The 56,099-nt window shown below is 60.2% G+C and carries 53 protein-coding genes, 2 tRNA genes and 1 pseudogene; 37 read left to right on the top strand and 19 right to left on the bottom strand.

Features of this window, described 5'->3' with window-relative positions:
• Positions 1 to 432: 432 nt before the first annotated feature.
• Together rhtA and HCF10_RS29110 are read left to right on the top strand one after the other, a co-directional pair.
• Entirely contained in the window at positions 433 to 1,320 is an 888-nt protein-coding gene (gene rhtA / locus HCF10_RS29115) for a threonine/homoserine exporter RhtA (RefSeq protein ID WP_145338808.1), read from the top strand.
• A gap of 164 nt (positions 1,321 to 1,484) precedes the next feature.
• Positions 1,485 to 1,766: a hypothetical protein gene (locus HCF10_RS29110; RefSeq protein WP_048730152.1), complete on the top strand. Its 282-nt coding sequence runs from the start codon at positions 1,485 to 1,487 to the stop codon at positions 1,764 to 1,766.
• Between the two features lie 106 nt (positions 1,767 to 1,872).
• Here the strand turns inward: HCF10_RS29110 and HCF10_RS29105 are convergent, their stop codons facing one another.
• The 3 genes from HCF10_RS29105 to HCF10_RS29095 all read right to left on the bottom strand — a co-directional run bounded on the left by HCF10_RS29105 (position 1,873) and on the right by HCF10_RS29095 (position 5,384).
• Positions 1,873 to 3,681 carry an aminopeptidase P family protein gene (locus HCF10_RS29105; RefSeq protein ID WP_131699208.1) on the bottom strand — a complete coding sequence of 603 codons (1,809 nt, stop codon included), beginning with the start codon at positions 3,679 to 3,681 and terminating at the stop codon, positions 1,873 to 1,875.
• A 39-nt stretch (positions 3,682 to 3,720) separates the two neighbouring features.
• Complete coding sequence (locus tag HCF10_RS29100) at positions 3,721 to 4,881, bottom strand: cysteine desulfurase family protein (protein ID WP_131699207.1); 1,161 nt, start codon at positions 4,879 to 4,881, stop codon at positions 3,721 to 3,723.
• 233 nt (positions 4,882 to 5,114) lie between these two features.
• A complete protein-coding gene (locus HCF10_RS29095; protein ID WP_131699206.1) occupies positions 5,115 to 5,384 on the bottom strand; it encodes a hypothetical protein in 270 nt (89 codons plus the stop codon).
• Between the two features lie 396 nt (positions 5,385 to 5,780).
• Between HCF10_RS29095 and msuE the strand changes: the two genes are divergently transcribed.
• The 4 genes from msuE to HCF10_RS29075 are packed head-to-tail and all read left to right on the top strand — an operon-like array spanning position 5,781 to position 9,852.
• Positions 5,781 to 6,344 carry an FMN reductase gene (msuE, locus tag HCF10_RS29090; protein ID WP_131699205.1) on the top strand — a complete coding sequence of 188 codons (564 nt, stop codon included), beginning with the start codon at positions 5,781 to 5,783 and terminating at the stop codon, positions 6,342 to 6,344.
• A 9-nt stretch (positions 6,345 to 6,353) separates the two neighbouring features.
• A complete protein-coding gene (gene ssuD / locus HCF10_RS29085) occupies positions 6,354 to 7,493 on the top strand; it encodes an FMNH2-dependent alkanesulfonate monooxygenase (RefSeq protein ID WP_145338804.1) in 1,140 nt (379 codons plus the stop codon).
• A gap of 55 nt (positions 7,494 to 7,548) precedes the next feature.
• A complete protein-coding gene (locus HCF10_RS29080) occupies positions 7,549 to 8,736 on the top strand; it encodes an acyl-CoA dehydrogenase family protein (protein ID WP_167656917.1) in 1,188 nt (395 codons plus the stop codon).
• Between the two features lie 12 nt (positions 8,737 to 8,748).
• The gene (locus tag HCF10_RS29075) at positions 8,749 to 9,852 is read left to right on the top strand and encodes a sigma-54 interaction domain-containing protein (protein WP_131699202.1); all 1,104 of its coding nucleotides are present in this window, start codon (positions 8,749 to 8,751) and stop codon (positions 9,850 to 9,852) included.
• On the opposite strand, the gene HCF10_RS29070 is transcribed toward HCF10_RS29075, so the two are convergent.
• On the bottom strand, positions 9,841 to 10,206 hold the full coding sequence (locus tag HCF10_RS29070; RefSeq protein WP_065924540.1) for an antibiotic biosynthesis monooxygenase: 366 nt from the start codon (positions 10,204 to 10,206) through the stop codon (positions 9,841 to 9,843). The genes HCF10_RS29075 and HCF10_RS29070 overlap by 12 nt on opposite strands.
• Positions 10,207 to 10,305: 99 nt before the next feature.
• Between HCF10_RS29070 and soxR the strand changes: the two genes are divergently transcribed.
• The 10 genes from soxR to HCF10_RS29020 all read left to right on the top strand — a co-directional run bounded on the left by soxR (position 10,306) and on the right by HCF10_RS29020 (position 17,634).
• Positions 10,306 to 10,746 (top strand): redox-sensitive transcriptional activator SoxR, encoded by a 441-nt coding sequence (gene soxR / locus HCF10_RS29065; protein ID WP_131699201.1) that lies wholly within the window; start codon positions 10,306 to 10,308, stop codon positions 10,744 to 10,746.
• Positions 10,747 to 10,837: 91 nt separating this feature from the next.
• A complete protein-coding gene (locus HCF10_RS29060) occupies positions 10,838 to 11,296 on the top strand; it encodes a VOC family protein (protein WP_145338802.1) in 459 nt (152 codons plus the stop codon).
• 220 nt (positions 11,297 to 11,516) lie between these two features.
• Positions 11,517 to 12,719 (top strand): PepSY-associated TM helix domain-containing protein, encoded by a 1,203-nt coding sequence (locus tag HCF10_RS29055; RefSeq protein ID WP_167656916.1) that lies wholly within the window; start codon positions 11,517 to 11,519, stop codon positions 12,717 to 12,719.
• Positions 12,716 to 13,255 carry a thiamine pyrophosphate-binding protein gene (locus HCF10_RS29050; RefSeq protein WP_131699198.1) on the top strand — a complete coding sequence of 180 codons (540 nt, stop codon included), beginning with the start codon at positions 12,716 to 12,718 and terminating at the stop codon, positions 13,253 to 13,255. The genes HCF10_RS29055 and HCF10_RS29050 overlap by 4 nt, the downstream gene beginning before the upstream one ends.
• Positions 13,252 to 13,575 (top strand): hypothetical protein, encoded by a 324-nt coding sequence (locus HCF10_RS29045; RefSeq protein WP_131699197.1) that lies wholly within the window; start codon positions 13,252 to 13,254, stop codon positions 13,573 to 13,575. Before HCF10_RS29050 ends, HCF10_RS29045 begins: the two co-directional genes overlap by 4 nt.
• The gene (locus HCF10_RS29040; RefSeq protein WP_167656915.1) at positions 13,572 to 14,132 is read left to right on the top strand and encodes a DUF6162 family protein; all 561 of its coding nucleotides are present in this window, start codon (positions 13,572 to 13,574) and stop codon (positions 14,130 to 14,132) included. The genes HCF10_RS29045 and HCF10_RS29040 overlap by 4 nt, the downstream gene beginning before the upstream one ends.
• A 19-nt stretch (positions 14,133 to 14,151) precedes the next feature.
• Entirely contained in the window at positions 14,152 to 15,072 is a 921-nt protein-coding gene (locus HCF10_RS29035) for a metal ABC transporter substrate-binding protein (RefSeq protein WP_167656914.1), read from the top strand.
• Positions 15,069 to 15,815, top strand: a complete 747-nt coding sequence (locus HCF10_RS29030; protein ID WP_167656913.1) for a metal ABC transporter ATP-binding protein — start codon at positions 15,069 to 15,071, stop codon at positions 15,813 to 15,815. The genes HCF10_RS29035 and HCF10_RS29030 overlap by 4 nt, the downstream gene beginning before the upstream one ends.
• The gene (locus HCF10_RS29025; protein WP_131699194.1) at positions 15,812 to 16,711 is read left to right on the top strand and encodes a metal ABC transporter permease; all 900 of its coding nucleotides are present in this window, start codon (positions 15,812 to 15,814) and stop codon (positions 16,709 to 16,711) included. The genes HCF10_RS29030 and HCF10_RS29025 overlap by 4 nt, the downstream gene beginning before the upstream one ends.
• On the top strand, positions 16,711 to 17,634 hold the full coding sequence (locus tag HCF10_RS29020) for a metal ABC transporter solute-binding protein, Zn/Mn family (RefSeq protein ID WP_167656912.1): 924 nt from the start codon (positions 16,711 to 16,713) through the stop codon (positions 17,632 to 17,634). Before HCF10_RS29025 ends, HCF10_RS29020 begins: the two co-directional genes overlap by 1 nt.
• Before the next feature lie 15 nt (positions 17,635 to 17,649).
• Here HCF10_RS29020 and HCF10_RS29015 read toward each other — a convergent pair whose 3' ends face one another.
• Positions 17,650 to 18,363 (bottom strand): UTRA domain-containing protein, encoded by a 714-nt coding sequence (locus tag HCF10_RS29015; RefSeq protein WP_145338800.1) that lies wholly within the window; start codon positions 18,361 to 18,363, stop codon positions 17,650 to 17,652.
• A gap of 347 nt (positions 18,364 to 18,710) precedes the next feature.
• Here HCF10_RS29015 and HCF10_RS29010 point away from each other — a divergent pair, with 347 nt between their 5' ends.
• The 6 genes from HCF10_RS29010 to HCF10_RS28985 all read left to right on the top strand — a co-directional run bounded on the left by HCF10_RS29010 (position 18,711) and on the right by HCF10_RS28985 (position 24,082).
• On the top strand, positions 18,711 to 19,787 hold the full coding sequence (locus HCF10_RS29010; protein ID WP_131699191.1) for an ABC transporter substrate-binding protein: 1,077 nt from the start codon (positions 18,711 to 18,713) through the stop codon (positions 19,785 to 19,787).
• A gap of 189 nt (positions 19,788 to 19,976) precedes the next feature.
• Positions 19,977 to 20,783, top strand: coding sequence for an alkaline phosphatase family protein (locus HCF10_RS29005; RefSeq protein ID WP_167656911.1), 807 nt, complete (start codon positions 19,977 to 19,979; stop codon positions 20,781 to 20,783).
• Positions 20,780 to 21,625 (top strand): ABC transporter permease, encoded by an 846-nt coding sequence (locus HCF10_RS29000; RefSeq protein WP_145338799.1) that lies wholly within the window; start codon positions 20,780 to 20,782, stop codon positions 21,623 to 21,625. Before HCF10_RS29005 ends, HCF10_RS29000 begins: the two co-directional genes overlap by 4 nt.
• A complete protein-coding gene (locus HCF10_RS28995) occupies positions 21,612 to 22,412 on the top strand; it encodes an ABC transporter permease (protein ID WP_131699188.1) in 801 nt (266 codons plus the stop codon). Before HCF10_RS29000 ends, HCF10_RS28995 begins: the two co-directional genes overlap by 14 nt.
• Positions 22,409 to 23,398 carry an ABC transporter ATP-binding protein gene (locus HCF10_RS28990; RefSeq protein WP_167656910.1) on the top strand — a complete coding sequence of 330 codons (990 nt, stop codon included), beginning with the start codon at positions 22,409 to 22,411 and terminating at the stop codon, positions 23,396 to 23,398. Before HCF10_RS28995 ends, HCF10_RS28990 begins: the two co-directional genes overlap by 4 nt.
• A gap of 30 nt (positions 23,399 to 23,428) precedes the next feature.
• Complete coding sequence (locus tag HCF10_RS28985; protein WP_145338798.1) at positions 23,429 to 24,082, top strand: HAD family hydrolase; 654 nt, start codon at positions 23,429 to 23,431, stop codon at positions 24,080 to 24,082.
• A 158-nt stretch (positions 24,083 to 24,240) separates the two neighbouring features.
• On the opposite strand, the gene HCF10_RS28980 is transcribed toward HCF10_RS28985, so the two are convergent.
• Positions 24,241 to 25,203, bottom strand: coding sequence for a zinc-binding dehydrogenase (locus tag HCF10_RS28980; protein ID WP_145338797.1), 963 nt, complete (start codon positions 25,201 to 25,203; stop codon positions 24,241 to 24,243).
• 138 nt (positions 25,204 to 25,341) lie between these two features.
• On the opposite strand from HCF10_RS28980, the gene HCF10_RS28975 reads away from it, so the two are divergent.
• Positions 25,342 to 27,423, top strand: coding sequence for a carboxy terminal-processing peptidase (locus HCF10_RS28975; RefSeq protein WP_184746227.1), 2,082 nt, complete (start codon positions 25,342 to 25,344; stop codon positions 27,421 to 27,423).
• Between the two features lie 118 nt (positions 27,424 to 27,541).
• Positions 27,542 to 29,311 carry a bifunctional diguanylate cyclase/phosphodiesterase gene (locus tag HCF10_RS28970; protein ID WP_131699183.1) on the top strand — a complete coding sequence of 590 codons (1,770 nt, stop codon included), beginning with the start codon at positions 27,542 to 27,544 and terminating at the stop codon, positions 29,309 to 29,311.
• Here the strand turns inward: HCF10_RS28970 and HCF10_RS28965 are convergent.
• The 4 genes from HCF10_RS28965 to HCF10_RS28950 all read right to left on the bottom strand — a co-directional run bounded on the left by HCF10_RS28965 (position 29,308) and on the right by HCF10_RS28950 (position 31,610).
• On the bottom strand, positions 29,308 to 29,679 hold the full coding sequence (locus tag HCF10_RS28965; RefSeq protein WP_005786715.1) for a hypothetical protein: 372 nt from the start codon (positions 29,677 to 29,679) through the stop codon (positions 29,308 to 29,310). The genes HCF10_RS28970 and HCF10_RS28965 overlap by 4 nt on opposite strands.
• Positions 29,676 to 30,014 (bottom strand): helix-turn-helix domain-containing protein, encoded by a 339-nt coding sequence (locus HCF10_RS28960; protein ID WP_131699182.1) that lies wholly within the window; start codon positions 30,012 to 30,014, stop codon positions 29,676 to 29,678. Before HCF10_RS28960 ends, HCF10_RS28965 begins: the two co-directional genes overlap by 4 nt.
• A 93-nt stretch (positions 30,015 to 30,107) precedes the next feature.
• Positions 30,108 to 30,566 (bottom strand): YkvA family protein, encoded by a 459-nt coding sequence (locus HCF10_RS28955; RefSeq protein ID WP_131699181.1) that lies wholly within the window; start codon positions 30,564 to 30,566, stop codon positions 30,108 to 30,110.
• Between the two features lie 312 nt (positions 30,567 to 30,878).
• Positions 30,879 to 31,610, bottom strand: coding sequence for an FKBP-type peptidyl-prolyl cis-trans isomerase (locus HCF10_RS28950; protein WP_131699180.1), 732 nt, complete (start codon positions 31,608 to 31,610; stop codon positions 30,879 to 30,881).
• A gap of 258 nt (positions 31,611 to 31,868) precedes the next feature.
• Between HCF10_RS28950 and HCF10_RS28945 the strand changes: the two genes are divergently transcribed.
• Together HCF10_RS28945 and HCF10_RS28940 are read left to right on the top strand one after the other, a co-directional pair.
• Complete coding sequence (locus tag HCF10_RS28945) at positions 31,869 to 33,677, top strand: di-heme-cytochrome C peroxidase (RefSeq protein ID WP_167656908.1); 1,809 nt, start codon at positions 31,869 to 31,871, stop codon at positions 33,675 to 33,677.
• Positions 33,674 to 34,840, top strand: a complete 1,167-nt coding sequence (locus HCF10_RS28940) for a catalase family protein (protein ID WP_167656907.1) — start codon at positions 33,674 to 33,676, stop codon at positions 34,838 to 34,840. The genes HCF10_RS28945 and HCF10_RS28940 overlap by 4 nt, the downstream gene beginning before the upstream one ends.
• A gap of 265 nt (positions 34,841 to 35,105) precedes the next feature.
• Here HCF10_RS28940 and HCF10_RS28935 read toward each other — a convergent pair whose 3' ends face one another.
• From HCF10_RS28935 to HCF10_RS28925, 3 genes are all read right to left on the bottom strand, one after another.
• Entirely contained in the window at positions 35,106 to 36,473 is a 1,368-nt protein-coding gene (locus tag HCF10_RS28935; protein ID WP_032885992.1) for a glutamine synthetase family protein, read from the bottom strand.
• A 69-nt stretch (positions 36,474 to 36,542) separates the two neighbouring features.
• Positions 36,543 to 37,943: an aspartate aminotransferase family protein gene (locus HCF10_RS28930; RefSeq protein ID WP_131699177.1), complete on the bottom strand. Its 1,401-nt coding sequence runs from the start codon at positions 37,941 to 37,943 to the stop codon at positions 36,543 to 36,545.
• Between the two features lie 168 nt (positions 37,944 to 38,111).
• The gene (locus tag HCF10_RS28925; protein ID WP_167656906.1) at positions 38,112 to 38,903 is read right to left on the bottom strand and encodes an SDR family NAD(P)-dependent oxidoreductase; all 792 of its coding nucleotides are present in this window, start codon (positions 38,901 to 38,903) and stop codon (positions 38,112 to 38,114) included.
• 97 nt (positions 38,904 to 39,000) lie between these two features.
• On the opposite strand from HCF10_RS28925, the gene HCF10_RS28920 reads away from it, so the two are divergent.
• Positions 39,001 to 39,906 carry a LysR family transcriptional regulator gene (locus HCF10_RS28920; protein ID WP_131699175.1) on the top strand — a complete coding sequence of 302 codons (906 nt, stop codon included), beginning with the start codon at positions 39,001 to 39,003 and terminating at the stop codon, positions 39,904 to 39,906.
• Positions 39,907 to 39,926: 20 nt separating this feature from the next.
• On the opposite strand, the gene HCF10_RS28915 is transcribed toward HCF10_RS28920, so the two are convergent.
• Entirely contained in the window at positions 39,927 to 40,817 is an 891-nt protein-coding gene (locus tag HCF10_RS28915; protein ID WP_131699174.1) for a LysR family transcriptional regulator, read from the bottom strand.
• A gap of 165 nt (positions 40,818 to 40,982) precedes the next feature.
• On the opposite strand from HCF10_RS28915, the gene HCF10_RS28910 reads away from it, so the two are divergent.
• The 6 genes and pseudogenes from HCF10_RS28910 to HCF10_RS32210 all read left to right on the top strand — a co-directional run bounded on the left by HCF10_RS28910 (position 40,983) and on the right by HCF10_RS32210 (position 47,931).
• Positions 40,983 to 42,065: a 4-oxalomesaconate tautomerase gene (locus HCF10_RS28910; RefSeq protein ID WP_131699173.1), complete on the top strand. Its 1,083-nt coding sequence runs from the start codon at positions 40,983 to 40,985 to the stop codon at positions 42,063 to 42,065.
• A 44-nt stretch (positions 42,066 to 42,109) separates the two neighbouring features.
• Complete coding sequence (locus tag HCF10_RS28905; RefSeq protein WP_131699172.1) at positions 42,110 to 43,423, top strand: dicarboxylate/amino acid:cation symporter; 1,314 nt, start codon at positions 42,110 to 42,112, stop codon at positions 43,421 to 43,423.
• A gap of 128 nt (positions 43,424 to 43,551) precedes the next feature.
• On the top strand, positions 43,552 to 44,856 hold the full coding sequence (locus tag HCF10_RS28900; protein WP_131699171.1) for a CitMHS family transporter: 1,305 nt from the start codon (positions 43,552 to 43,554) through the stop codon (positions 44,854 to 44,856).
• 91 nt (positions 44,857 to 44,947) lie between these two features.
• The gene (locus tag HCF10_RS28895; RefSeq protein ID WP_131699170.1) at positions 44,948 to 46,201 is read left to right on the top strand and encodes an OprD family porin; all 1,254 of its coding nucleotides are present in this window, start codon (positions 44,948 to 44,950) and stop codon (positions 46,199 to 46,201) included.
• Between the two features lie 59 nt (positions 46,202 to 46,260).
• Positions 46,261 to 47,073, top strand: a pseudogene (locus HCF10_RS32215) (cache domain-containing protein); the annotation flags it as partial.
• Positions 47,074 to 47,109: 36 nt separating this feature from the next.
• On the top strand, positions 47,110 to 47,931 hold the full coding sequence (locus HCF10_RS32210; protein ID WP_443200921.1) for a methyl-accepting chemotaxis protein: 822 nt from the start codon (positions 47,110 to 47,112) through the stop codon (positions 47,929 to 47,931).
• A gap of 243 nt (positions 47,932 to 48,174) precedes the next feature.
• Here HCF10_RS32210 and HCF10_RS28885 read toward each other — a convergent pair.
• Positions 48,175 to 48,251, bottom strand: a tRNA-Asp gene (locus HCF10_RS28885).
• A 19-nt stretch (positions 48,252 to 48,270) separates the two neighbouring features.
• Positions 48,271 to 48,346, bottom strand: a tRNA-Val gene (locus HCF10_RS28880).
• Positions 48,347 to 48,505: 159 nt separating this feature from the next.
• Between HCF10_RS28880 and rdgC the strand changes: the two genes are divergently transcribed.
• The 3 genes from rdgC (at position 48,506) to sugE (ending at position 50,904) form a co-directional block, all read left to right on the top strand.
• Positions 48,506 to 49,426 (top strand): recombination-associated protein RdgC, encoded by a 921-nt coding sequence (rdgC, locus tag HCF10_RS28875; protein ID WP_027607105.1) that lies wholly within the window; start codon positions 48,506 to 48,508, stop codon positions 49,424 to 49,426.
• Positions 49,427 to 49,516: 90 nt separating this feature from the next.
• Positions 49,517 to 50,482 carry a bile acid:sodium symporter family protein gene (locus HCF10_RS28870; protein WP_131699168.1) on the top strand — a complete coding sequence of 322 codons (966 nt, stop codon included), beginning with the start codon at positions 49,517 to 49,519 and terminating at the stop codon, positions 50,480 to 50,482.
• Between the two features lie 107 nt (positions 50,483 to 50,589).
• Positions 50,590 to 50,904, top strand: a complete 315-nt coding sequence (gene sugE / locus HCF10_RS28865; RefSeq protein ID WP_131699167.1) for a quaternary ammonium compound efflux SMR transporter SugE — start codon at positions 50,590 to 50,592, stop codon at positions 50,902 to 50,904.
• Positions 50,905 to 51,006: 102 nt separating this feature from the next.
• Here sugE and HCF10_RS28860 read toward each other — a convergent pair whose 3' ends face one another.
• The 3 genes from HCF10_RS28860 to HCF10_RS28850 form a co-directional block, all read right to left on the bottom strand.
• Entirely contained in the window at positions 51,007 to 52,881 is a 1,875-nt protein-coding gene (locus tag HCF10_RS28860) for an MFS transporter (RefSeq protein ID WP_131699166.1), read from the bottom strand.
• A gap of 57 nt (positions 52,882 to 52,938) precedes the next feature.
• Positions 52,939 to 54,087 carry a TDT family transporter gene (locus HCF10_RS28855; RefSeq protein ID WP_145337982.1) on the bottom strand — a complete coding sequence of 383 codons (1,149 nt, stop codon included), beginning with the start codon at positions 54,085 to 54,087 and terminating at the stop codon, positions 52,939 to 52,941.
• A gap of 88 nt (positions 54,088 to 54,175) precedes the next feature.
• The gene (locus HCF10_RS28850; RefSeq protein ID WP_167656904.1) at positions 54,176 to 55,375 is read right to left on the bottom strand and encodes an MFS transporter; all 1,200 of its coding nucleotides are present in this window, start codon (positions 55,373 to 55,375) and stop codon (positions 54,176 to 54,178) included.
• Positions 55,376 to 55,465: 90 nt separating this feature from the next.
• Here HCF10_RS28850 and HCF10_RS28845 point away from each other — a divergent pair, with 90 nt between their 5' ends.
• Complete coding sequence (locus tag HCF10_RS28845; protein ID WP_167656903.1) at positions 55,466 to 56,005, top strand: TetR/AcrR family transcriptional regulator; 540 nt, start codon at positions 55,466 to 55,468, stop codon at positions 56,003 to 56,005.
• Positions 56,006 to 56,099: the final 94 nt, after the last annotated feature.

The raw sequence follows: 56,099 nt of genomic DNA, 5'->3' as shown, positions 1-56,099 counted from the left end.
CAACCACTTGCGCTTCCGATCTCTCGTTAGCGGGAGGCGAATTCTACAGCGTTACACGCTGCTGTCAACACCTCTTTTTCTCCGCTTTCGACCGAGAAGATCGAATCGTTAATAGCGCCAAACAACACGACTCTATCAACTCCTTCTGGGCTTCGATGAACTGAAGCAACTCGCCGTCTAATCCTGCATAACCCTTTGTTTAGCAAGGAGTTTTACGTTTCGACTGCGCCGGAAGTGGGGCGAATTATAGACTTCCAGAATCTGCCGTCAACACTTAATTTGGTTTTCCTATCAAAGCACCTACCAACCTTAAAATCCCTCTATATATAGCAGGCCACCGCTGTAAATTTGAGCAATATATTGCTCAACATACAACAGTTAAGCATCATAGCGGCCCCGGCTTCTCAAATATGACCTTGGACGAACACCCCAATGACCACCTCCCACCGCAGTTTGGCCTCGGCATTGTTTCCGGTCGGCCTACTGTTGATCGCTATGGCCTCCATCCAGTCCGGAGCATCACTGGCCAAAAGCATGTTCCCGATTGTGGGAGCACAAGGCACCACAACCCTGCGCCTGATCTTCGCCAGCGTAATCATGCTGCTGATATTGCGACCATGGCGCGCCAGGCTGACCGCAAAATCCCTGCGTACCGTGGTCGTCTACGGGATGGCCCTGGGTGGCATGAACTTCCTCTTCTATATGTCCTTGCGCAGCGTTCCCTTAGGAATTGCCGTAGCCCTTGAATTCACCGGACCGCTCGCCGTCGCAATCTACGCATCGCGCCGAGCGATAGACTTCCTGTGGATCGCCCTCGCGATCGTCGGCCTGCTCCTGTTAATTCCCTCGGGAGAAGCCAGCAGCGGAATCGACCTGGTCGGCGCGGCCTATGCATTGGGTGCGGGTGTGTGCTGGGCACTCTACATTCTGTTCGGACAGAAAGCGGGTAACGACAACGGCGTCCAAACCGCCGCCCTGGGTGTGATGATCGCTGCCCTGTTTGTTGCGCCCATCGGCATTGTCCATGCCGGTACCGCGCTACTGACCCCTGCATTGATCCCGGTCGCCATCGGTGTCGCGATTCTGTCCACTGCACTTCCCTACACCCTGGAGATGGTAGCGCTGACACGCCTCCCCGCCCGCACCTTCGGAACGCTTATGAGCATTGAGCCTGCTTTCGGCGCGCTCTCGGGACTTTTCTTCCTACAGGAACACCTCTCCCTACCGCAATGGCTGGCCATAAGCTGCATTATCCTGGCCTCGGTAGGCGCGACACTGACAATGCGCAATGACTCAAAGCCGCTGGTTCCGGCAGATTGAATCATCTTTGAAAGTTGCTCTGGTATTTGCTGCGTATTTAGGCCATGTTTAAACTGCAAACGAATGTCATTCATGGAGTTTTTCGACAAGGACAGCACGAACGCTACACTCGAGAGCGAGTAGAGCCGACTTCGAGCATTGCGAAGTGGCTATTAAGGATAGGAATGAAGCGAATTTTGATACTGTTAATGGTCCTGGCCATTGCTGGCTGTGCCGCGACTACCAAGACAGAAGTAAAACGCGGCAAAAAAGGGCTGCATATCAACTGTTCCGGCCTGTCTTCTTCCTGGGATCAGTGCTACACCAGTGCAACCAACTCTTGCGGCGCCAAGGGCTACCGGGTTATCGCCAAGTCCGGTGACAATTCCGAGGAGCCAGGGGACTACCCCTTCGGCATCAACCCTGCCGGCTATACCAGCCGCAGCATGATCGTCATCTGCAAGTGATCTCCTCCGAGCAGTCACCATCGACTGCTCATATAAATGCCTGATACAACCCCGTCCCTTCGCGGCGCTGCAACTAAATTATTGCAGCTCCTGATTTTGCAACAGGTTAAATGGCCATCGTGCGCATCTGCAGCCACTCCAACGCAGCACCGCTGAGCAGCGGGCTCAGGCGTTCACGCACCTGGGCGTGATACGCGTTGAACCACTCGCGCTCATCCGCAGTGAGCAGCGACGGCTCCAGGCAACGGGTGTCGATCGGGCACAAGGTCAGGGTTTCAAACGAGAGGAACTCACCAAATTCGGTCTTGCCTGCTTCGCAGTTCAATACCAGGTTCTCGATACGCACGCCCCAGCGTCCAGGGCGGTAGGTGCCCGGCTCGATGGAGGTGATCATCCCTGGCTGCATCGCGGTTTGCGGCGCAGGGGCCGCCTGATAGGCGATCACTTGTGGGCCTTCATGCACATTGAGGAAATAGCCTACGCCATGCCCGGTACCGTGGCCGTAGTCCACGCCTTCAGCCCAAATCGGCGCGCGGGCAATGGAATCCAGCAGCGGTGACAAAATCCCCTTGGGGAAATGTGCACGGGACAATGCAATAACGCCCTTTAGTACACGGGTGCAGTCACGTTTCTGTTCGTTGCTCGGCGTGCCAATAGGCACCATCCGAGTGATGTCCGTGGTGCCACCCAGGTACTGGCCACCTGAGTCGATCAGCAGCAATCCATCGCCTTCGATCACCGCATGCTCATCTTCGGTCGCGTGGTAATGCGGCATCGCACCGTTGGCATTGAATGCGGCGATGGTATTGAAGCTCAGCGACACATAATCGGGGCGACGGCTGCGAGCAGCCGTCAGGTACTCATCGATGGTCAGCTCAGTGATGCGCTCACGACCCAGCGCACTCTCCAGCCAGGCGAAGAATTCGCAAAGGGCCGCGCCGTCCTGCTCCATGGCCCGGCGAATGTGTTCCGCGTCCGCCAGGCTTTTGCGGGATTTGGCCAGTGTGGTCGGGTTCAGGCCTTCAATCAGCTTGACGCCGGCATCCAGGTTTTCCAGCAAACCGGCAGTCACGCGGGCGGGGTCAACTTGCAAGCTGGCACCCGATGGCACTGCACGCAGGGCATCCGCCACTTCGCTGTAATCGCGCAACGTCACGCCATCCTGCGCAAGCACCGCGCGCAAATCTGAATCAACTTTACTCAGCGCCACAAACAACGTGGCCTGTTGTTGATTGATCAAGGCAAACGAAACAAACACCGGATTAAACGAAACATCGCCTCCGCGCAGGTTGAACAGCCAGGCGATGTCATCCAGGGTCGCGATGAAGTGCCAGTCAGCGCCCTTCTCTTTCAAACTGGCGCGCAGTGCGGCAAGTTTATCGCCACGGCTGACGGTCGCCTGAGGCGGCAGATGCTCATAGATCGGCTGGTTCGGCAGGCTCGGACGATCTTTCCAAACGGCATCGAGTATGTCGATATCGGTACGCAGGCGAGCGCCACGTTCTGCCAACTTGGCGCCCAACGTGCGCGCAGAAGCGACAGCCATCACCGCGCCGTCCACTGCCACCACGCCGCCTTCCGGCGTCTGCTCGGCCAGCCATTCCAGCGGCCCGGGTTGGCCCGGTTGCAGCTTGACCAATTCAATGCCGCTGCCCTTGAGCTCCTTGGTGGCCTGTTCCCAGTAACGGCTGTCGGCCCAGACACCGGCGAAATCCGCAGTGACAATCAGCGTGCCTACCGAACCATGGAAGCCCGACAACCATTGACGCCCCTGCCAGTAACCCGGCAAGTACTCGGACAGATGCGGGTCAGCCGACGGCACCAGCAGGGCATGGATGCCCTCGTGACTCATCAGTTCGCGGATGTGCGCCAGGCGCTGGGGAACCGTTCCATAGGTCAAGGGCTGCGTACTCATTGTGTCTCCTGCTAACCACTAATAATTGTTATGAAAAAATCAGACGGCCCAGAACGCCGGGGCGCTGGCCAGTGCGGCCTTGATCAATTGCACAGCCTGGTCGATATCCTGCTCGGTGGTAAACCGGCCAAGGCTCAAACGTATGGTACGGCTGGCAGAACGCACGTCATGGCCCAACGCAAGCAGCACGTGGGAAGGCGCATTGCTGGCTGAATTGCACGCAGAGGTCGCAGAAAAGGCGATGCCGGCACTCAATGCCGCAGCGTCAAACTCACCTTCGCTGAAGGTAAGGCTGAGGGTGTGAGGAATGCGCTGCGCAGGACTGCCGTTGAGGCGCACGCCACCGATGGTCTCCAACTGGTCCAGCAGGCGCTGACGCAAGGCCACAATCACGGCCTTCTCCTCAGCAAAAGACGCCGCCGCCAGGGCGAACGCCGCGCCCATGCCCGCAATCTGATGGGTGGCCAGGGTACCAGAGCGCAGGCCACCTTCGTGACCGCCACCATGAATCTGTGCCAACACTTTCTGTTGCGCCCGGGGGCCGACATACAACGCACCAATCCCCTTGGGGCCATACAGCTTGTGCGCGGAAAACGACATCAGGTCCACCGGCCACTGCGCCAAATCGATCGTCACCTTGCCCGCCCCTTGCGCCGCGTCGACATGCAATAACGCGCCATGCTCACGCACGCGCGCGCCGATGGCCGGGACGTCATTGAGGGTGCCCAGTTCGTTATTCACCAGCATCAGCGATACCAGAAAGGTGTCTTCACGCAATGCCTCGCTGACTGCCTCGGCGCTGATCAACCCGTCGGCGTCCGGCACCAGGTAAGTCACGGCCACACCGGCTTCCTGCAACTGCCGCGCGGTATCCAGCGTGGCCTTGTGTTCGATCTGGCTGGTGATGATATGCCCGCCCGCCACCCCCCGCGCCTGGGCAACGCCCTTGATCGCGAGGTTGTTGGATTCAGTGGCGCCTGAGGTCCAGACGATCTGTTCAGGCTGTGCGCCCACCAACTCGGCCACCTGGCGACGCGCCTGTTCAACCGTTTGCCGGGCCGCTTGGCCGAACGCATGAGAACTGGACGCGGGGTTACCGAAGTTGGCGTTGAAGCCCAGACACTCGACCATCACCTGGATGACGCGCTCGTCCACCGGGGTGGTGGCGGCGTAGTCGAAATACAGCGGACGTTTATTCATGACAGTTAAGACTCGCAAAGCAGGTCCCCGAGAGCAGCGTCTCAGGGGCATCGGCCGGAACAGAGGTCGTCAGGTTTACCGGATCGAATGCCATTAAAGAAGGACAACTTTAAGTAAATGTGCGTAGGAACGCTCCTGAAATTCAGCTTAACAGGCTGAAGTCACGCCATGGCAAACAAAAAGCCCGAGGTTCCTTAAGGGAATCCTCGGGCTTTTTTCCATTCGGCGCAGGCTCAACTGGGACGACCATGCAAGGTCACGCTGCGTTCGGCGTTCATTTCGCCCTGGCGATCAAAGCCAAAGGGTTTCTGTGGCTGGCCGGTCAGTGCGGCGCGCTGCTGCTGGTACTCATCAAACGACAACCCACGACGGCTCAGTGCTTCCAAGGCCAACTGCTTGGTTTCTTCCGCTGAGTAGGGCCGTAATTCGGGCGAAGGATGGGTCGCACAGCCGGCGAGGACGGAAGTGACAATTAATAAGGAAACAGCGAGAAATCGGTTCATGGCGGTAGCCCTGCAAAGAAGGTTTCGAGTCAATGAACACAGGCTACTCCCGCCGTTGCGCGGTGAAAAATCACCGGCCGTGATAGTCGCTATCGACCACCTAGGCACCCTCGATAGGAAACGACATATTTCCTTATGATCTATAAATATGGAAATACGTTCATTTACGGAATAACTGCAACCTTCTATAAATGGCTCACACCGAACCCGCACTGTTCGCCACGCAACTGTTTGCCAGGCAACAGCCATTCAACAAATCACCAGTCAGACAACAGCAGCATTTTCAGCAGTGAACCTGCAACCCACGCCGATCAAGGCCTGCAGCCGTTGGTACAGCTCTTGCTGAACACGTTGCACCCCACCTGCTATGAACCACTGTTGATAAAGGAACTGTTCATGACCCGTCCCCTGAATGTCGTCGCCCTCTCCGGCGGAACCTGGCGTCCGTCCCGTACCCTCGTGCTGACCCAAGCCGTACTGGCTGAGCTGGCGACCTTACTGCCGATCCAGACCACCCTGATCGAATTGGGCGACATTGCCCGGCCCCTGGGTGGTGCGCTGTCACGCGATGAATTGCCCGCCGAGGTCGAAGCCCAACTGGTGGCCATCGAACAGGCCGACCTGCTGATCGTCGCTGCACCGGTCTATCGCGGTTCCTACCCTGGCCTGCTCAAGCACCTGTTTGACCTGATTGGCCTCAACGCCCTGATCAACACACCGGTACTGCTCGCCGCCACCGGCGGCAGTGAACGCCACGCGCTGGTCCTCGATCATCAACTGCGTCCGCTGTTCAGCTTCTTCCAGGCCCTCACCCTACCGATCGGCGTGTACGCCACAGAGGCCGACTTCACCGACTACCAAATAACCAGTGAGCCCTTGAAGGGCCGGATACGTCTTGCGGCAGAACGCGCAGCGCCGTTGTTTGCTGCGCACTCCCCCTCTCTGCTGAAAATCGCTTAAGGATTGGTCATGGATGTTTTCTGGTTTCTGCCGACACATGGCGACGGTCATTACCTGGGTACCACCCAAGGTGCACGGCCGGTCACCCTCAATTATCTGAAGCAAGTCGCGCAGGCGGCTGACAGCCTGGGTTACCACGGCGTGCTGATTCCTACCGGCCGCTCATGCGAAGACTCCTGGGTCATCGCCTCGGCGCTGGTGCCGCTGACCGAACGCCTGCGTTTCCTGGTGGCAATTCGCCCGGGCATCATCTCGCCGACCGTTTCTGCCCGCATGGCGGCGACCCTGGATCGCCTGTCCAACGGCCGCTTGCTGATCAATGTGGTCACCGGCGGCGATCCCGATGAGAACCGCGGCGACGGCAGCTTCCTCGACCACAGCGAACGCTACGAAGTCTCCGACGAATTCCTACAGATCTGGCGCCGCGTGTTGCAGGGCGAGTCAGTAGATTTCGAAGGCAAACACCTGCGCGTGCAGAACGCCAAGGCCCTTTACCCACCGGTGCAGAAGCCTTATCCACCGCTGTATTTCGGCGGCTCCTCCGATGCCGCCCACGACCTCGCCGCCGAACAGGTGGATGTGTACCTGACCTGGGGCGAGCCGCCCGCCGCCGTCGCCGAAAAACTCGCAGATGTGCGTGAGCGCGCTGCCCGCCACGGGCGTACGGTGAAGTTCGGCATTCGCCTGCACGTGATCGTGCGCGAGACCGAAGAGGACGCGTGGAAAGCTGCCGACAAGCTGATCGAGCACATCAGCGACGACACCATCGCCGCTGCGCAAAAATCCTTCTCGCGCTTTGATTCCGAAGGCCAACGCCGTATGGCCGCCCTGCACGACGGGCGCCGCGACAACCTGGAAATCGCCCCCAACCTGTGGGCCGGTGTCGGCCTGGTGCGCGGCGGTGCCGGTACCGCGCTGGTGGGCAACCCGCAGCAAGTGGCCGAACGCATCAAGGAATACGCCGACCTGGGCATCGAGAGCTTCATCTTCTCCGGCTACCCGCACCTGGAAGAAGCCTATCGCTTTGCCGAGCTGGTGTTCCCGCTGCTGCCGGAACCCTATGCCAGCCTGGCCGGACGCGGCATCACCAACCTCACTGGCCCGTTCGGCGAAATGATTGCCAACGATGTTCTGCCAGCCAAGGCCTGATCGGCGCAGCAGCGGGAGCGGCATTGGTCGTTCCCGCTTATAAAGAGGAAACCCCGTGACAGCCAAACCCCACAGCGTCCTGCCATCACCGTTGCAGACCGCCAGATTGCTGGTCGCCGAATTCGCCCTCACCGCCGTCGAACGCGACGAGCGCGGTGGCACTCCCAAGACCGAACGTGATGCCCTGCGCCAAAGCGGCCTGCTGGCCCTGAGCATTCCCACCCAATACGGTGGCCTCGGCGCCCGCTGGGGTGACACCCTGGCCATCGTGCGCGAGTTCGCCAAGGTCGACAGCTCCATTGCCCACGTCTTCGGCTTCCACCACCTGATGCTCGCCACCGTGCGCCTGTTCTCGCGGCCGGACCAGTGGCAACCGTGGTTCGAACAGACCGCGCGCAAAAACTGGTTCTGGGGCAACGCCCTCAACCCATTGGACACACGCACGGTGGTCAAGGACTTCGGCGGCTGGCGTGAGTTCTCCGGCAAAAAGAGCTTCTGCTCCGGCGCCAGCGACTCGGAAATGCTGATTGCCTCGGCGGTGGATGAAAGCGCCGGCGGCAAGCTGCTGATCGCCGCCATCCCCAGCGGACGCAGTGGCATCACCCTGCACAACGACTGGAACAACATCGGCCAACGCCAGACCGACAGCGGTAGCGCCAGCTTCGAACGGGTGCGCGTCGAGGAGTCGGAATTGCTGCTCGACCCGGGCCCGCTGAGCACGCCTTTTGCCTGCCTGCGCCCGCTGATCGCCCAGTTGACCTTCACCCATATGTTCCTCGGCATCGCCGAAGGTGCATTCGAAGAAGCACGCAACTACACGCTCACCGAGACCCGTTCCTGGCACAAGTCCTCGACCGAAGACGTGCGCCAGGACCCTTACGTGTTGCATCACTACGGCGAATTCTGGGTGGCGCTGGAAGGCGTGCGTCTATTGGTGGAGCGTGCCGCCGAATTGCTCGACCACGCCTGGGCCAAAGGCCCCCACCTCAGCGAACACGAACGCGGCCAACTGGCGATTGCCATTGCGACCGCCAAGGTCGCCGCCACCCGCCAAGGCCTGGACCTGTGCAGCCGCCTGTTTGAAGTCACCGGCGCACGCTCCACCCACGCTTCACTGCGTCTGGACCGCCATTGGCGCAACCTGCGCACACAAACCCTGCACGACCCGGTCGACTACAAACTCCACGAACTGGGGGACTGGGCGTTGAACCAATCCCTGCCGATTCCGACGTTCTACTCATAAAAAGAGGTGCCCATGCAGCTTCTAACCTTACCGCCCTCGCCCGCCCTCGCGACGTCGATTCGCGCCACGGCGCAGGTCTTCGAAGACCCGAAATCCAAGGCGCTGCTCGACCATATCCAGCAAGTGGCGCCCAGCGAAGCCAGCGTGCTGATCATCGGCGAGACCGGAACCGGTAAAGAGCTGGTGGCGCGCCATATCCACAACCTCAGCGCGCGGCGCAACCGGCCGTTCGTAGCGGTGAACTGCGGCGCGTTCTCTGAATCCCTGGTGGAAGCCGAGCTGTTCGGCCATGAAAAAGGCGCGTTTACCGGCGCCCTGAGTGCCAAGGCCGGCTGGTTCGAAGAGGCAGATGGTGGCACCTTGTTCCTCGATGAAATCGGCGATTTGCCGATGCCCATCCAGGTCAAGTTGCTGCGGGTGCTGCAGGAGCGTGAAGTGGTGCGCCTGGGTTCGCGTAAGAGCATTGCGATCGATGTGCGCGTACTGGCCGCCACCAACGTACAACTGGAAAAGGCCATCAACGCCGGGCACTTCCGCGAAGACCTCTACTACCGCCTTGACGTGGTCAGCCTCGAGCTCAGCCCGCTGCGCGAGCGCCCCGGCGATATCCTGCCGCTGACCCGGCATTTTATCGAAGCCTACAGCCAGCGCCTGGGCTACGGCCCGATCACCATCAGCCGCGAAGCCGAACACAAGCTAAAGAGCTACAGCTGGCCGGGCAATATCCGCGAGCTGGAAAACGTGATTCACCACACCCTGCTGATCTGCCGTAACGGCGTGATCGAACGCGACGACCTGCGCCTGTCGAACATGCGCATCGAGCGCCAGGACGACAGCCAGCACGGCACCGACAACAGCGCTGAGGCCTTGCTGGAGCGCGCGTTTCAAAAGCTCTTCGAAGAACAGGCCGGCGCCCTGCACGAAAAGGTCGAAGATGCGCTATTGCGCGCCGCCTACCGCTTCAGCCATTACAACCAGGTGCACACCGCCAACCTGCTGGGGCTGAGCCGCAACGTCACGCGCACGCGCCTGATCAAGATCGGCGAGTTGGCGGTAAACAAGCGCCGCCCCGGGGAAAATGTGCAAGGCGAACGGATGCTGCATCTATCCATTTAGCCGGCAGTGCAACGCGTTGTCATGGCTGCGCTCGAAACTGCGCAGCACCTGGAACGAACCGAAGGTCACGGCCGTGGCCTGGTGCGCGCGAATCAGCGTCCAGAAATCCTCCTCGCCATGCTCAAAGCACTGGAACGCCGCTTCACCGTCCTCGCGGGAACGCCACTGCAGGTAATTGAGCACCCGCCGCCCGTCTTCGCTGACCTGCACACTCGCATTGATAAAACCGCCATGGCCCTGGGCCAGGCGCTCGCTTTGGGTGGACAAGGCGGCCACCAGCGCCACTTGTTGCTGGGGTTCGATGTGAAATTCGATCAACTGAGTGAAGCTGCGATTCTTCTCAGATACCTGCATGAAAACTCCCCTTTCTCTGTAGGCAGAATCTTGCGATTCAATGTCACGCAGGGTAAAACCTCTAGTTAAGTCAAGGTCAAGCGCTTAATCGGAGTTTTCATGATTACCAAGGAACTCACCGTGGGCCAACTGGCAGCCCGCAGCGGCGTGGCCGTCACGGCCCTGCACTTCTATGAAAACAAGGGGCTGATCAAGAGTCATCGCACTGCCGGCAATCAACGGCGCTATCCCCGGGATGTACTGCGCCGGGTGGTGGTGATCAAGATCGCCCAGCGCCTGGGAATTCCGTTGGCGACGATTGGCGAGGCCTTGCAGACGCTGCCGAATGGACGCACGCCCAACGCTCAAGACTGGGAGCGCTTGTCCGCGCGGTGGCGGGAAGACCTGGATGAACGCATCAATAAGCTGATGCTGCTGCGCGACAAGCTCAATGGCTGCATTGGTTGCGGGTGCCTGTCGATGGACGCGTGCCCGCTGCGTAACCAGGATGACCAGCTCGCTGAGCGCGGGCCGGGGGCTCAGTTGCTGGAACCCAGTTGAGCATCCCCTGGTCGGGACCGACAGAGCCCTTGATTGGCGTGGCCTATAGTGAAAAGGCCGGTTCACCACCACCCCAATCAAGGAGAACGATATGAGCGTTAAACCTATTCCGGAGGGTTATCACAGCGTCACGCCCTATATGGGCATCGACAAAGCCTCAGAGGCTATCGAGTTTTACAAAAAAGCCTTCGGCGCCACCCAGATCATGCGCCTGGACATGCCCGATGGCAGGGTTGGCCATGCTGAGCTGCGCATTGGTGATTCGGCGATCATGCTGGGCACGCCCTGCGATCAGATGTCCCTGGGCAATCCGACTGAAAGCACGAGTGTGGCCTTGCATCTGTATGTGAACGACGTGGACGCGCAGTTCAAACAAGCCGTCGCAGCCGGCGCCAGCGTGGTGTCCGAACCAGAGGACCGCTTCTATGGCGACCGCTCGGGCAGCGTGAAGGATCCCTACGGTCACCTCTGGTACCTCGCCACCCGCAAGGAAGACCTCAGCGAAGAACAGATCCGTCAACGCGCCATGGAGATGTTCCAGCAAGACTGAGCATCGGGGCCGGTTCGCCGGCTCCTCCCCACCTCATGATCAACCCCTGCACGCCTTAAACCCACTGAATGTGAACCTGAAACATTTTCTTTCATATCGGCCTTGGGGATTTCTCATTCTCATCCGTCTTAATTTAGATACAGCCCGTCGCGTCAGCAAAAGCTACGACTGGCCTTTTTCGGGCCTCTTTCGCCCCCCTCTGATCAAGACCCTCATTCACATGTCCAAGAAGTCACGCTCAAAACTCTGGTTTCTCGTACATAGCTGGCTGGCCTTGCCCATCTGGTTCTTTGTACTGATCGTCTGCGTCACCGGCACCCTGGCGGTGGTCAGCCAGGAAATCGTGTGGCTGGCCAACCCGGACATCCGTGCGAGCAAGCCGTCGGATGATGCCGAGCCGCTGAGCTACGACCAGGTGATCAGCGCCATCAAGCGGGCCGAACCCCAGGTAATCGTGCAGTCTCTCAGTCGTCCGGACGAATCGCACTTTGCCCTGAGTGTCGACCTCAGCTACCCCGACGGTCGCTCGGTAGAGGTCTACGTCAACCCGTACACCGGGGCGATCCAGGGCATCAGCCCATCGTTCGACTTCCGTCAGTTCACCCGCGCCCTGCATGGTTGGTGGCTGGTGCCGTTTACCAATGGCTTCAGCTGGGGCTGGTACCTGGTGTCGCTGCTCGGTTTGCCGTTACTGGCCTCACTGGTCACCGGGCTGGTGGTGTACAAGCGCTTCTGGAAAGGCTTTTTCAAGCCGACCCTGCGTATCCGCCACGGCGCGCGAATTTTCTGGGGCGACTTCCACCGTCTGAGCGGTATCTGGTCGATCTGGTTTATTGCGGTGATTTCCATCACCGGCACCTGGTTCCTGATCCAGGCAATCCTGGGTGATAACCAGATCTCCATCTCCAGCGAGCCCATCGTCCCGGTGATCGCCCGTGAAAAAGTCCCAACCTCAGCCCCAGGCGTGCCGGCACCGATGATTCCCGTGGATGAGGCGATCGCGATCGCTACCCAACGTATCCCGGGGCTGGAGGCGAGTTTCGTGAGCCTGCCGCTCAATGCCTACAGCCACCTGCAAATCGGCGGGCGAGGCTGGTATCCGCTGATGTTCCAGACCGCGCAGATCAACCCGTATGACGGTGAAATCGCCTCGTCGCACCTGCTGTCCGACCGCACCAAGCTGGAGTTCGTCACCGAATCCATGCGGCCCCTGCACACCGGCGACTTCGGTGGCCTCTGGATCAAGCTGATCTGGGCGTTCTTCGGCCTCGTGCTGAGCATGATGGTCCTGAGCGGCTTGCTGATCTGGACCAAGCGCACTGCCCTGGCCACCCTCAACGCTCTCAAGCGCGAAGCCAAGACGCAACGTGCGCCGGCGTCCATCCCGGCCATGCAGGCTGAAACCTCGGAGGCCAACTCATGAGCAAGTCCGCTAACGCTACCCCGCCTTCACCGTTGCGGTCCTTTTGGCTGAAATGGCGTTTCCACATCAATGTCCTGTTGTTGCTGGTACCGCTGGGCTTTATGCCCAAATACTTCGCCGATGCCGCGCTGTTTCGCGGTGATACCGGCATCGGCGAGCGTGTGGCCGGCGATGTGCAGGTCGGACCCTGGAGCCTCAAACTGGCCGAATTCCGCAATGAAGGCCCGCGCCCCGACCCGGCCGGCCCGATGAAGTTCTTCAATGCCGCCCTGTGTGACACCTGCGCCGACCAGGTCAAGGCCACGTACCTGCGCATCGGCAAACCGCGCAGCCTGCGTGCCGCCGGGGTGATTTTCTTCGGCACCCCGTACCGCATGGGTGCCGGCCTGCCCGTGCCGGAACGCACCCCCGTCGACGCCGAACTGTGGGTCACCATGGAAGGCTGGGACGGCACCATGCACCAGGGTTCCATCCCGTTGAGCCAGGCCTCGCCTGCCACCATTGCCTGGCTGAACAAGCAAGGAGTTAAACCATGACGTTCAAGCGCCTGTCCCGCGCCGCGCTGTTGCTGTGCGCCGGTTTCAGTACCACAGCCTTTGCCCACAACCCGATGTGCGAATGCAAGGAAATCCCCGGCGAGCAGATCCAGTGCAAAGGCGGTTTCTCCGACGGCAGCGGCGCCCCCGGCGTGACCCTGGATGTGATCGGCTACGACGAAACCATCCTGGTGCCCGGCAAGCTCGGCCAGGACTCCACCCTGACCTTCAAAAAGCCCGCGTCCGAGTTCTACGTGCTGTTTGATGCCGGCCCCGGTCACGTGGTGGAAATCGACCAAGCGGATATCCAGGCTCAATGAGTACCACACAGGTTGTACGCCCCGCCGGTGCCGGCCACGAAACCCTCTACGTGCTGCTGCTGTGCCTGATCATCCTGGCGGTGGCGGGAACGGTGGTGGCGCTGCACGGTGAAACCCAGGAGGTCGCGGCGGTGCCCAGCCATCAACTGGACGCCCGCCGCGACCTGAGCGCCGCCGAACAAGGTATCTACGCCGACCTGCGGGTCACGCTGGATGAAATCCACGTGCTGCAGCAAGAGCAAAGCGCCCTGCCCACTCCCGAGCAACTGGCCGAAGAAGGCTTTGCGCCGTTTGCCCACGACGCCAGTTCGGTCAGTCGTGGCGACCATCGCTGGCAGTTGCTGGCGAATTCGGCCTACCTGGGACTGAGCCAGGCACCGACCACCAGTGGCTCGCTGCTCATGCGCGTGCAAGGTGACGAGCCGGACATCTGGCTCAACCGCAGCAAAGACCTGGCCACCCCCGCCGACCTCACTGACCAGGCGCTGATCGCAGCCGGCTGGCAGCAGGTGATCGCGCAATTCGATGCCGGCGTCACCCGCCAGCACCGCCACTGAACGAGAAGACCGATTGCCCATGTCTATTTCATCTCCCCTGTTGCGCGTATTTCTGGTTGGCCTGTTCAGCCTGATACTCGCTCCCCTCGCGAATGCCGAGGCGGCCAAACGCCTGCGTATCGGTATCACCCTGCACCCGTATTACAGCTACGTGGCCAATATCGTCGGCGACAAGGCAGAAGTGGTGCCGCTGATCCCGGCCGGCTTCAACCCCCACGCCTACGAGCCACGCGCCGAAGACATCAAGCGCATCGGCACCCTGGATGTGATCGTGCTCAACGGCGTCGGCCATGACGACTTCGCCGACCGCATGATCGCCACCAGCGAGCGCCCGGACATCCCGGTGATCGAAGCCAACGCCAATGTGCCGCTGCTGGCGGCTACCGGCAACGCCGCGCGTGGTGCCGGCAAGGTGGTCAACCCGCACACGTTCCTGTCGATCAGTGCGTCGATTGCCCAGGTCAACAACATCGCCCGGGAACTGGGCAAGCTCGACCCGGACAACGCCAAGACCTACACCCAGAACGCCCGCGCCTATGGCAAACGCCTGCGGCAGATGCGTGCCGATGCCCTGGCCAAGTTGACCGGCGCGCCCAACCCGGACCTGCGCGTCGCCACCGTGCACGCGGCCTACGATTACCTGCTGCGCGAGTTCGGCCTGGAAGTCACGGCCGTGGTCGAGCCGGCCCACGGTATCGAGCCGAGCCCCAGCCAGTTGAAGAAAACCATCGATGAACTGCGCGCCCTGGACGTGAAGGTGATCTTCTCGGAGCTGGATTTCCCGTCCACTTACGTCGACACCATCCAGCGCGAATCCGGGGTCAAGCTGTACCCGCTGTCACATATTTCCTACGGCGAATACAGCGCTGAAAAATACGAAGTGGAAATGACCGGCAACCTCAACACCGTGGTGCGGGCGATTCAGGAGTCGGGGGCATGACCGCAGCGGAACAACTTAACGTCGCCTGCGTCGGTCCGACCCTCGACTTCGACAAGGTGTCCCTGACCCTGGGCCGCACCGTGATCCTCGACGGCGTGAGCTTCCAGGTGCAGCCGGGCAGTGTTCATGCGCTGGTGGGCCCCAACGGCGGCGGTAAGAGCTCGCTGATCAAGACCCTGCTGGGACAAACGCCGCACCAGGGTCGGTTAAGCCTGCAGTGGCCGTCCACGCCCGGCACCATCGGTTATGTGCCCCAGGCGCTGGAGTTCGACCGTGGTTTGCCGATGACCGTCGACGATTTCATGGCCGCCATGTGTCAGCGCCGTCCGGCGTTTCTGGGGTTGTCCAAACAGTACGCCGCCGCGATTGGCGAGGCGCTGGAACGGGTCGGCATGCAGGACAAGCGCAAGCGCCGCATGGGCGCACTGTCTGGCGGCGAGCGCCAGCGCGTGTTGTTGGCCCAGGGGTTGATTCCCGCGCCGCAACTGCTGGTCCTCGATGAACCGATGTCGGCCCTCGATGAGGCCGGCATCCAGGTGTTCGAACGCTTGCTCAGTGACTGGCGCCTGGCCGGGATCACCGTGCTATGGATCGAGCACGACCTGGAAGCCGTGGGCCGCCTGGCCGACCGCGTCACCGGCCTGAACCGCCGCCTGCTGTTCGACGCCACGCCGAAAGAGGCGCTGACGCCGGACCGCTTGCTGACACTGTTCTCTACCCATCCTCGGAGCACGGCGCAATGAGTTATGAAGCGTTTCGCCTGATGGTCCAGGGCTGGGCATCGTCCGGTTACCTGCCGGAAGCGCTGGCCTATGGTTTTGTCGTCAACGCCCTGCTCGCCGGCCTGCTGATCGGCCCGGTGCTGGGCGGCCTGGGCACGCTGGTGGTGGTCAAGCGCTTTGCGTTTTTCTCCGAAGCGGTCGGTCATGCCGCGCTGACCGGCGTGGCCGTGGGCATTCTGCTGGGCGAGCCCTACACCGGCCCCTATGGCAGCCTGTTCGGTTACTGCCTGTTGTTCGGCATCCTGCTCAACTACCTGCGCAACCGCACCGGCCTGGCGCCAGACACCTTGATCGGCGTGTTCCTGTCGGTGTCCCTGGCACTGGGCGCCAGCCTGCTGCTGATCCTGGCGGGCAAGATCAACGTGCACATCCTCGAAAACGTGCTGTTCGGTTCGGTGCTGACGGTCAACGGCAACGACTTGCTGGTACTGGCGATTGTCGGCGCCCTGGTGATGGCGCTGGCGCTGCCGCTGTACAACCGCATCATGCTCGCCAGCTTCAACCCGCAATTGGCGGCGGTGCGTGGCGTGGCGGTGAAGACCCTGGACTACCTGTTCGTGATCCTGGTGACGCTGATCACCGTGGCGGCAGTCAAGGTCATTGGCGCCATCCTGGTGGGCGCGCTGCTGGTGATTCCGGCCGCGGCGGCACGCTTGCTGAGCCAGTCGCTCAAAGGCTTCTTCTGGATCTCGGTGGTGATCGCCACCGTCAGCACCCTGTGCGGGATCCTGTTGCCGATCATCTTCGACCTGCCCATCCCCTCCGGTGCCGCGATCATCCTGATGGCCGGTATCGCCTTTGCCTTTGCCGCCATCGCGCGCGGCACCGTGCCCAGCCTTAAAGGGAACCTTGGATAATGCGCTCCGTTCTTCAACCTCTGGCGCTCGCCATCGCCTGCTTCATTACCACGCCGTTGATGGCCGCCAACGAGGGCAAGCCTGCTGCTCACGCGGCAAAACCGGTCAAAGTCCTGGCCTCGCTGCCGATCACCTACGGCCTCGCGCAGGTGCTGCTCAAGGGCACCGACGTGCAGCTTGAGCGCGCGGCCCCCGCCAACCTGCCGGGCTCGCGACAGGTGTCGTACTTCACCGGGCGTGGCGCGACGGCACTGAACACCCTGGCCCAGGACGCCGACGCCGCCATCGGCCTGCGCTCGCTGTGGGCCGATGACCCGCTCTACCCCGTGGCCCGGCGCAGCAATATCCGCATCGTCGAAATCGATGCCGCACGCCCGGTGGATGGCGGCTTGCCGGGAATCGCCGTGCAACCTGGCGTCACCGATGGTTTGAACAGCCAGCCGTGGCAATCGAGCAACAACCTGGGACGCATGGCCGATGTCCTGGCCGCCGACCTGAGCCGCCTGGCCCCGGGCGCCAAGGCGAAGATCGACGCCAACCTGGCCGCCCTCAAGCAACGCCTGCTCAAGCTCAGCGCCGACAGCGAGGCGCGACTGGCCAAGGCGGACAACCTGAGTGTGGTCAGTTTGAGCGATCACTTTGCGTATCTAATCAGCAGTTTGAATCTGGAACTGCTCAGCACCGATGCCCGGCCCGACGCCGATTGGACGCCTGGGGCATTACAGAAACTCAGTGCAGCGCTGAAGGACAACGACGTGGCCGTAGTGCTGCATCATCGCCAGCCGAGTGACGCAGTGAAAGCCGCTATCACGGCAGGCGGCTCAACGCTGCTGGTGTTGAACGTAGACGGCGCGGACCCGGTATCGGAGCTGGAGGGCAATGTGGATCAGGTGATCAAGGCACTCACGGTGCACTCACTGTAGGAGCGAGCCCCCCGATCACACCACATCGACGCCGACATGAATCGCATCATGCCGCCAGAACTCCAGGTCGCAGTCGATCAACCGCTGGTGCTGGTCATAATTGACCCGGGCGATCCGCAAGCCCGGGCTGCCCACCGACATGCGCAATGCCGCCGCAGCCTCCACCGGCAATGAGGTCGGCACGATCTCGAAGCGCACCCGCCCGTAGTGCAAGTCGTACTTGCGCGCATACAACTCGGTCATCGACTGATTCAGGTCGCACTCAAGAATCCCCGGGAAATACTGCGGGTTCAGGTAGTGCTCCACGTATAACACCAGCCGCCCGTCAATCCGCCGCCCCCGGCAGATCTGGATCACGCGGGACAACGCTGGCAACTGCAGCCACGCACACACCGCCGCCGAGGCCGGTTGCAGCCGCGCACTGATGACTTCGGTGGACGCCACCCGCCCCTGGTCGTTGACCATGGCGTGAAAGTGACTGCGCTGCATCAGGTTGTAGGCCAGCCGAGGCGGCGAGACAAACCAGCCACGACGCTCCTCGCGATAAATCTGCCCTTGAGCCTCCAGTTGTAACAAGGCTTCCCGCACCGTAATTCGAGTGGTACCAAACAACTCGCTGAGCTTGCGCTCGGCGGGCAGCTTGCTTGCGGGCGGCAACAGGCCGTGGTCGATCTGCTCTTGCAGCGCCAGGCCAATGGATGTCACCGCCTTGATTGCCTCATCACGCATCAACGTTACCTATCTGGACTAGACCAGCACTGTTCAGGTGCACAAACCGCTGCATAAATGGGCTTGCACGACTGCCTGCCAGCCTAGGCACTCCTGATGACCGACAGATGACAGTCCCTGTCCCGTCCCTGCACCACACCCTGCAATACGCCGGCCAAGTCCAGTCCCTGCGGGCATTTGAGCATGGTCTACGCTAAGTCTGCGCCGAACGACATCAAGGCTTTAAAAACGACATCGACATGAAACTGTCATCCATCGCGTCTAGATTGGCTCAGGTATTGCTCTGACCTAGACCAACAACACCGTAGAAAACACCGCCGCGTTGAAAACGCCCAAAGGAGCTTCGGATGAAACAGCTTTTCCTGGCATCACTGTTAGGCTCGACCATTGCCATGTGCACCGCCGCCATGGCCGCTGATACCGATTTAAAAACTCTGGAAGCCGCCGCGAAAGCGGAAGGTGCCGTCAACAGCGTCGGCATGCCCGATGACTGGGCCAACTGGAAAGGCACCTGGGAAGACCTGGCCAAGACCTACGGCCTCAAGCACATCGACACCGACATGAGCTCGGCCCAGGAAATCGCCAAGTTCAAAGCCGAAAAAGACAACGCCAGCGCTGACATCGGCGACGTAGGCGCCGCCTTCGGCCCGATCGCGGTGAAGCAGGAAGTCACCCAGCCGTATAAACCTTCTACCTGGGCTTCGGTGCCGGATTGGGCGAAAGACAAGGACGGTCACTGGGCCCTGGCCTACACCGGCACCATCGCGTTCATCGTCAACAAGAAGCTGCTGCACGGCTCCGAAGTCCCTACCAGCTGGGCTGACCTGCAAACCGGCAAATACAAAGTCTCGGTGGGTGACGTGAGCACTGCGGCCCAGGCCTCCAACGCCGTACTCGCCGCCGCCATCGCCAATAAAGGCGATGAAAAGAACATCGCCCCCGGCCTGCAATTCTTCACCAAGATCGCCCAGCAAGGTCGCCTCGGCCTGTCCAACCCGACCATCGCCACCATGGAAAAAGGCGAAGTCGAAGTGGGGATCGTCTGGGACTTCAACGGCCTGAGCTACAAAGCCAAGATGGCCAACCCGGATGACTACGTGGTGTTGATCCCATCGGACGGCTCGGTGAAATCCGGCTACACCACCATCATCAACAAATACGCCAAGCACCCGAACGCCGCCAAGCTGACCCGCGAATACATCTTCAGCGACGCCGGCCAACTCAACCTGGCGCGTGGCAACGCACGTCCGATCCGTGCTGAAACCGACCTGAAACTGCCGGCCGACATTGCCAAGAACCTGATCCCGGGCGAGCAATACACCAAGGCCAACCCGCAGCCGATCAAGGATGCCGATGCCTGGGAAGCGACGTCCAAAAAGCTGCCTCAGCTGTGGAACGAGCAGGTCATCGTAGAGATGAAGTAAGGGTTTATCCCACATTGGAGCTCCAGTGGAGATCCAATGTGGGAGGGGGCTTGCCCCCGATAACGGTGAATCAGCTAACAAATCCGTTGAATGACACACCGCTATCGGGGGCAAGCCCCCTCCCACATTTTTGACCCCGTTCCTCCAGAGGAATTGAGCCAAGTCAATCATTGCGGAGCGTCGCCCCCCATGAAGCACCCAGTCATCCTTGTCGTGCTCGACGGCCTGAACTTCGAGGTTGCCCGGCACACAATGGGGCACTTGCAGGCCTATGTCGGCGCAGGACGCGCAGCCCTCTACACGCTGGAATGTGAACTGCCCGCCCTGTCCCGCCCGCTGTATGAATGCATCCTCACCGGTGTGCCACCGATCCACAGCGGTATCGTGCACAACCAGGTCTCGCGCCTGTCCAACCAGCGCAGCATTTTCCATTACGCCACCGACGCGGGTCTTACCACTGCCGCGGCGGCTTACCATTGGGTCAGCGAGTTGTATAACCGCACGCCCTTTCTCGCCGCACGGGATCGTCATACCGACGACAAGGCGCTGGCGATCCAGCACGGGCATTTCTACTGGAATGACCACTACCCGGATTCCCACCTGTTCGCCGACGCCGAAAGCCTGCGGCTCAGGCACGCGCCGGACTTCCTGGTGGTGCACCCGATGAACATCGACGACGCCGGCCACAAGCACGGCCTCGACACACCGCAGTACCGCAACAGCGCACGCTCGGCCGACATCCTCCTGGCCGACTACCTGCAAGCCTGGCTCGATGCCGGTTACCAGGTGCTGGTGACCGCCGACCACGGCATGAACAACGACCGCTCCCACAACGGCCTGCTGCCGGAAGAACGGGAAGTGCCGCTGTTCGTCCTCGGCGATGCCTTCAGCCTGGACGCCGGGGCCACACCGAAACAGACCGACCTGTGCGGCACCGTCTGCGAACTGCTGGGCGTACCCCACGACAAACCTGTGTGCCGGGAGTTACTGAAGTGAGTTCAATATCCCGCGGCAAATGGCTGGCGCTGCTGTGCCTGGTGCCTTTCGCGCTGTTTTTTATCGTGTTCGAGATCGCCCCGCTGGTATGGGTGCTGATCAATAGTCTGCAAACCGAAGAAACCGGGTGGGGCGTGGACAACTTCACGCGCATCTTCAGTTCGAAGTTCTACCTGCAGGCCATCCAGTTCAGCCTGGAGATCAGCTTCTACTCGAGCATCTTCGGCATCATCATCGCCACGCTGGGCAGTTACTCCCTCCGCCGGGTGGATTCGCCGCTGCGCAACTTCGTCACCGCCTTCGCCAACATGACCAGCAACTTTGCCGGCGTGCCCCTGGCCTTCGCGTTCATCATTTTGCTGGGGTTCAACGGCAGCATCACCATCATGCTCAAGCAAGCCGGGATCATTCAGGACTTCAACCTGTACTCCAAGACCGGCTTGATCATCCTCTATACCTACTTCCAGATTCCGCTCGGCGTGCTGCTGCTCTACCCCGCCTTTGACGCACTGCGCGAAGACTGGCGTGAGTCGGCGGCCCTGCTCGGCGCCAATGGCTGGCAGTTCTGGCGACATATCGGCTTGCCGGTGCTCACCCCGGCGCTACTGGGCACGTTCGTGATCCTGCTGGCCAATGCCCTGGGTGCCTACGCGACGGTCTACGCCTTGACCACCGGTAACTTCAACGTGCTGCCGATTCGTATCGCCGGCCTGGTGTCGGGGGATGTATCCCTCGATCCGAACATGGCCAGCGCCCTGGCCGTGGTGCTGGTGGCGCTGATGACCGTGGTCACCGTGGTCCATCAACTGCTGCTCAAGAGGAGCTACCATGTCTCGCGCTGAAGCCGGCCCGGCCTCCCTCTACCACCGCGTGGTGGTGTACCTGTTGTTCGCGATCCTGGTGCTGCCGCTGATCGGCACCTTTGTCTACTCCATTGCCAGCAGTTGGTCGGCGACCATTCTGCCGGCTGGCTTCACGGTGAAATGGTATGTGCAACTGTGGAGTGACCCACGCTTCCTGATGGCCTTCGGGCAATCCTTGCTGGTGTGCGTGGGTGCGCTGATCCTGTCGGTGGTGTTGATCCTGCCGCTGCTGTTCGTGGTGCATTACCACTTTCCCAAGCTCGACGCCTTGATGAACATCCTGATCCTGCTGCCGTTTGCGGTGCCGCCGGTGGTGTCGTCGGTGGGCCTCCTGCAGCTGTACGGTTCCGGGCCGTTGGCGATGGTGGGCACGCCGTGGATCCTGATCGGCTGCTACTTCACCGTGGCGCTGCCGTTCATGTACCGGGCGATCACCAACAACCTGCAAGCCATCAACCTGCGCGACCTGATGGACGCCTCGCAACTGCTTGGCGCCAGCACCTGGCAAGCCGCGATCTTCGTGGTGCTGCCCAACCTGCGCAAAGGCCTGATGGTGGCGCTGCTGCTGTCGTTCTCGTTCCTGTTCGGTGAGTTCGTGTTCGCCAATATCCTCGTGGGCACTCGCTACGAAACCCTGCAGGTGTACCTGAACAACATGCGCAACAGCAGCGGCCACTTCACCAGCGCCGTCGTGATTTCCTATTTCTTCTTTGTGCTGGTGCTGACCTGGGCCGCCAATATCTTGAACAAGGACAAAAGCCAATGAGCTTCGTCAGCGTCCAACACCTGCAAAAAAGCTACGCCGGCACCCCGGTGTTCAGTGACATCAACTGCGAAGTCGCCAAGGGCGAGTTCGTCACCCTGCTCGGCCCATCCGGTTGCGGCAAGTCCACCCTGCTGCGCTGCATCGCCGGCCTGACGTCAGTGGACAGTGGGAAAATCCTGCTGGACGGCCAGGACATCGTTCCGCTGAGCCCGCAAAAACGCAACATCGGCATGGTGTTCCAGAGCTACGCGCTGTTCCCCAACATGACTGTGGAACAGAACGTCGCCTTCGGCCTGCGCATGCAAAAGGTCAACGCCGATGAAAGCCACAAGCGCGTGCAGGAAGTGCTGCAACTGGTGGAACTCAAGGACCTGGCCGGCCGCTACCCGCACCAGATGTCCGGTGGCCAGTGCCAACGTGTGGCCCTGGCCCGCTCACTGGTCACTCGCCCGCGCCTGTTGCTGCTGGATGAACCGTTGTCGGCGCTGGATGCACGGATTCGCAAGCACCTGCGCGAACAGATCCGCCAGATCCAGCGCGAACTGGGGTTGACCACGATCTTCGTAACCCATGACCAGGAAGAAGCCCTGACCATGTCGGACCGGATCTTCCTGATGAACCAGGGCAAGATCGTGCAAAGCGGCGATGCAGAGACCCTCTACACCGCACCGGTGGATGTATTCGCCGCCGGTTTTATCGGCAACTACAACCTGCTGGACGCCGACAAGGCCAGCCAACTGCTGCAACGCCCGATCAGCGGGCGCATCGCGATTCGCCCGGAGGCCATCGAACTGAGCCACAACGGCGAACTCGACGCGCTGGTGCGCAGCCACAGCCTGCTGGGCAACGTGATTCGCTACCGCATCGAAGCCCGTGGCGTGGAATTGGTGGTGGACGTGCTCAACCGCTCGGCGGACGATCTGCACCCGGACGGCCAGCGCCTGGCACTTTCCATCGACCCCAGTGCGCTGTGTGAAGTAGCCTGAGCAGCAGTGAATTTTGAGAGAGCGTAACGGATGGCATTGGTAATTTTTGATTTGGACGACACCCTGATCCATGGCGACTGCGCCACCCTCTGGAGCGAACAGATGGGTCGCCTGGGCTGGGTCGACCCGGAGTCGTTCATGCGCAGGAACAACGAGCTGATGGACGCCTACAGCCGGGGCGAACTGGCCATGGAAGACTTCATGGACTTCAGCCTGGAGCCGATGATCGGCCGCACCCCGGAGGAAATCGACCACTTGGTGGAGCCCTGGGTCGAGGATGTGATTGAGCCGCTGATCTACAGCGACGCCACCAGGACCATCGCCCGCCACCGCGCGAACGGCGACCGGATCCTGGTGATCTCCGCATCGGGGACTCACCTGGTGAAACCGATCGCCGCGCGCATCGGTATCGATGAAGTGCTGGGAATTGAGCTGGAGATCAGTCATGGCGTGTACAGCGGCCGTACCGTGGGTGTACTCACCTACCGCGAAGGCAAGATCACACGCTTGCTGGAATGGTTGGAGCAGGAAGGCGAGACGCTGGACGGCGCGTACTTCTATTCGGATTCGCGCAATGACTTGCCGTTGCTGTTGAAGGTGGATCACCCGCAGGTGGTGAACCCGGATCCGGTGCTGCGCGAGCATGCCGAGAAGGCCGGCTGGCCAATCCACCACTGGGTCTGACACCGCCTATCCAGACTTGAAATCCAATCAAATGTGGGTGGGAGCTTGCTGCCGATGGCGGTGTATCAGTGAAGAATATTTCATCTGACACACCGCCATCGGGAGCAAGTCGAATCGTCGCACCGCCCCTCCCACATCGACCCTATTCCAATCCGGGATCAGGTGAGGCTTTCGTCAATCACCAACACCAACTTCCCGGCAATCTGATTGGTCGCCAACTCCGCAAACGCCGCCTCGGCATCCTTGATCGGGAACGTCTTGGCCAATTGCGGGCTCAGACGCCCTTCGGCAAACAACGGCCATACATGCTGGCTCAGGTCGCTGAACAGGTCGGCCTTGAACTGATCGTCACGGCTGCGCAGGGTCGAGCCCAACAACTGAATACGCTTGCCCAGCACCTGGGCCAGGTCCAACTGCGCCTCGCGGCCGCCCATCAAGCCAATCAATACCCAGCGACCGTCCAGCGCCAGCAGCTTGAGGTCCAGCGCGGCGTAGTCGCCGCCGACCGGATCGAGGATCACATCGAATGGCCCGAAATCCCGCAGCCCTTCGATACCGTCAGTACGTACTACGCCGCCCTGGGCGCCCAAGTCTTCACAGTAGGCCAGGCGCTGCACCGAGCCGACACTGACCCAGCACGGGCTGCCAAATGCCTTGCACAACTGGATCGCCGCCGAGCCCACGCCACTGGCACCGGCATGCAGCAACACCTTCTCACCGGGCTTGAGGCCCGCCAACTGGAACAGATTGAGCCACGCCGTGCTGTACACCTCAGGCAACGCCGCCGCTTCGACCAGCGACACACCTTCCGGTACCGGCAACACGTGCCGTGCATCCACCACCACTTCTTCGGCCATGCCGCCACCGGCCAGCAGCGCACAAACGCGATCGCCCACTTGCCAGGACGCGCCTGCGCCCACTTCACTGATTACCCCGGAGCACTCAAGGCCGAGCACAGGGCTGGCGCCAGGTGGTGGCGGATAGAGCCCGGCACGCTGCAATAAATCGGCACGATTAAGGCCAGCAGCTGCCACGCGAATGCGCACCTGGCCTACATCACATGTAGGACTTGGTTCGTCCAACCACTCCACATGACCTTCAACGCCTTGCAATGCTTTCACAGTGCCTCCATAGTGAGTCTGGACTGAGCCCGTAGCAGTAGCGTCGGGCTTTTTGCATTATGCGACCGGCCCCTATGGAACCGGCAACTTCAAAGACGGCCTAATATGCGTTATCAATTGCCCCCGCGTCGAATCAGCATGAAGCATCTGTTCCCCAGCACCGCCCTCGCTCTTTTCATTGGTATCGGCTTCGCGTCGATGTCGACCAATACGTTCGCAGCCAACAGCTGGGACAACCTTCAGCCGGACCGCGATGAGGTGATTGCCAGCCTTAACGTCGTCGAGTTGCTCAAGCGTCATCACTACAGCAAGCCGCCGTTGGACGACGCGCGCTCGGTGATCATCTACGACAGCTACCTCAAGCTGCTGGATCCGTCGCGCAGCTACTTCCTGGCCAGCGATATCGCTGAGTTCGACAAGTGGAAGACCCAGTTCGACGACTTCCTCAAAAGCGGCGACCTGCAGCCCGGCTTCACCATCTACAAGCGCTACCTGGACCGCGTCAAAGCGCGTCTGGATTTCGCCTTGGCTGAGCTGAACAAGGGCGTCGACAAACTCGATTTCACCCAGAAGGAAACCCTTCTGGTGGATCGCAAGGACGCGCCTTGGCTGACCAGCACCGCCGCCCTCGACGACCTGTGGCGCAAACGCGTCAAGGACGAAGTGCTGCGCCTGAAGATCGCCGGCAAAGAGCCCAAGGCCATCCAGGAGTTGTTGACCAAGCGCTACAAGAATCAGCTGGCGCGTCTGGACCAGACCCGTGCCGAAGATATCTTCCAGGCCTACATCAACACCTTCGCGATGTCCTACGATCCGCACACCAATTATCTGTCGCCAGATAACGCGGAAAACTTCGATATCAACATGAGTCTGTCGCTGGAAGGCATCGGTGCCGTCCTGCAAAGCGACAACGACCAAGTGAAGATCGTGCGTCTGGTCCCGGCCGGTCCGGCAGACAAGACCAAGCAGGTTGCGCCTGCCGACAAGATCATCGGTGTGGCCCAGGCCGACAAAGAGATGGTCGATGTGGTCGGCTGGCGCCTGGACGAAGTGGTCAAGCTGATCCGTGGGCCGAAAGGCAGCGTGGTGCGCCTGGAAGTGATTCCGCACACCAATGCCCCGAACGACCAGACCAGCAAGATCGTGTCCATCACCCGTGAAGCGGTGAAGCTCGAAGACCAGGCGGTGCAAAAGAAAGTCCTCAACCTCAAGCAGGATGGTAAGGACTACAAGCTGGGCGTGATTGAAATCCCGGCCTTCTACCTGGACTTCAAGGCCTTCCGTGCCGGCGACCCGGACTACAAGTCCACCACCCGCGACGTGAAGAAAATCCTTACCGAGCTGCAGAAGGAAAAAGTCGACGGCGTGGTCATCGACCTGCGCAACAACGGCGGCGGTTCCCTGCAGGAAGCCACCGAGCTGACCAGCCTGTTTATCGACAAGGGCCCGACCGTATTGGTACGCAATGCTGACGGCCGTGTCGACGTGCTCGAAGACGAGAACCCGGGCGCCTTCTACAAAGGCCCGATGGCGTTGCTGGTCAACCGCCTGTCAGCCTCGGCTTCGGAGATTTTCGCCGGCGCCATGCAGGACTATCACCGCGCGTTGATCATCGGCGGCCAGACCTTCGGCAAAGGCACCGTGCAGACCATCCAGCCGCTGAACCATGGCGAGCTCAAGCTGACGCTGGCCAAGTTCTACCGGGTTTCCGGGCAGAGCACCCAGCATCAGGGCGTCCTGCCGGACATCGATTTCCCGTCGATCATCGACACCAAGGAAATCGGCGAAAGCGCTCTGCCGGAAGCCATGCCTTGGGACACCATCCGCCCTGCGATCAAGCCGGCCTCGGACCCGTTCAAGCCGTTCCTGGCGCAATTGAAGGCTGATCACGATACCCGCTCCGCCAAGGATGCCGAGTTTGTGTTCATCCGCGACAAGCTGGCCCTGGCCAAGAAGCTGATGGAAGAAAAAACCGTCAGCCTCAATGAAGTGGACCGTCGTGCACAGCACTCCGACATCGAAAACAAGCAACTCGTATTGGAAAACATCCGCCGCAAGGCCAAGGGTGAAGAACCACTCAAGGAGCTGAAGAAAGAAGACGAAGATGCGCTGCCGACCGAGGCGGATAAAACCAAGCCGGAAGACGACGCTTACCTGGCCGAGAGCGGCCGGATCCTGCTGGACTACCTGAAAATCTCCAAACAGGTGGCCAAGCAGTAAATGATGGCGATTTAACGTGATCGCTCCTCGGAGTGTCATCATATAGACATCATTCTGTCGTGAAATGAAGGACCGCAGGCGTAACGCCTGCGGTCCTTTTTTTTCGATCGAGATCGCCATGACTATGACCGAACAGCTGAGTGCATTGGGCTCTATCCTGGCTCAAGGCAGTTTGCACAGCCTGTTCCAACCGATCATCTGCCTGTCAGAACGGCGCATCCTTGGCTACGAAGCCCTCAGCCGCGGCCCGTCGAACAGCCCGCTGCACTCGCCCATCGCCCTGTTCTCGGTGGCGCGCCACGCCGGGCGCCTCAGCGAACTGGAAATGACCTGCCGCGAAAGCGCATGCCGACGCTTCAGCGAGCAAAAGCTGCCGGGCAAGCTGTTCCTGAATGTATCGCCGGAATCCTTGATGGACACGGCTCACCAGCCGGGGCGCACGCTGCAATTGCTACGCGACTTCGGGATTCCACCCAGCCAAGTGGTGATCGAGCTCACCGAGCAAACACCCACCGACGATTTCGACCTGCTGCAAACCGCCCTGCACCATTACCGTGATATGGGCTTCGCCATCGCGCTTGATGACCTGGGCGCCGGCTATTCCAGCCTGCGACTGTGGTCGGAACTGCGCCCGGATTACGTGAAGATCGACCGGCACTTTATCGACGGCATCCATCAGGATGCGCTCAAGCGTGAGTTTGTCGGCTCCATCCTGCAAATCGCCAGGGCCTCACGGGCCCAGGTGATTGCCGAGGGCATCGAATTGCCGGAAGAGCTGGCGGTATTGACCGAAATGGGCGTCGACCTGGTCCAGGGTTACCTGCTCTGCCGTCCACAGGAGCAACCGCCACAGGAAGCGCGCCAGATGCTGCCCAAGCCCGATCAGGCCAACGTGGCGCTCAACGAAGAAGCCGGCGACCTTAGCGCCCTGATCAACGAGCAACCGGCGGTCGATCAGGACACCGCGACCGCTCAGGTGTTGGAGGCGTTCCGCCGCCAGGCCAACCTTAACTCCCTGGCGGTTCTGGATGGACGCGGCCACCCGGTGGGTATCGTGCACCGGCATTCGCTGTCGGATGCGCTGCTCAAGCCGTTTGCCACCGACCTGTTTGCGCGCAAGCCCATCAGCCGGCTGATGAGTACGGATTTTCTGGCGGTGGAGTTGAGCCAGTCGCTGCAACAGGTCAGCCGCCTGCTGACCAGCCGCGCACGGCAACGCATCGAAGAAGACTTCATCATCACGCTCAATGGCGACTACCTGGGCCTGGGCCGGGTGATCGATGTACTCAAACTGATCACCGAACTGAAAATCCAGCAGGCGCGCTATGCCAATCCCCTGACCCTGCTGCCTGGCAACGTGCCGATCCAGCAGTGCCTGACGCGACTGTTACAACAACAGCGGGAATCGGTGATCTGCTACGTGGATATCGACAGCTTCAAGCCGTTCAACGACATCTACGGCTACGGACGTGGGGATGAGGTGTTGCTGTGCCTGGCGCAGTGCCTTAACGACCGGGTCGACCCCAGCCGCGACTTTGTCGGGCATATCGGTGGCGATGACTTTTTGCTGGTATTGGGGCCACAGGATTGGCGCAAGCGGCTCAACCAACTGCTGGACGATTTCCACACCCAGTGCCGGCGCTTCTACCGCGCCGAACACCTCGACGCCGGCTGCTTCGTGGCACTGAACCGCCAGGGCGTACGCCAGGAGTTTGCGTTGCTGTCACTGTCGATTGGGGTGGTGCATTTGTATCCACAGGCCTGTGGACAACTCGATGCCAGCCAGTTGGCGGAACTGGCCTCGCAGGCCAAGCACCACGCCAAGGATATGGCCGGCTACAGCATCCATGTGATCGACAGCATGGACATGTTGCCCCAGGCACTTTAAGCCTCGGCAGACTCCGGATACTCGTATTCGAACACCCGCACCACTTCCGAGGCATGCCAGGAGGCGGCGGCGACACCATCGGACGGTCCGCTGAAACGCCCCAGGCGCTCCACGCACTCAAAGAACCCGGTACGCGGCAGGCGGCTGGCGCCCTGGCTGATCACCAGGGAGCTGCGCAACGGTTGCTCGGCCTTGGCATCCAGCGCCGCCAGGTGCTCCAGGGCAGCTGCCAGGGTTTGCATCGCCGGCGTCGGAAATTGCAGACGCTCCAACAGTGCTCGGTAGGTCAGCAGATGGCGCTGGCGGCGCGCCTGGTCCAGTTCGTTAAGTAACCCATCCCAATGTTGACGACTGATACGTAGGCTCAAGACTCATCCCTCCAACCTGCAACGCCTAATTCCCAGGCCAGGCTGCGGCGGATTGCGGCATCCGGCTGACGTTCACCACTTTCGATCAATCCTAGATACGAGGGGCTGATGCCCACGGTGCGGGCCAGGGTCTCAATCGCCAGGCCCTTGGCTTCACGCAAGCCGCGCAGGTCTGCGAGCGGGCGCAAATCTTGGTCAGGCGCGGCTTGGACAGTAGGAGAAGGTGCCAGTGAAGGCTGTTGATGACCGGCAGCTTTTAGCAGCGCCTGGTACTGATCCCATGGCAAAACCGCGTACTCGGGTTCGCCATTGCGTGAAATTATCTGAATATCCATGACCGCCCCGTAGGATAACTGCACTTACTGAGTAAGCTCTTTCCTTAGGAGTGTAATCCTAACAGCCACAAAGGTCGCAGGGGGATAGCCACGTCATCCGTTTTTTTGCGGGTTTTCCTTGGCCAGCAAGGCAGGCGTGGCAGGCAGGCGCTCGACCACCGCGAGTTTTTCCGGACGCTGCGCGTCACGCCAGGTGCGGAAAGCGCTCAGCTCACCGTTCAGGGTCTTCATGACCCACGCCAGTACAGCGATGTCGTCGAGCATGCCGAACATCGGGATAAAGTCCGGGATTGCATCAATCGGGCTAAGAAAGTACATCAGCCCCGCCACCACAGAGATCAGCGCCTTGGGACTGATGGACCGATACTCGCCCCGCCAGTAAGCCAGGCACAGGGATTGAAGCAACTTGAGATCATCCTTGAGGGTGCCCAGGCGGTTGCCTTGGCTCGAGCCCTTGGCGGCGACGGCGAACAGCAAGGTCGGCAACCGCCCACGGCCCAGCAAGCGTGCAGCCATGGGCAGGAAACGGGTGAAATTGAAGGGTGGTTTCATCTGTCACTCCAGTTCCATCAAACAGAAAGGTTATCCACACAAATTGTGGATAACCTTGTGAACAGAGCCTGTTTTACCGGCTGAAAGCCACGGTCTACAAGGCTTTCAGTCAGATCGGGCGTTTTTTGCGCACATCAAAAAAACCCAAGAATTCATTGACTTGGCGCAGATGTGCCGGTACCCGTACTCGAGTCTTATATCAGACTGTTACAGCGTTCGAGCGTTCGATCGGATGTACACAGGTGCTGATTTTGAAAGCCGTGGAAACAACAACGCCCCGTCGAGACGGGGCGTTGTGTGTTCAGGCGCCGATTACTTTTTGGCGGCCGGTGCAGCAGGGGCTTCAGCCTTGGCTGGGTCCTTGATGCCCAGCAGTTCCAGATCGAATACCAGCACGGAGTTGGCTGGAATCGCCGGGCTCGGGCTCTGGGCGCCGTAAGCCAGGTCGGACGGGATGTACAACTCGACCTTCTCGCCTACGTGCATCAGTTGCAGGCCTTCGACCCAACCAGGAATCACGCCGCTGACCGGCAGGTCAATCGGGCTACCGCGATCCACGGAGCTGTCAAAGGTGGTGCCGTTGGTGAGCTTACCGGTGTAGTGAACAGTCACCACGTCAGTCGGCTTAGGCTGTGGGCCGTCGGCTTTCTTGGTGATCTTGTACTGCAGGCCGGAAGCGGTGGTGACTACACCGTCTTTCTTGGCGTTGTCTTCGAGGAATTTCTTGCCGGCGGCTGCCGACTCTTCGCTCATTTTGGTCATGCGTTCTTCAGCACGCTTCTGCAGTGCGGCAAACGCTTCAACCAGTTCGTCGTCTTTGAGCTTCTGCTCTTTCTTGCCGACGGCATCTTCGATGCCCTGGGCTACCGCTTTGGAGTCCAGGTCATCCATGCCTTCCTGAGCAAGGCTTTTGCCCATGTTCAGGCCGATGCCGTAGGAAGCTTTCTGCGCCGGGGTTTTCAGCTCTACGCTGGTCTGCGAATCACAACCCGCAAGTACCAGGCTAACCAGGGCCACCGCCGCCGCCAACCGATGCTGTTTCATGCTATTTCCTTGTTCATGCGCCAAAAGGGCATTCGAATAAAGTCGCGAGCTTATCAGGCGGCCACGACCAATGGCTACCGGCATGTGAGCAGGAAACTTCTGATAAGTTCACGTGTTTAAAAGCATTTTCATTCATGATGGGCCGCCGCGAAGGATCGTGGGACCACCTGTTACCAGGCTCATGGCCACTTGCCCCACCTGTGGCGTAGTGGCATAACAACGCGACCCCTCGACAAGGCCGAGACAAGGATAGCCATCTTGCGCATTTTTTCCCGTGTTTTACTGCTGATACTCACCGTGCTGGGCCTGATCCTGGCCGTGGTGCTGTACTACACCGTCAACCCCAAGCTGCCCGACTACGTGCCGGTGGAGCAGGTGCGCTACCAGGACCAATGGAGTGCCGCCGACCGCCAGACCTATTACTTCACGCCCCAGGGCACCCAAGTAAAAGGCCTGCACTACAACTGGTTCACCGCCCTGGAGCTGCCATTCTCCCAGCGACGTTTTGCCACGCCGGAGTACCTGGCGCGCTTTGGTTTCCTGGTCGACCCCAAACAGGTACCCACCGCACAAAACCCCGGCAACCTGCCCGTGGGGTTCGCCCGGCATAAAAACGCCGGTAGCAACGTCGAGTACCTGGATATCACCTGCGCCGCCTGCCATACCGGTGAATTGCACTTCAAGGGCCAGGCCCTGCGCATCGACGGCGGCTCGGCCCAGCACGTACTGCCTTCCAGCGTGCCAACCTTGCGTGGTGGCAGCTTCGGCCAGGCGCTGGTCGCCAGCCTTGCCGCGACCTATTACAACCCGTGGAAATTCGAGCGGTTCGCTCGCCAGGTACTGGGTGACCGCTACGACGCCGAGCACAGCCAGTTGCGCGAGGACTTCAAACAGTCGCTGAACAAGTTCCTCAAGGTCGCCTGGAACGACACCCACCGCGGCCTCTACCCCACCGAAGAAGGCCCGGGCCGCACCGACGCCTTTGGCCGAATCGCCAATGCCAGCTTTGGCGATGCCATTTCGCCGGACAACTACCACGTCGCCAATGCACCTGTGGACTACCCGCAGCTGTGGGACATCTGGACCTTCGACTGGGTGCAATGGAACGGCTCGGCCCAGCAACCCATGGCGCGTAATATCGGTGAAGCCCTCGGTGTAGGCGCGACGCTGACCTTTTTCGACGCCGCTGGCCAACCGCTTCAGGGCGATGCGCGCTACCCGTCGAGCGTGCGGGTGCGTGACCTCAACCTGATCGAAGAAACCCTGCAACGCCTCAAACCACCGAGCTGGCCCGAGGATTTGTTCGGCACCATCGACAAGCCCCTCGCCGCCCAGGGCCGCACGCTGTTCGCCGAGAACTGCGCCGGCTGCCATGTGCCGACCGTCACCCAGGAAAATGGCCGTCCCGTGCAACAGCTGAAAATGCTGCCGGTGGCGTACATCGGCACCGACCCAGGCACCGCCAGCAACATTGCAGACCAGCGCTACGACCTCAGCGCCCTGCAGTGGGACCCGGCGGAGCTGGCTAAGCTCAATGTCGAACTGCACCCCACCCCAACCGAGCCGCTGGACCTGAAAAAAATGTCCGTGGCCAAGGGCCTGGCCTACGTCACCGCCTTCGTCGAAGACCATGCCTACCGCGCCGCCGGCGTCACCCCGGCCGAGCGCCCGCGCCTGGATGGCTACGGCCTGCCCATTGGCGTGCGCGAGTTGCGTGCCTACAAGGCCCGCCCGCTGGCCGGTGTGTGGGCTACCCCGCCATTCCTGCACAACGGCTCGGTGCCGACGATCTACCAGTTGCTGTCGCCACAGGACGAGCGCAGCACCACCTTCTATAAAGGCACCTTCAACTACGACCCGCGTCACCTGGGTTTTGAGACCGCAGCGTTCAAGAATGCCTTCCTGTTCGATACCAAACTCACCGGCAACCACAACAGCGGCCACGAATTCCGTGCTGGCCAACGTGGCAATGGCGTCATCGGCCGTGGCTTGCTGCCGCAGGAACGCTGGGCGCTGCTGGAATACCTCAAAGTGCTGGGCGGCCCGCTGGAGCAACAACTGCCATGATGATCCGATCTCGATACGACCAACCTTCCCTGCTTGCCCGCCTGTGGCTGCGCATCGGCGCGTTTCTCGGCAAGACCCTGCTGTGGCTGGTGGGCCTGGGCCTGCTTGGCTGGCTGGCGAGCACGGCCTGGTTTGCCTGGCAGCACAGCGGACCGGTGTCGCCGAACGAGCAGATCCCTGCGGGTGAAGCGGCCATGACCCAGGGCATCATCCAGACGGCAGTGCGCATCGTTGACCAGCATCGCGAAGGCACGCGCTACCTGCGTGATGCCCATGCCAAGGCCCATGGTTGTGTGAAAGCCGAGGTCAGTGTGCTGCCCGATCTCGACCCGGCGTTGCGCCAGGGTGTGTTCGCCGAACCGGGTAAAACCTGGCAGGCGATGATGCGGCTGTCCAACGGCAACGCCTACCCGCAGTTCGACAGCATCCGCGATGCCCGGGGCATGGCGCTCAAGCTGTTGGACGTGCCGGGCAAACAACTACTGGCCGACCAGCAGACACGCACCGAACAGGACTTCGTGATGTTCAGCCACCCGAATTTCTTTGTCAGCGATGTGGCGGAGTACGCGCAGAACATCGGCGCCCAGGCGGATGGCAAGAAAGTGTTGGCGTTCTTTCCCAAGGCCGACCCGCGCAGCTGGCAGGTGCGCCATCTATTTATCGCCCTGGCAACCCTGGCACCCGCACCGGCGAGCCCGACGCAGACCACCTATTTTTCGGTATCGCCCTACAAGTTCGGCGCGGCCAATGCCAAGTTCCGCGTGGCGCCAGACCCGCAGAGCTGCCCGGAATACGCCTTGCCCAAACAGAACCAGGACCTGCCGAACTTCTTGCGCAGCGCCTTGAGCCAGCAGTTGTCCACCGACCGCGTGCCGGCGTGTTTCGTGTTGCAGATCCAGCGGCAGAACCCGCAGAAATTCATGCCGATCGAAGACACCAGCATCCAATGGAAGGAAAGCGATGCGCCCTACGAGAGCGTGGCCAAGGTGCGGATCCCGGCTCAAGACTTCGATACGCCGGAACAAAACCTGGCGTGCGACAACCAGTCGTTCAACCCGTGGTTCGGCGTCGCCGAGCATCGCCCCATCGGCGGTATCAATCGCTTGCGCAAGGCGGTGTACGAAGCGGTCAGCGATTACCGTCACAGCCGCAACACCCCGTAAAAAGCGCGTAACAATGGGCCCGGCGTCGTAAGGATTGCGTCGGGTCTATTGAGGCGCTTTCGCCGTAACTCTACCGTGGGCGCCTACTCCATCACGTAGGACGCCCATCGTGGAAAGCTCAACCCTAGGCATGATCGTACTGACCATAATCGCCGTGTTCGGCACCGCTTCTTTTGCTTCGAGCACTTGGCCACGCGCCAGCCACGCAAGAAAAAGGTCAGGTAGCCTCAGCGGTCCGTTTCAAGGCGTCCTGACGGGTCGACATTCATGCGTGAGTGAGGTACCAGCGCCAGTCCTGCTCTCCGACTTCAGCATTGAATTGACGGAACTCGCGCCACTTGATCGCCAGGAACACCTTCAGGAATTCAGCGCCCAGCGCCTCACGTGCCCAGGTTGAGCGTTGCAGTGCCTGCAACGCTGTCAGCCAGTCGGTGGGTAGAAAATCGGTCGCCTGTTCATAGCCATTCCCCACAATCGCCGCGCCGGGATCGCTTTGATGAGTGATGCCGTGGTGAATGCCCGCCAGTAACGCGGCAGCGGCGAGATAGGGGTTGGCATCGGCACCGCAAATGCGGTGTTCGATGTGCCGACTGATGGCGGGGCCGCCGGGCACGCGGAACGACACCGTACGGTTGTTGACGCCCCAACTTTTAGCCAGCGGCGCGTAACTACCGGTCTGGAAGCGTCGATATGAATTGGCATGGGGGCAAAATATCGCCAGCGAGTCAAATAAGGTCTCCATCATCCCGCCGATGGAGTGCCGCAACAATGGCGTACCCTGTGGGTCTTCGCTCGCATACAGGTTATTCCCGTGCTCGTCGGCCAGGCTGACGTGCAGGTGCATACCGCTGCCGGCCTGATCGCTGAATGGCTTGGCCATGAAGCACGCTTGCAGCCCATGTTTGTTGGCCACCCCCTTGACCAGGCGTTTGTAACGTACGCCTTCATCAATGGCCTGGAGTGCGTCGAAACGATGCTCCAGCGTCAACTCGACCTGGCCTGGCGCGTACTCGGATATCGCCGTACGTACCGGCAACCCCTGCAGCGCGCACGCCGCGTAGAGGTCATCAAGAAACGGTTGAAGCTGCTCAAGCTCGTATACGCCATAGACCTGTGGAGCAACAGGGCGTACGCCATTGGTCTGCAACGCCGGCTGCGGCCGACCGTTGACGTCGCGTTGTCGGTCCAGCAGGTAGAACTCCAACTCAACGGCCATGACCGGATGGAATCCATCGGCTTTCAGCCGCTCGATGGTGTTCACCAGTACGTGGCGCGGGTCCGCCGGTGCGGCGGGAATACCTTGGGTCGGGTGCATGCTCACCTGCACTTGACCGGTGGGGTTGGTGCGCCAGGGTTGCAAGGTCAGGCTTCCCGCCAAGGGGTATGTCCAACAATCGGCGTCAGCAACATCCCAGACCAAGCCTGTGTCTTCTACGTCTTCACCCTGCACGGTCAAGGCGAGAATGGAACTTGGCAGTGGCCGACCATTTTCGTAGATCGCCAGCAGTTCGTCGCGATGTAACAGTTTGCCCCGTGGAACGCCATTCGCGTCGATAAGGAACAACTCGATGCTCAGCACTTCAGGGTGGGCGGCCAGATAATCTACGGCCTCTTTTTTATCCGCAAATTGCATGTCAAACCTCTTAGCGCTTATTCAAGCGACTGGCAGTATTTAAGAACAATGGCGTTTTCAGACGTGCAGTTATGAAGCGATAACCCGCGCGCCAGGTTGGGCAAGCAGGGTGGTCAGCGCGTTATCCAACTCAGCGATCAGCCTATCGATATCCGCATCACTTGTTTGCGGACAGCACAGGGTCATGTTGTGAAAAGGCGTGATCAGGATTCCGCGGTTGATGAGATAAAGATGCAGCGCCATTTGAAGGCTGTCATGAAAAGCCGCCTCGGCTTGCGCGCCTGTTCTTGGCGAGGTAGCACAGAATTGAAACTCACAACGCGCGCCCAACTCTGTGACAGACCAGTTCAGTTGGTGCCGCTTGAACAACCCTCGAAATCCCTGGGCCAGCCTTGAGGCCAGGGGCAACATGTGCTCGTATGCAGACTCTGTCATGACCTCTTCGAGACTGACGCGCATGCAACGCATCGCCAGGGCATTGGCGGACAGCGTCGTTCCCATGCCACTGTGGCCATGCCCGCCGCTCTCCTCGCTGATGGTCTTCTGGACGTCGCGCATGGCCGAGGCGACTGGCTCGCTAACGCCAAACACCGCGCAAGGCACGCCACCTGCAATGGGTTTACCCACCACGAAAAAGTCGGGTTTCAAATCCCACTGGCGAGTGCATCCACCGAGGCCGGTGGAAATAGTGTGGGTCTCATCAATGACCAACAGGCTGCCATATTTAAGGGTCAGCTCTCGGCACTTTTGCATGAACCCCGGATCCGGCAGGACCATGCCAATGTTCGTCATCGCCGGTTCGCACATCAGCGCGCACACATCGCCCTGGGCTAATGCCGCCTCCAGTGCGGCGACATCGTTGAAGGGGATGGATCGACTGTATTGGCTCAAGTCGTAGGCTTGGCCCACAAGACCTGAACGGTGCACTGTTTTGCCGTCGCGGTAGCGCACCATCACGTCATCCACGGTGCCGTGGTAGCAGCCATCGAACACCAGCAAGACGTTGCGCTGGGTGATAGCGCGCGCCCAGCGCAGCACATACCGGTTGGCGTCAGTCGCATTGGCGGTCACTTGCCAGTAAGGCAGCTCGAATCGCCGAGCCAGCAACTCGCCGCAGACCACCGCGTCTTCGCCCGGCAGCATCGTGGTCAAGCCATTATTCGCCTGCTCGGTTATGGCGCGGACAATAGGATCAGGTGAATGGCCAAACATCGTGCCGGTGTCGCCAAGGCAAAAGTCTATGTATTCATGCCCGTCAACGTCGGTGAAGCGCGCCCCTTTTGCACGCTGGACGAAGAGCGGCGAAGGCATCGACCAATCGCTCATCCAGTGCATGGGCACACCGTTGAACAGATTCGCCTTGGCGCGCTCGGCCAGCGCCAGTGAAGTTGGGTTGTTTTCTATAAACCGGGCACGCTCGGAGGCGGTAAAAGCAGCAATCGCTGATTCACTAATTCCACTTTTCGACATGATCAATACCCTATGTTAATTATCAAATTAATTAAAAGTCCGTTGCTGAATGACAGCCGGATACAGCTCAAAGAACTCAACTGTTCTTTGATACATCGCGCTTTTATAAATCTCGGTTATAGCCCCCGCCCAATATCGTGGATTGAGCGCGCTGGAGCGTATTCAAACTTAATAATCGCCGTGAGGGGCTTTGTTCTCGACCAGACAGTTCCCGCCATCCACCACGAGGACTTCCCCAGTGATGTAACTGGCGTCAGGCGATGCCAGAAATGCAACCGCCGTCGCCACTTCGCGGGGGCTGCCGGCGCGCCCAATGGGGGTGAAGCGCCCCGCCTCGGCTTCAAAGGGCGTGGTTGAGCCCGTGGTGATCCAGCCGGGGGCCACGCTGTTGACGGTAATCCCCTGCTTGGCGACTTCAAGCGCAAGCCCCATGTTCATGCCCACCATCGCTGCCTTTGCGGCGCTATAAGCGGCTTCCCCCGGATTGCTCCCGCGGGTGCCCGTGGTAGAACTGATATTGACAATGCGTCCGTAACCTCGCGCCCTCATACCGGGTAAAACAGCCCGCGTCAGAAGAAAAGCGGTGGTTAAGTTTCTGGCCAGTGAAAGATTCCACTCATGCAGTTCCATACTCGCCAATTCCGAGAAAACCTCAGGGCTTCCTTGCATGGCCATACCGGCATTATTCACCAGAATATCGACCCGCCCCCAGACTGACTCTGCCCATAGGCCGAACTCGCGCACCTGACTTTCATTGGTGAGGTCAGTTGCCCGGCCTTCAACTTCAAACCCTTCTGCGAGTAGCTCTTTAACTCGATCCTCGATGCGCTTGCTGCTAGCGGTGATGATCAATCTCGCGCCCGCTGCACCCAGCCTGCGTGCGATCGCCATACCAATACCCGCTTCACTTCCGGCACCACTGATAAGTGCCACTTGCCCCCTCAAATTAGTATTTAACATGGTGTTCCCCACGTACTTAATTTGTAATAGAAGTGGAAATTAGGCTAATAAATCTGATAAATAAAGACAATCATCATCAGGAAATCTGACAACCGTTATGGCGTTCACCAGTGAGTCACTCAAAATTTTCCTTGCGGTTGTCGACAGCGGCTCCTTTTCTGCCGCCGCACGCAAATTGGGCCGGGTACCCTCCGCCATCAACATGGCGGTGTCGCAGCTGGAAGCGGAGCTGGATTTATTGCTTTTTGACCGATCAACCCGCAAAGCCATTCCTACGGCCGCCGCCAAAGCACTTGAGCCTCAGGCACGACAGGTCGCCAGCCAGTTAAACCTGCTGGACGCCCATGCGCTCCAGCTTCATCAGGGGTTGGAGGAGCGCTTGGTCCTTGCGATGGCGCCGGAGTTGCAAACAGGCGTATGGAATCGTCCGCTGGCCATTATCGCCAGGGAGTTTCCCACGCTTGAAATCGAGATTCGCTCCGCGTCCCATCCGGAGGCGATGCGCATGCTACATGAAGGGCGTGTGCAATTGGCACTTGGATTTGAACGACCAGGGCTTGACGAGCGGGAAACGTTTCTTGAAGCAGGGAGCCAATTGTTAGTCGCCGTTGCCTCTCCTGATCATCCTGCGGCCGCCGGCAAGAAAAGCCCCTTAAGTGAAGAGCAACTGGTCAACGTTCGGCAGATCATCGTGGCTACTGGAGGACCTACAGACTCTGATCCACGTGTTGTGCTGTCACGGCGGATTTGGCACAGCGACAATTATCTGGCAACGCTGGATCTGGTGCAGCAAGGATTGGGCTGGGCTTATCTTCCGCAACCGCTGGTACAACCTCTCATCACTTCGGGCGCATTGACGGAGGTGGTGTTTGACAACATGCCGAGTCAGATGCGGCTATGGGTCGATATCATCTGGGTAAAGAACCGCCCCCTGGGGCTGGCAGCGAGTCGCTACCTGAGCCTGATGCGCAAGATTGTCGAGGGCGAGCCGCGTCGTGTTTGAGAAAAAACCAGCCGTATGGCTCATTGCGGCCACTGCTCAAGCAGTATCGAAACAAATTTTTCCGCCGCTGGCGAAAGCGATGACCCCCGACGGTAGACCAAGCCCAAGGAGCGGTTCACTACCGGTTCGATCAACGGAACGCTGACCAAGGTTGGATGATCTTGAGCCGGCATGGCCAGGCTCGGCATCGCCGAAACCCCCAGGCCGGCCTCCACCAGGCCCAGCGAAGTAGAGAGGTGCTGGACTTCGTAGAACCATTGCGGCCGCCAACTCAAGCCCGACAACGCGTGATCGAGCAGCATGCGGTTCCCGCTCAGGCGCCCTACCCCAATAAGGCGGTAATCGCTCAATTCAGACCAGGTGACCGAACTGCGCCCAGCCAGTTCATGATCTCGCCGGCACGCTAATACAAAAGGTTCGCTGACCAAGGGCACGAACTCAATGTCCGGATGCTGCCCACTCATCATGTTGATACCGAAGTCGGCTTCCCCCCGCAGCACCGCTTCAAGCCCCTCATTGGCACTCAAATCCAGCAGGCGGATCCGAATTTTCGGGTAGCGCTCGTTATACAGGCGAATGACTGAAGGCAAGAAATAGAAAGCCGCAGTCGGGATACACGCCAGGGTCACCCGGCCAATCTGGCGTTCGGCCAGTTCACGGATATTGAGAATCGACTCATCGAAGTCGTCCAGCAACCGACGCGCCTTTGGAAGAAAGTCCCGACCCACGCTCGTGAGGCTGACCTTCCGCGTGGTGCGATCAAGCAAAGAGGTGCCCAACCCCTCTTCCAGTTTTTTTATTCGGCGACTGAGGGCAGGCTGAGACAGGTGCAACGCATCGGCTGCTTCATGGAAGCTGCCAAGTTCGGCAATTTTCACGAAGGATCGAATGTCGTTCAGCTCATATTCCATGTCTTATCTCATCAGAAGAAGGCGTCGAAAGGAAATTCAGCGTAAATTTATCATTCGTAAAACGCAACAATCTCTTCAATTTTTGCATTTGAAACATTTTTTAAAGCTTGAGACTCTTGCCCCCAGAACATCAATTACATCGATTGATCAACAAGAGTCAGTGTCATGCAAAGAATTCCCTGTGTGCTGATGCGCGGTGGTACCTCCAAGGGTCCGGTATTTCTGGATTGGGACTTGCCGGCCGCCATCGAGGAACGTGACGAGCTGCTGCTCAACGTAATGGGCTCCGGCCATGAACTGGAGATCGATGGTATCGGCGGTGGCAGCCCGCAAACCAGCAAGGTCGCGATTGTCAGCCCTTCCCTGCACCCTGACGCGGACGTCGATTACCTGTTCGTCCAGGTGATGGTCTCGCAGCGTCGGGTGGACAGTGCCCCCAACTGCGGCAACATGCTGTGTGCCGTCGGCCCGTTCGCCATTGAGCAGGGCCTGGTCAAAGGCTCCCCGGGACACACCCGCGTCCGCATTCGCAACGTAAACACCGGCACCTTCATCCATTCCGACGTCTACACACCCGATGGCAAAGTCAGTTATGAGGGCGATACCGCCATCGATGGCGTGCCCGGTACCGCGGCGCCCGTGCAACTGACCTTCCTCGATGCAGCCGGCAGCAAGACTGGCAAACTCTTCCCCACCGGCAATACACACGACGTGATCGACGGCATTGCCGTGACCTGCATCGACATGGCGATGCCCATGGTGCTCGTCGAAGCCAGTCAACTGGGCAAGCGTGGCGATGAAAGCCCGGCGGAATTGGACGCCGATAAAGACTTCCTGCGGCGCCTTGAGTCATTGCGGCTTCAGGCAGGCCTGGCCATGGGCCTGGGCGATGTCAGCGACAAAGTGATTCCCAAGCCGGTGCTGGTCTCCCCCGCGAAAGCCGGCGGCACGATCCAGGTTCGCTATTTCATGCCGCAAAACTGCCACCGCGCGCTGGCCATCACTGGCTCGATTGGGTTGGCCACCGCGTGCGTCATCGACGGCAGTATCGTTGCGCAGATGCTCGGCGGGGTCAGTACACCGCGCCTTGAAGCGGTGCGTATCGAACACCCGAGCGGCGGGATTGATGTCGTATTGTCCTACACCGGCGGCAACAGTGAGACAATTCAGGCGTCTGTCGTACGCACCGCACGCAGGCTTTTTTCAGGTTACGTCTACGCCTCGGACTCTCAGCGCCTCGCCGGATAATCACGGCGGTCGTTGGCATTTTTTGCATCCACACAATTCTAAAAATGGGTGATGCCATGAAAGTTGTTAAATCGCTCTACTTCCAGATCCTCTGCGCCGTGGTGCTCGGTGTCGTGGTCGGGCATTTCTGGGCCCAGCAGGCCATTGCACTCAAGCCGCTGGGCGATGCGTTCATCAAGCTGATCAAGATGATGATTGCCCCCGTGGTGTTCTGCACCATCGTCACCGGCATTGCCGGGATGAGTGACAAACGCTCGCTTGGGCGCCTGCTCAGCAAGACCATGCTGCTGTTCTTCGGCCTGACGGTGATCAGCCTGGTGATTGGCCTGGTGGCGGTGTATGTATTCCAGCCGGGCGCCGGCATGAACATCGATCCCAGCCAATTGAGCACCAAAGGCTTGAGCCAGTACACAGAGTCGGCCGCAAAGCTTGGGGTTGTGGAGTTTTTCATGCACATCATTCCCGAGACCTTTATCGGTGCCTTCAGTAAAGGCGAAGTGCTGCCGGTCCTGTTTATTGCCGTGCTGTCCGGCTTTGCCTTGTCGTCACTGGGCGAACGTGGCAAGCCGGTACTCGATGTACTCGAGTCCGCCTCGCAAATGGTCTTCAAGATCTTCGCTTACCTGATGCGTTTTGCGCCGATAGGTGCATTCGGGGCCCTGGCGTTCACCGTCGGTCAGTACGGCATCACGTCGCTGGGTTCGCTGGCCAAGCTGATCATGACCTTGTATATCGCCTGCGGCTTTTTCGTGTTCGTGGTACTGGGCAGCATTTGCCGCGCCAATGGCTTCAGCCTGTGGAAGCTGCTGCGCTACTTGCGCGAAGAATTCCTGGTGGTACTCGGTACCTCCTCCACGGAACCGGTGATGCCGCGCATGTTGGAGAAACTCGAAGCGCTGGGTTGCAAAAAAGGCATCGTCGGCCTGGTACTGCCTACCGGCTACTCGTTCAACTTGGACGGCACGGCGATCTACCTGTCTTTGGCAGCGATTTTCATTGCCCAGGCCTGCAACATTGACCTGAGCCTGACGCAAATCATCACCATGCTGGCGATCATGCTGCTGTCCTCCAAGGGCGCCGCCGGTGTGACCGGCAGCGGTTTCGTGGCATTGGCCTCGACCCTGACGGTCATTCACGACATCCCATTGGCCGGCCTGGCACTGCTGATCGGCGTTGACCGCTTCATGTCTGAAGCGCGCGCGCTGACCAGCCTGGCCAGCAACGCGGTCGCGACGGTGGTTATTTCGATGTCTGAAAACGCCTGCCACCGCGAAACGCTGAACCGGGTGCTCGATGGCAAATCTTGCGCGGCACCGGAGAAAGCCTGGCAAGACCTGACGGTCACCAAACACGTCTAGCAACAACCGGATAACGCTTACCCCTGACTGAACCCCCTCCCCGCTCGGCGCCGCTTGCCGCCCGGCGGGTCAGGGCTCGTGCGCCTCGGCGCCAGCCATTATTACGATAACAACAAGAGAATCGTCCTATGCTCGCTTTCCTTGGCTTGGCCATGGTGGTCGTATTCACCTTCCTCATCATGACGAAGCGCTTATCGCCGATCGTCGCGCTCACCGTGGTCCCCATCGTCTTCGCGGTGATTGGCGGCTTTGGCGGCACCACAGGCAAGATGATGCTCGACGGCCTGAAAATGGTCGCTCCGTCTGCCGCGCTGCTGCTGTTTGCGATCCTGTTCTTTGGCCTGATGATCGACGCGGGCCTGTTCGACCCACTGATCCGCAAAATTCTCAAGCGGGTCAATGGCGACCCGATGAAGATCGCGGTGGGCACCGCCCTGCTGTCGCTGCTGGTCGCACTCGACGGCGACGGGACAACGACCTACATGATTACCTGCGCAGCGATGCTGCCGCTGTATAAACGTATCGGCATGAACCCGATGATCCTGGCGACCATCTCCATGCTGTCCTTGAGCATCATGAGCGGCATGACGCCCTGGGGCGGCCCCGCGACGCGCGCTATTGCCGCGCTGGGCCTGGATGCCGGCGAATACTTCGTGCCGCTGCTGCCGACCATGATCGGCGGAGCCGCGTGGGTGGTCTTCACCGCCTTCATCCTGGGGCGCGCAGAGCGCAAACGTATTGGTAACGTGCAACTGCAGAGCGGCGGCGGCGATTGCTACATCAACGCGATTCTCGAGGACACACCCCACAAACGTCCGAAGCTGGCCTACGTCAATCTGGTGCTGGTGATTGCGGTGATGGCGGCCCTGGTGATGGGGCTGATGCATTCCGCGATCCTGTTCCTGATCGGTTTTGTACTCGCGCTGATGATCAACTACCCCCAATTGGACATTCAGAAAGAACGCATCCTGGCGCACTCGGGCAATGCCATGACCGTGGTATTGCTGGTATTCGCCGCCGGGATCTTTGCCGGGATTTTTTCCGGCACCAAGATGGTCGACGCCCTGGCGCAGACCCTGGTCGACTGGATCCCGCCGTCCTGGGGTCATCTGTTCCCACTGGTGGTTGCGATCACCAGCATGCCGCTGACCTTCGTGCTGTCCAACGACGCCTACTACTTCGGTGTGGTGCCGATCCTTGCCAATGCCGCCGCCGCTTATGGCATCGACCCGGTGGAAATCGCGCGCGCCTCGATCCTGGGGCAGCCCGTGCACCTCATGAGTCCGCTGGTGGCCTCAACCCTGTTGCTGGTGGGCATGGTCGATCGCGATATCGGCGACTTCCAGAAAGCCACCGTCAAATGGGCCGTACTGACCTCTCTGGTCGTCACCGCGCTGGCCTTGTTGACCGGGGCCATCAGCCTGTTCACCTGATTCACCCATAACCTCTGCTGCCTTCCAACGCGCCTCACTCACGAGGCGCGTATCGCCCTGTACCCCAAATAACAACAACGAGTCATTTGCCATGAACCATGTGTATACCCGTCGGGCTTTGTTTTGCGCGTTAGGCCTGGTACCCGTCGCAGGGGCCAACGCCGAAGGTTTTATTGATGACAGCAAACTCAAGCTGCAACTGCGTAACGTGTATTTCAACGAGAACTTTCGCGACGAGCACGGCTTGAGCGCACGGGCTGCGCGCACCGCAAAAAGTGAACGCACCGAATGGGCCCAGGGATTTCTGCTGGACTATCAGTCCGGATTTACCGCCGGCACCCTCGGCTTCGGCGTGGATGCCCTGGGGCTGTATGGCGTAAAGCTCGACTCCGGCCGCGGTCGCAGCGGCACCGGGCTCATGCCGCTGCATGATGACGGGAGAGCGGCCGACGAGTTTGCCAGCGCCGGCGCTACCGCAAAAGCCAGGTTCGCCAAAACCACCGTCAAGTACGGCACCTTGCTGCCCAAGACGCCGGTGCTGATTTACAACGATGCACGCTTATTGCCCCAGACCTACCAGGGCACCCAGGTCAGCAGCAGCGACATCGAGAACCTGACCGTCACCGGCGGGCATCTGGACCGTTTCAAACTGCGCGACTCCACCGACAGCGTGCCGATCGTGCCTGACGGCTACAGCGGGGAAAAGTCGGGCGATTTCAATTACGCCGGGGCCGAGTACAAATGGGGCAAGAATGTTCGCCTGAGCTATTTCTACGGGGAGCTGGAGAACTTTTACCGACAGAACTTCGCCGGTATCCAGCACGACCTACCGTTGGCCGGTGGCGTGCTGACCAGCGACCTGCGCTACTTCAACAGCGTTGACAGCGGCTCGGCCTACGCCGGCAAAATCGACAATGACATGCTCAGCGGCCAACTGTCCTACGCCATCGCCGGGCATACCGTCGGCGGGGGCTATCAGACCCTGCGCGGTGACGCCGGCCTGCCCTACATCAGCGGCGCAACCGTGTACTCGTTCAGCAACGCCGGCATCGGCAAGTTCATCGAAGAAGACGAAAAGACCTGGATGCTCAACTACGGTTACAACTTCGCCGCCGTCGGCGTGCCCGGCCTGACCTTCAGTGCGCGCTACCTGAGCGGCAATGACGGCAAGTCCACGACCACGGTCAAGGAATGGGAGCGTGATGCCGAGCTGGCCTACGTTGTGCAGGCCGGCACGTTCAAGGGGCTGGGTGTGCGCATGCGCAACTATGTCTACCGCTCTGAATTTTCCCGAGGCCGCGACAGCAACCGCCTCTACCTCACCTATGACATCGCCCTTTGGTAAGTCGACGATCGCGGCCCTAGCGGCCGCGTTCATACAGATTCAGGTGAGGAACCCCAAGCATGCTGTTTAAAAATAGAGTACTGATGCTGGTGCTGGCCCCGGTGGTGCTGTTATCCACGGTGCTGGCGCTGACAACGAGCACCACCTTGCTGTCGAGCGCCGAGCAGGAAGTCACGGTGACTCGGGAACGCCTGCTTGATGAAAGCCGGGAGCGCTTGAAAGACTACGCCAACCTTGCCCGAACCTCAGTAGCGGACCTGTATGTGCAGGCAGAGACGGGGGACAAAGCAACGCGTGCGCTGGCGATCGCGCGACTGTCGCAAATGAAGTATGGGGACGACGGCTATTTCATCGGTTACGACAGTCAGGTCGTACGCCTGTTTCGGGGCGACAGCCGCGAAGGCGTCGGCACTGACATGAGCGACCGCAAAGACAAGAACGGAATTTACCTGAACCGGGAAATGGTTGCCGCAGCGAAGAACGACACCCACTTCGTCAACTATTCGGGAGCCCTGATCAATACGGATAAAGTCGTTCCCAAGCTGGCCTACAGCTTTTACCTGCCCGCCTGGGACATGGTGGTGGTCACCGCGATTAACCTCGACAGTATCGAAAGCCAGGTTGCCCAGGTGCGTGGAGAAATCCATCAGCGTGTGCGCAGCCTCGTCTATGGGATAACCGTCATTGCCCTGATTGCGCTCGGGATCACCGGCGTGCTCGCATTGTTATTGGTTAAAAGCAGCCTGCGTCCGCTGTCGCGGATTCGCGAGCACCTTGATGAAATCGCAGCGGGCGAAGGCGATCTGACGCGGCGCTTACCCATCAGCCGCGACGAGTTCGGCCAGGTGGCCGTGTCGTTCAATGCCTTCGTCGATAAGATTCACGGGCTGGTCAGCCAGATCGTCGGCATGGCCCGAGAGTTGAATGCATCGGTCACCCAGGTGGCCGAACAGAGCAAATGCATCGATCAGGTCATGGAACAGCAACGCCAGGAAACCGATCAGGTCGCCGCAGCAATTAATCAGATGTCATCCGCGGCGCAAGAGGTAGCCATCAGCGCCCAGAGCGCTTCGGATGCAGCTGGCGAAACCGACTTGCAGGCCCAGCACGCCAGGCAGGTCGTCAATGAAAGCATCGGCCGGTTGGGCACCCTGACCGAGGACCTGTCCGCGGGAGGTGTCTCGTTGAAAAGCTTGCAAGGCGATATAGAAGGCATTGTCACAGTGCTGGATGTCATCCGCTCGATCGCCGAGCAAACCAACCTCCTGGCACTCAATGCCGCGATCGAAGCGGCACGAGCCGGGGACGCGGGTCGCGGATTTGCCGTGGTTGCCGACGAAGTACGTGCGCTGGCAAGCCGGACGCAACTCAGCACCCAGGAAATTCAAGCGATGATCGAGCGCCTTAACCAGGCCACCACGAAGGTCGTCACAGCGATGAGTCATTCCGGCGCAGCAGGTCATGGTGCCAGCCAGCACGCGGAACAAGCCGGGCAATCGCTGGGCAAAGCGGTCGAGTTGATCGTCACCATCAATACGATGAACGCGCACATCGCCAGCGCCGCGCAAGAGCAGACGTCGGTCGCCGAAGAAATCAATCGCAGCGTACATCAGATAGCCCGCGCGATTGAAAACGTCGCAGACCAGACGCAAAGCGGCGTACACACGGTCGATGAGCTGTACGCCATCGGTCATCGCCTGGAAGGCCTGTTGAGGCAATTCAAGATTTAACCGAGACGCCGGCTTGCGTTCAGATTGCAACGCCTGCATGCCGTGGGGCCTGATGAGCCTTCACCAAGACACTGCTGCTGTGCTTATCCACAATTGCTGGGACAACAATCAGCAATCCGCCTTGGGTCAATTTTCAAGTGGCTGGAGGTGGATTCCAGTGGAATCCAGAAACGAAAAATAGCGGCACAAGGCCGCTATTTCCGTGGCTTCCAGGCGCTCAATGGGCCTTGGCGGAAGCAAATATGGCGCAGCGGACGGGACTCGAACCCGCGACCCCCGGCGTGACAGGCCGGTATTCTAACCGACTGAACTACCGCTGCGCGTAACACTTGAAGCGAATGGTGGGTGATGACGGGATCGAACCGCCGACCCTCTGCTTGTAAGGCAGATGCTCTCCCAGCTGAGCTAATCACCCTTCGTCTCGGTGTGGCGCGCATTCTACGGAGCGACCTTGGGTCTGGCAAGCACTTTCTTAAATCTTTTTTTTGAGGCCTTCCAATGGCTTAGGCAGGGTTGGCCTGAGGCGCTATCAAGAGAATAATGCCCCCCTTTGTATAAAGGAGAGACTCACCCCATGTGGTTCAAGAACCTGCTTATCTATCGCCTGACCCAAGATCTGCCTGTTGATGCCGAGGCGTTGGAAGCGGCCATGGCCACCAAACTGGCGCGCCCTTGTGCAAGCCAGGAGTTGACCACTTACGGTTTCGTCGCGCCTTTCGGTAAAGGCGAGGACGCTCCCCTGGTTCACGTCAGCGGTGACTTCCTGCTGATCGCCGCCCGCAAGGAAGAACGCATCCTGCCAGGTAGCGTGGTGCGTGATGCACTGAAAGAGAAAGTCGAAGAGATCGAAGCCGAGCAAATGCGCAAGGTCTATAAAAAGGAACGCGACCAGATCAAGGATGAAATCATCCAGGCCTTCCTGCCTCGCGCCTTTATTCGTCGTTCGTCGACCTTTGCCGCCATCGCGCCGAAACAGGGCCTGATCCTGGTGAACTCGGCCAGCCCGAAACGCGCCGAAGACCTGCTCTCCACCCTGCGTGAAGTGATCGGCACCCTGCCGGTTCGCCCGCTCACCGTGAAAACCGCGCCAACCGCCATCATGACCGACTGGGTCACCACCCAGAAACCGGCCGATGATTTCTTCGTCCTCGACGAATGCGAACTGCGCGACACCCACGAAGACGGCGGCATTGTGCGTTGCAAGCGTCAGGACCTGACCGGCGAAGAAATCCAGTTGCACCTGACCACCGGCAAAGTCGTGACCCAATTGTCCCTGGCCTGGCAGGACAAGCTGTCCTTCATGCTCGACGACAAGATGACCGTCAAGCGCCTGAAGTTCGAAGACCTGCTGCAAGACCAGGCAGAACAGGACGGTGGTGAAGAGGCGCTGGGCCAACTGGACGCCAGCTTTACCCTGATGATGCTGACCTTCGGCGACTTCCTGCCAGCGTTGATCGAAGCCCTCGGCGGCGAAGAAACCCCACAGGGCATTTAAGCCATGTGAAGATCAAAATGTGGGAGGGCTTGCCCTCTCCCACTTTTGACTGCATTTGCACTTCCAGAATCTAACAACAAGGACGCCCCCATGCGCGCACTCGCCGCCTTGAGCCGCTTCGTCGGCAATACCTTCGCCTACTGGGTGTTGATCTTCGCCGTCGTCGCGTTCTTCGAACCCAGCTGGTTCATCGGCCTGAAAAGCGCCATCGTGCCGCTGCTGGGCCTGGTGATGTTCGGCATGGGGCTGACCCTCAAACTTGAAGACTTCGCCGAAGTCGCTCGCCACCCGTGGCGTGTGGCCCTGGGTGTAGTCGCGCATTTTGTGATCATGCCTGGGGTGGCCTGGCTGCTGTGCCAGGCCTTTCACCTGCCGCCGGAAATTGCCGTCGGCGTGATCCTGGTCGGTTGCTGCCCAAGCGGCACCTCCTCCAACGTGATGACCTGGCTGGCCCGTGGCGACCTGGCGCTGTCGGTGGCCATCGCCGCCGTCACCACCCTCCTCGCCCCGCTGCTCACCCCGGCACTGATCTGGCTGTTGGCATCGGCCTGGTTGCCGGTGTCGTTCATGGAGTTGTTCTGGTCGATCCTGCAAGTGGTGCTGCTGCCGATCGTGCTCGGCGTGGTCGCGCAACGCCTGCTCGGCGAGCGGGTCCGCCACGCGGTGGACGTGCTGCCCCTGGTGTCGGTGGTCAGCATCGTGATCATCGTCGCTGCAGTAGTGGCGGCCAGCCAGGCGAAAATCGCCGAGTCGGGCCTGCTGATCATGGCCGTGGTGATGCTGCACAACAGCTTTGGCTACTTGCTGGGCTACTTCACCGGCCGCTTGTTCAAGTTGCCATTGGCCCAACGCAAGTCGTTGGCGCTGGAAGTAGGCATGCAGAACTCAGGGCTGGGTGCCGCGTTGGCCAGCGCGCACTTTTCACCGTTGGCGGCAGTGCCCAGTGCGTTGTTCAGTGTCTGGCACAATATTTCCGGGGCACTGCTGTCGACGTATTTCCGTCGCATGAGCGAGAAGGAAGACCGCCGCGTATTGGAGAACACGCCGCAAACTTGATCGAATGATCAATTTTCGGCACTCTACCGAGCTTCGCGGGGACGACCTCGCGACGCTGTCGAGGCGCACAACCCGGGGACGACCCCGCCTGAAAAAGCGAGGTCATCATGTCCTGGATCATTCTGTTTTTTGCCGGCCTGTTCGAAGTCGGCTGGGCCGTCGGCTTGAAGTACACCGACGGTTTCAGCAAGCCACTGCCCACTGTCCTGACGATTGCCGCCATGGCCATCAGCCTCGGCCTGCTGGGACTGGCCATGAAAGAACTGCCCCTGGGCACCGCCTATGCCATCTGGACCGGCGTGGGTGCCGTGGGCACCGTGATCGCCGGGATTGTCCTGTTCGGGGAGTCCATGGCGTTGTTTCGGTTGGCCAGTGTGGCGTTGATCATTTGCGGGCTTGTTGGGCTTAAGATCAGCGCTTAGGCCGCTACCGCCATCGGGGGCAAGCCCCCTCCCACATTTGACCGAGCTGTCTAGTGTGGAAGGAAGCTTGCCCCCGATGAGGCCAGTACATCCAGCACAGAACTACCTGACACTCCCCCGCAAAACACCAACCACCGCCTGCAACTGCGCAGGCGTAGCCGCGTCCACAGCAACAGGCTCGCCCGCCACCAACACCACCCGCGACCAGATTCGATGAAGGAAGCCCTTATTCGGATCGCGGCTGAAGAAACTCCCCCACAACCCCTGCAACGCCATCGGAATCACCGGCACCGGCGTCTCTTCCAGAATGCGCGTCACGCCACCGCGGAACTCGTTCATCTCGCCATCACTGGTCAGCTTGCCTTCCGGGAAGATGCACACCAACTCCCCGTCCTTCAGGTATTGGGCAATGCGCGTGAAGGCCTTTTCGTAGATCTGAATATCTTCGTTGCGCCCGGCAATCGGAATCGCCCCGGCGGTGCGGAAGATAAAGTTCAGCACCGGCAACCGGTAGATCTTGTAGTACATGACAAAACGAATCGGCCGACGCACCGCGCCACCAATCAACAGTGCATCGACAAACGAAACGTGGTTGCACACCAGCAAGGCTGCGCCTTCGTCCGGAATCAGGTCGAGGTTGCGATGCTCCACGCGGTACATGGAGTGGCTGAGCAGCCAGATCATGAAGCGCATGGTGAACTCGGGGACGATCCGGAAGATGTAGGTGTTGACGGCGACGTTGAGCAGCGAGACCACCAGGAACAGCTCGGGGATCGACAACTTGGCCACGCTCAGCAGCAGGATCGACACAATCGCCGACACCACCATGAACAGCGCGTTGAGAATGTTGTTGGCGGCGATCACACGCGCCCGCTCGTTCTCGGCGGTACGCGACTGGATCAGCGCGTACAGAGGCACGATATAGAAACCGCCGAACACACCCAGGCCAAGGATATCGAACAACACCCACCAGGCTTGGCCATAGCTGAGCACCGCGAGCCAATCATTCGCTTGAACGTTCTGTGGAAAGCCGCCGGAATGCCACCACAGCAGCAGGCCGAACACCGTCAGGCCGAACGAGCCAAACGGCACCAGGCCGATTTCCACCTTACGCCCGGAGAGTTTTTCACAGAGCATCGAGCCCAGGGCGATGCCCACCGAAAACACCGTGAGGATCAGGGTGACCACGGTTTCATCGCCGTACAACCACTCCTTGGCGTAGGCCGGGATCTGTGTCAGGTAGATCGCGCCGACAAACCAGAACCATGAGTTGCCAACAATCGAGCGCGACACCGCCGGCGTCTGTCCCAGGCCCATGCGCAGCGTGGCCCAGGACTGCGTGAAGATATTCCAATCCAGGCGCAGCTGCGGCGTCGATGCCGCCGCCCGTGGAATACTGCGGCTGGCCAGGTACCCCAGCACTGCCACGCCGACAATCGCCACCGCCACGATCGGCGCGTAATGGGTGGACGACATCATGATTCCGGCGCCAATGGTGCCGGCGAGGATGGCCAGGAACGTGCCCATCTCCACCAAGCCGTTGCCACCTACCAGCTCGTCTTCGTGCAGGGCCTGGGGCATGATCGAGTACTTCACCGGACCGAACAGTGCCGAGTGGGTACCCATGGCAAACAACGCCAGCAGCATCAATTCCAAATGGTTGAACAGGAAGCCTGTGGCACCGACGGCCATGATCACGATCTCGCCGATCTTGATCGCGCGGATCAACGCATCCTTGTTGAATTTTTCGCCAAACTGCCCGGCCAGCGCCGAGAACAGGAAGAACGGCAGGATAAACAGCAAGGCGCACAGGTTGACCCAAATGGTGCGGTCACCGTCGATGGTGAGCTTGTAGAGAATCGCCAGGATCAGCGATTGCTTGAAGATGTTGTCGTTGAAAGCGCCCAGCAACTGGGTGATGAAAAACGGCAGGAAGCGCCGTGTGCGCAGCAAGGTGAATTGTGAGGGGTGGCTCATCGTCCGTGTTCCTGCGTGGCCTAATAGTTATCAGGCCACGACTTTACCTAACTCCGCCTACTTATTCCCTAGTCCTGCAATGCACGGCGAAACAAAAAGCTCACCTTTATAGGCGCCCTGCACAGTGCGCTTGGCCACGATCAGCCACATCAGCGCCAACGCCGCCACCAGCACGCTACCAAACACATTAAAGAAACCCAGATGCAACAGGCTCGCCAGCTTCAGCGTGGCCAGGGCGTAAACGCCCAACGGGAAGGTAAAGCCCCACCAGCCCAGGTTGAACGGAATACCGCCGCGCAGGTAACGCAGGGTGATCAATACCGCGATCAGCATCCACCATAAGCCGAAGCCCCACAGGGTGATACCTGCAACCAGGCCGAGACCATTGGCCATTTCCCCCACGCCAGGCAAGCCATTGGCGGCAAAGATCGCTGGTGCATCGCCGCCCAGCAACAACATGCCCAGGGCACCGGTACCGATCGGACCCAGCGCCAGCCAGCTCGACGCGGCCATATTGGCATGGGGCAGTTTGTGCAGGGCCATGCGCAACATCAGGATCGTCAGGATGCTGAACGCCACCGGCAGCGAAAACGCCCACAGCACGTAGCTGGTCACCAGCATCACCAGTTGCGAGTGAGCGTCCGCCAGGTGCGGCGCGAGCAAGCCACCGCTGGCTGCCGCAACTTCTGCTGCAACCACCGGCAGCAGCCACACGGCGGTCATCTGGTCGATGCTGTGTTCCTGGCGGGTGAACATCATGAAGGGGATGAGCACACCGCAGGCCAGGGCCATCGCCACATCCAGCCACCACAGGGCTTCGGCCAGCGGGATCACATCGCCCCCCCAGCGCGGCAGGCCAAACAGCAGCAAGCCATTGAGAATGGTCGCCAGGCCCATGGGAATGGTGCCGAAGAACATAGAGACCGTGGAGTGCCCGAAGATCCGCCGCGCCTCGTGGAAAAACATCAACCAACGCGCGGCATACAAGGCACTGAACAGGATGAACAGGCCGATGGTGAACCACCACAGCCCTTCGGCAATGGCATGCAAACCTGGCAGGTTGACCGGCCATTGCGCCAGGGCCAACGCCAGTACACCGGTGCCCATGGTCGCGGCGAACCAGTTGGGGGTGAACTGACGAATCACTTCCCGAGGGCGGGTCAGGTGACTGAAGGGTTTGTAACTGATGGTCGTCGAGCAGGTCATGATGGCAATCCTCTTCCTCGCATGAGGTTGAGACCATGGTAGAACCTGATCGAATATCTATATAACGGGTAATATCTCTAACTGTTATCTACTTTGCAGATATACAGGCCGCCTTGGACTTTGCCGAATCCTGCAGCAGCAAAGCGACCAACGCCCCGAGGGCCAGCAGGATGAGGACTGCGCCGTACCCGTCGGTGGTGGCGATCAGGCCAAAGCTGCGAATCAGGTTGCCCGCCAGCAGCGAAGGCAAGCAAAACGCCAAATAACTCAGCACATAGAATGCCGACATCAAGCCTGCCCGTTCATGGGGCAAGGCCAGTGGCACCACACTGCGCAAAGCGCCGAGAAAGCCGGCGCCGAAGCCGCTGCCGGCGATCAACGTGGCGATAAAAAACAGCGGCAGGCTGGCGCTGTGCACTGCCGTGAGGATCAGCGCCACCCCCACAGCCAACAGCGTCGCGCCCAGGCGCAGGACCTTACTGGCCGGGCGGTTGCGCAGGGTGAAGATCATCAGCGCCCCGCTCAACGTCAGCACCGCCACCAGGCCGCCGCCGATAAGGTTCGACGTAGAGCCTGTGGCCGCTCGCACCAGCGACGGCGCCAGGGACAAGTAAAAGCCCCCCATCGCCCACACCGCCACGTCCACCGGCAGCGACAACCACAACGCTCGACGCGCCTGGGGCGGCACATGCAGCGTTGGGCGCAGCGATGCCACTGCACCGGGAATGCGAACAACGGTTTCCGGCAGGCGCCATACATACAGCGCCTGCACCAGCATCAGCGCCAGCAGCGTCCAGTAGATCAACTGCGTCGGCAGCGGCGCGAACTCCGCCAGCACACTGCTGCCCATCGCACCGCACGCCATGCCCAGCAGAGGCGCCACACTGTTGACCAGCGGGCCCTGTTGGCGGTCGGTGTCGAGCAATGCCGCGCCCAGCACCGCCGTGGCCATGCCGGTGGCAAACCCTTGCACGGTACGCGCGGCGATCAGCCAAGCCACGCTGCCTTCATTGATGAACAGCAGCATCGCCAGCATATTCAGGACCAACGCAGTAAAAATCACTGGCTTGCGTCCCAGGTGGTCCGACAGCGAGCCCACGGTCAACAGCGCCGCCAACAGGCTCAAGGCGTACACGCCAAAGATCAACGTGAGCATGCCTGCCGAAAACTGCAGCCCCTCCTGATACAGGTGATACAACGGTGTCGGCGCACTGGAAGCCGCGAGAAACGTCAGCAACGTGACCGCGAGGAACACCAGGCTGGACCGATGAGAAGTGAGGCTAGACATGGGCACGCTCCGCTAAAGCTAATATTTTGCTTTTGCGGAGTGTGCTACCCGCCAGCGCTTAAAGCAAATTCTTTGTGTTAAGGTCGCCGCATGGCGATAAAAGAAGGCCTCCGCCCGGGGGGCCGCAGTGCCCGGGTACAAGAATCGGTCCATTCGGCCGTACGTGATTTGCTCGACGCCCATGAGCGCTCCAGTGTCACGGTGCCGATGATTGCCGCGCGCGCAGGCGTCACGCCCTCGACCATCTACCGGCGCTGGGGCGACCTCTCGGTGCTGCTCGCGGATGTGGCCCTGGCGCGGATGCGCCCCGACAGCGAACCCGCCAACACCGGCAGCCTGCGTGGCGACTTACGGGCGTGGGCCGAGCAATATCTGGATGAGATGAGTTCGGAGCCGGGCCGCAACATGATGCGCGATCTGCAATGCAGCGTGACGCCGGGCTACTGCGTGAGCATCTTGAGTGGGCAGTTTCAGGCGATTGTCGATCGTTATCCGGACCAGGCACCACCGAGCGTGGACCACTTGATCAATCTGCTCGCTGCGCCGACGGTGTTTCGTATTCTGTTCTCAACCAAGCCACTGCAAGTTGAAGAACTGCACGCGCTGATCGAGCTGGCACTGAAGGCCTGAAGACCTGACACAAAACCAAATGTGGGAGGGGGCTTGCTCCCGATTGCGGTATGTCAGTCAGCTTATCTGTAGCTGACACATCGCAATCGGGAGC

This window comes from Pseudomonas sp. B14(2022), assembly GCF_012030485.1.
In the GTDB taxonomy this organism is placed as follows: Bacteria; Pseudomonadota; Gammaproteobacteria; order Pseudomonadales; family Pseudomonadaceae; genus Aquipseudomonas.
This window is presented reverse-complemented; position numbering and strand designations above follow the sequence as displayed.

Excerpts from the sequence above, each read along its gene's own strand:
- sugE (WP_131699167.1), top strand. The coding sequence starts at position 50,590 with ATGTCCTGGATCATTCTGTTTTTTGCCGGCCTGTTCGAAGTCGGCTGG.
- rhtA (WP_145338808.1), top strand. The coding sequence starts at position 433 with ATGACCACCTCCCACCGCAGTTTGGCCTCGGCATTGTTTCCGGTCGGC.
- HCF10_RS29075 (WP_131699202.1), top strand. The coding sequence starts at position 8,749 with ATGCAGCTTCTAACCTTACCGCCCTCGCCCGCCCTCGCGACGTCGATT.
- HCF10_RS28940 (WP_167656907.1), top strand. The coding sequence starts at position 33,674 with ATGATGATCCGATCTCGATACGACCAACCTTCCCTGCTTGCCCGCCTG.
- HCF10_RS28915 (WP_131699174.1), bottom strand. The coding sequence starts at position 40,817 with ATGGAATATGAGCTGAACGACATTCGATCCTTCGTGAAAATTGCCGAA.
- HCF10_RS28905 (WP_131699172.1), top strand. The coding sequence starts at position 42,110 with ATGGGTGATGCCATGAAAGTTGTTAAATCGCTCTACTTCCAGATCCTC.
- HCF10_RS28925 (WP_167656906.1), bottom strand. The coding sequence starts at position 38,903 with ATGTTAAATACTAATTTGAGGGGGCAAGTGGCACTTATCAGTGGTGCC.
- HCF10_RS29105 (WP_131699208.1), bottom strand. The coding sequence starts at position 3,681 with ATGAGTACGCAGCCCTTGACCTATGGAACGGTTCCCCAGCGCCTGGCG.
- HCF10_RS29040 (WP_167656915.1), top strand. The coding sequence starts at position 13,572 with ATGAGTACCACACAGGTTGTACGCCCCGCCGGTGCCGGCCACGAAACC.
- HCF10_RS29045 (WP_131699197.1), top strand. The coding sequence starts at position 13,252 with ATGACGTTCAAGCGCCTGTCCCGCGCCGCGCTGTTGCTGTGCGCCGGT.
- HCF10_RS28895 (WP_131699170.1), top strand. The coding sequence starts at position 44,948 with ATGAACCATGTGTATACCCGTCGGGCTTTGTTTTGCGCGTTAGGCCTG.
- rdgC (WP_027607105.1), top strand. The coding sequence starts at position 48,506 with ATGTGGTTCAAGAACCTGCTTATCTATCGCCTGACCCAAGATCTGCCT.
- HCF10_RS28845 (WP_167656903.1), top strand. The coding sequence starts at position 55,466 with ATGGCGATAAAAGAAGGCCTCCGCCCGGGGGGCCGCAGTGCCCGGGTA.
- HCF10_RS29010 (WP_131699191.1), top strand. The coding sequence starts at position 18,711 with ATGAAACAGCTTTTCCTGGCATCACTGTTAGGCTCGACCATTGCCATG.
- HCF10_RS28975 (WP_184746227.1), top strand. The coding sequence starts at position 25,342 with ATGAAGCATCTGTTCCCCAGCACCGCCCTCGCTCTTTTCATTGGTATC.
- HCF10_RS28960 (WP_131699182.1), bottom strand. The coding sequence starts at position 30,014 with ATGGATATTCAGATAATTTCACGCAATGGCGAACCCGAGTACGCGGTT.
- HCF10_RS29025 (WP_131699194.1), top strand. The coding sequence starts at position 15,812 with ATGAGTTATGAAGCGTTTCGCCTGATGGTCCAGGGCTGGGCATCGTCC.
- soxR (WP_131699201.1), top strand. The coding sequence starts at position 10,306 with ATGATTACCAAGGAACTCACCGTGGGCCAACTGGCAGCCCGCAGCGGC.
- HCF10_RS32210 (WP_443200921.1), top strand. The coding sequence starts at position 47,110 with ATGGCCCGAGAGTTGAATGCATCGGTCACCCAGGTGGCCGAACAGAGC.
- msuE (WP_131699205.1), top strand. The coding sequence starts at position 5,781 with ATGACCCGTCCCCTGAATGTCGTCGCCCTCTCCGGCGGAACCTGGCGT.
- HCF10_RS29020 (WP_167656912.1), top strand. The coding sequence starts at position 16,711 with ATGCGCTCCGTTCTTCAACCTCTGGCGCTCGCCATCGCCTGCTTCATT.
- HCF10_RS28995 (WP_131699188.1), top strand. The coding sequence starts at position 21,612 with ATGTCTCGCGCTGAAGCCGGCCCGGCCTCCCTCTACCACCGCGTGGTG.
- HCF10_RS28920 (WP_131699175.1), top strand. The coding sequence starts at position 39,001 with ATGGCGTTCACCAGTGAGTCACTCAAAATTTTCCTTGCGGTTGTCGAC.
- HCF10_RS29030 (WP_167656913.1), top strand. The coding sequence starts at position 15,069 with ATGACCGCAGCGGAACAACTTAACGTCGCCTGCGTCGGTCCGACCCTC.
- HCF10_RS28900 (WP_131699171.1), top strand. The coding sequence starts at position 43,552 with ATGCTCGCTTTCCTTGGCTTGGCCATGGTGGTCGTATTCACCTTCCTC.
- HCF10_RS28910 (WP_131699173.1), top strand. The coding sequence starts at position 40,983 with ATGCAAAGAATTCCCTGTGTGCTGATGCGCGGTGGTACCTCCAAGGGT.
- HCF10_RS29070 (WP_065924540.1), bottom strand. The coding sequence starts at position 10,206 with ATGCAGGTATCTGAGAAGAATCGCAGCTTCACTCAGTTGATCGAATTT.
- HCF10_RS28870 (WP_131699168.1), top strand. The coding sequence starts at position 49,517 with ATGCGCGCACTCGCCGCCTTGAGCCGCTTCGTCGGCAATACCTTCGCC.
- ssuD (WP_145338804.1), top strand. The coding sequence starts at position 6,354 with ATGGATGTTTTCTGGTTTCTGCCGACACATGGCGACGGTCATTACCTG.
- HCF10_RS28850 (WP_167656904.1), bottom strand. The coding sequence starts at position 55,375 with ATGTCTAGCCTCACTTCTCATCGGTCCAGCCTGGTGTTCCTCGCGGTC.
- HCF10_RS28970 (WP_131699183.1), top strand. The coding sequence starts at position 27,542 with ATGACTATGACCGAACAGCTGAGTGCATTGGGCTCTATCCTGGCTCAA.
- HCF10_RS28860 (WP_131699166.1), bottom strand. The coding sequence starts at position 52,881 with ATGAGCCACCCCTCACAATTCACCTTGCTGCGCACACGGCGCTTCCTG.
- HCF10_RS28930 (WP_131699177.1), bottom strand. The coding sequence starts at position 37,943 with ATGTCGAAAAGTGGAATTAGTGAATCAGCGATTGCTGCTTTTACCGCC.
- HCF10_RS28935 (WP_032885992.1), bottom strand. The coding sequence starts at position 36,473 with ATGCAATTTGCGGATAAAAAAGAGGCCGTAGATTATCTGGCCGCCCAC.
- HCF10_RS28855 (WP_145337982.1), bottom strand. The coding sequence starts at position 54,087 with ATGACCTGCTCGACGACCATCAGTTACAAACCCTTCAGTCACCTGACC.
- HCF10_RS29005 (WP_167656911.1), top strand. The coding sequence starts at position 19,977 with ATGAAGCACCCAGTCATCCTTGTCGTGCTCGACGGCCTGAACTTCGAG.
- HCF10_RS28950 (WP_131699180.1), bottom strand. The coding sequence starts at position 31,610 with ATGAAACAGCATCGGTTGGCGGCGGCGGTGGCCCTGGTTAGCCTGGTA.
- HCF10_RS28955 (WP_131699181.1), bottom strand. The coding sequence starts at position 30,566 with ATGAAACCACCCTTCAATTTCACCCGTTTCCTGCCCATGGCTGCACGC.
- HCF10_RS29100 (WP_131699207.1), bottom strand. The coding sequence starts at position 4,881 with ATGAATAAACGTCCGCTGTATTTCGACTACGCCGCCACCACCCCGGTG.
- HCF10_RS29015 (WP_145338800.1), bottom strand. The coding sequence starts at position 18,363 with ATGCGTGATGAGGCAATCAAGGCGGTGACATCCATTGGCCTGGCGCTG.
- HCF10_RS28985 (WP_145338798.1), top strand. The coding sequence starts at position 23,429 with ATGGCATTGGTAATTTTTGATTTGGACGACACCCTGATCCATGGCGAC.
- HCF10_RS29060 (WP_145338802.1), top strand. The coding sequence starts at position 10,838 with ATGAGCGTTAAACCTATTCCGGAGGGTTATCACAGCGTCACGCCCTAT.
- HCF10_RS28990 (WP_167656910.1), top strand. The coding sequence starts at position 22,409 with ATGAGCTTCGTCAGCGTCCAACACCTGCAAAAAAGCTACGCCGGCACC.
- HCF10_RS29095 (WP_131699206.1), bottom strand. The coding sequence starts at position 5,384 with ATGAACCGATTTCTCGCTGTTTCCTTATTAATTGTCACTTCCGTCCTC.
- HCF10_RS29055 (WP_167656916.1), top strand. The coding sequence starts at position 11,517 with ATGTCCAAGAAGTCACGCTCAAAACTCTGGTTTCTCGTACATAGCTGG.
- HCF10_RS29050 (WP_131699198.1), top strand. The coding sequence starts at position 12,716 with ATGAGCAAGTCCGCTAACGCTACCCCGCCTTCACCGTTGCGGTCCTTT.
- HCF10_RS29035 (WP_167656914.1), top strand. The coding sequence starts at position 14,152 with ATGTCTATTTCATCTCCCCTGTTGCGCGTATTTCTGGTTGGCCTGTTC.
- HCF10_RS29110 (WP_048730152.1), top strand. The coding sequence starts at position 1,485 with ATGAAGCGAATTTTGATACTGTTAATGGTCCTGGCCATTGCTGGCTGT.